Source organism: Aminobacterium colombiense DSM 12261 (genome assembly GCF_000025885.1).
Taxonomy (GTDB): Bacteria; Synergistota; Synergistia; order Synergistales; family Aminobacteriaceae; genus Aminobacterium; species Aminobacterium colombiense.
Genome location: NC_014011.1, coordinates 1,786,720 through 1,843,700, shown reverse-complemented (window position 1 = coordinate 1,843,700; position 56,981 = coordinate 1,786,720). Strand labels below are relative to the sequence as shown.

At 46.4% G+C, this 56,981-nt stretch carries 58 protein-coding genes (1 of these 58 running past the window's edge); 45 read left to right on the top strand and 13 right to left on the bottom strand.

Translation table 11 applies throughout. The annotated features are described in order from the left end of the window. Nucleotides 1–871, top strand: partial view of an alanine racemase gene (locus AMICO_RS09130; protein ID WP_013049169.1) — the 3' portion only. The gene continues 263 nt to the left of window position 1, outside the view; the window shows 871 of its 1,134 coding nt (coding positions 264–1,134); its start codon lies off the left edge, out of view; it ends in the stop codon at nt 869–871. A 99-nt stretch (nt 872–970) separates the two neighbouring features. Here AMICO_RS09130 and larC read toward each other — a convergent pair whose 3' ends face one another. After that, nucleotides 971–2,224 carry a nickel pincer cofactor biosynthesis protein LarC gene (larC, locus tag AMICO_RS09125; RefSeq protein ID WP_013049168.1) on the bottom strand — a complete coding sequence of 418 codons (1,254 nt, stop codon included), beginning with the start codon at nt 2,222–2,224 and terminating at the stop codon, nt 971–973. Next, entirely contained in the window at nt 2,221–3,096 is an 876-nt protein-coding gene (gene larE, locus AMICO_RS09120) for an ATP-dependent sacrificial sulfur transferase LarE (RefSeq protein WP_052292819.1), read from the bottom strand. Before larE ends, larC begins: the two co-directional genes overlap by 4 nt. 92 nt (nt 3,097–3,188) lie before the next feature. On the opposite strand from larE, the gene AMICO_RS09115 reads away from it, so the two are divergent. Further along, nucleotides 3,189–4,700 (top strand): AMP-binding protein, encoded by a 1,512-nt coding sequence (locus AMICO_RS09115; protein ID WP_013049166.1) that lies wholly within the window; start codon nt 3,189–3,191, stop codon nt 4,698–4,700. A 77-nt stretch (nt 4,701–4,777) separates the two neighbouring features. On the opposite strand, the gene AMICO_RS09110 is transcribed toward AMICO_RS09115, so the two are convergent. Next, entirely contained in the window at nt 4,778–5,962 is a 1,185-nt protein-coding gene (locus AMICO_RS09110) for an NAD(P)-dependent malic enzyme (protein WP_013049165.1), read from the bottom strand. Nucleotides 5,963–6,129: 167 nt separating this feature from the next. Here AMICO_RS09110 and AMICO_RS09105 point away from each other — a divergent pair, with 167 nt between their 5' ends. The 5 genes from AMICO_RS09105 to AMICO_RS09085 all read left to right on the top strand — a co-directional run bounded on the left by AMICO_RS09105 (nt 6,130) and on the right by AMICO_RS09085 (nt 10,671). Continuing rightward, nucleotides 6,130–6,720, top strand: coding sequence for a hypothetical protein (locus AMICO_RS09105; RefSeq protein WP_013049164.1), 591 nt, complete (start codon nt 6,130–6,132; stop codon nt 6,718–6,720). 149 nt (nt 6,721–6,869) lie between these two features. After that, nucleotides 6,870–7,154, top strand: coding sequence for a hypothetical protein (locus tag AMICO_RS09100; protein ID WP_013049163.1), 285 nt, complete (start codon nt 6,870–6,872; stop codon nt 7,152–7,154). Between the two features lie 25 nt (nt 7,155–7,179). Beyond that, nucleotides 7,180–8,148, top strand: coding sequence for an L-threonine 3-dehydrogenase (locus AMICO_RS09095; RefSeq protein WP_041459391.1), 969 nt, complete (start codon nt 7,180–7,182; stop codon nt 8,146–8,148). A gap of 31 nt (nt 8,149–8,179) precedes the next feature. After that, nucleotides 8,180–9,373 (top strand): glycine C-acetyltransferase, encoded by a 1,194-nt coding sequence (locus AMICO_RS09090; protein WP_013049161.1) that lies wholly within the window; start codon nt 8,180–8,182, stop codon nt 9,371–9,373. 41 nt (nt 9,374–9,414) lie between these two features. Then, entirely contained in the window at nt 9,415–10,671 is a 1,257-nt protein-coding gene (locus AMICO_RS09085; RefSeq protein WP_013049160.1) for a serine hydroxymethyltransferase, read from the top strand. On the opposite strand, the gene AMICO_RS09080 is transcribed toward AMICO_RS09085, so the two are convergent. After that, complete coding sequence (locus tag AMICO_RS09080; protein WP_041459390.1) at nt 10,656–10,931, bottom strand: hypothetical protein; 276 nt, start codon at nt 10,929–10,931, stop codon at nt 10,656–10,658. The genes AMICO_RS09085 and AMICO_RS09080 overlap by 16 nt on opposite strands. A 101-nt stretch (nt 10,932–11,032) precedes the next feature. On the opposite strand from AMICO_RS09080, the gene rfbD reads away from it, so the two are divergent. The 3 genes from rfbD to AMICO_RS09065 are packed head-to-tail and all read left to right on the top strand — an operon-like array spanning nt 11,033 to nt 13,753. After that, complete coding sequence (gene rfbD / locus AMICO_RS09075; protein WP_013049159.1) at nt 11,033–11,908, top strand: dTDP-4-dehydrorhamnose reductase; 876 nt, start codon at nt 11,033–11,035, stop codon at nt 11,906–11,908. Next, a complete protein-coding gene (locus tag AMICO_RS09070) occupies nt 11,886–12,497 on the top strand; it encodes a ribonuclease HI family protein (RefSeq protein WP_211204278.1) in 612 nt (203 codons plus the stop codon). Before rfbD ends, AMICO_RS09070 begins: the two co-directional genes overlap by 23 nt. A gap of 32 nt (nt 12,498–12,529) precedes the next feature. After that, nucleotides 12,530–13,753 carry an MFS transporter gene (locus tag AMICO_RS09065; RefSeq protein ID WP_013049157.1) on the top strand — a complete coding sequence of 408 codons (1,224 nt, stop codon included), beginning with the start codon at nt 12,530–12,532 and terminating at the stop codon, nt 13,751–13,753. Here the strand turns inward: AMICO_RS09065 and AMICO_RS09060 are convergent. The 5 genes from AMICO_RS09060 to AMICO_RS09040 are packed head-to-tail and all read right to left on the bottom strand — an operon-like array spanning nt 13,698 to nt 19,123. Then, the gene (locus tag AMICO_RS09060; RefSeq protein ID WP_013049156.1) at nt 13,698–14,525 is read right to left on the bottom strand and encodes an ABC transporter ATP-binding protein; all 828 of its coding nucleotides are present in this window, start codon (nt 14,523–14,525) and stop codon (nt 13,698–13,700) included. The genes AMICO_RS09065 and AMICO_RS09060 overlap by 56 nt on opposite strands. Beyond that, a complete protein-coding gene (locus tag AMICO_RS09055) occupies nt 14,522–15,304 on the bottom strand; it encodes an ABC transporter ATP-binding protein (protein WP_013049155.1) in 783 nt (260 codons plus the stop codon). Before AMICO_RS09055 ends, AMICO_RS09060 begins: the two co-directional genes overlap by 4 nt. Beyond that, the gene (locus AMICO_RS09050) at nt 15,301–16,485 is read right to left on the bottom strand and encodes an ABC transporter permease (protein ID WP_013049154.1); all 1,185 of its coding nucleotides are present in this window, start codon (nt 16,483–16,485) and stop codon (nt 15,301–15,303) included. The genes AMICO_RS09055 and AMICO_RS09050 overlap by 4 nt, the downstream gene beginning before the upstream one ends. Next, nucleotides 16,485–17,459 (bottom strand): ABC transporter permease, encoded by a 975-nt coding sequence (locus AMICO_RS09045; RefSeq protein WP_013049153.1) that lies wholly within the window; start codon nt 17,457–17,459, stop codon nt 16,485–16,487. Before AMICO_RS09045 ends, AMICO_RS09050 begins: the two co-directional genes overlap by 1 nt. A 5-nt stretch (nt 17,460–17,464) precedes the next feature. Further along, on the bottom strand, nt 17,465–19,123 hold the full coding sequence (locus AMICO_RS09040) for an ABC transporter substrate-binding protein (RefSeq protein ID WP_013049152.1): 1,659 nt from the start codon (nt 19,121–19,123) through the stop codon (nt 17,465–17,467). A 381-nt stretch (nt 19,124–19,504) separates the two neighbouring features. Between AMICO_RS09040 and mscL the strand changes: the two genes are divergently transcribed. Beyond that, a complete protein-coding gene (gene mscL / locus AMICO_RS09035; RefSeq protein ID WP_013049151.1) occupies nt 19,505–19,963 on the top strand; it encodes a large-conductance mechanosensitive channel protein MscL in 459 nt (152 codons plus the stop codon). Between the two features lie 247 nt (nt 19,964–20,210). Here mscL and AMICO_RS09030 read toward each other — a convergent pair whose 3' ends face one another. After that, nucleotides 20,211–21,065 (bottom strand): transposase, encoded by an 855-nt coding sequence (locus tag AMICO_RS09030; protein WP_013049150.1) that lies wholly within the window; start codon nt 21,063–21,065, stop codon nt 20,211–20,213. A 288-nt stretch (nt 21,066–21,353) separates the two neighbouring features. Between AMICO_RS09030 and AMICO_RS09025 the strand changes: the two genes are divergently transcribed. Continuing rightward, nucleotides 21,354–21,554, top strand: a complete 201-nt coding sequence (locus tag AMICO_RS09025; protein WP_013049149.1) for a cold-shock protein — start codon at nt 21,354–21,356, stop codon at nt 21,552–21,554. Nucleotides 21,555–21,669: 115 nt separating this feature from the next. Here AMICO_RS09025 and AMICO_RS09020 read toward each other — a convergent pair whose 3' ends face one another. Continuing rightward, entirely contained in the window at nt 21,670–22,473 is an 804-nt protein-coding gene (locus AMICO_RS09020) for an arsenite methyltransferase (RefSeq protein ID WP_013049148.1), read from the bottom strand. Between the two features lie 214 nt (nt 22,474–22,687). Here AMICO_RS09020 and AMICO_RS09015 point away from each other — a divergent pair, with 214 nt between their 5' ends. The 8 genes from AMICO_RS09015 to AMICO_RS08980 all read left to right on the top strand — a co-directional run bounded on the left by AMICO_RS09015 (nt 22,688) and on the right by AMICO_RS08980 (nt 31,777). Further along, the gene (locus AMICO_RS09015) at nt 22,688–23,428 is read left to right on the top strand and encodes an FCD domain-containing protein (protein WP_013049147.1); all 741 of its coding nucleotides are present in this window, start codon (nt 22,688–22,690) and stop codon (nt 23,426–23,428) included. 56 nt (nt 23,429–23,484) lie between these two features. After that, nucleotides 23,485–24,480, top strand: a complete 996-nt coding sequence (locus AMICO_RS09010; protein ID WP_013049146.1) for a TAXI family TRAP transporter solute-binding subunit — start codon at nt 23,485–23,487, stop codon at nt 24,478–24,480. A gap of 78 nt (nt 24,481–24,558) precedes the next feature. After that, the gene (locus tag AMICO_RS09005) at nt 24,559–26,508 is read left to right on the top strand and encodes a TRAP transporter permease (RefSeq protein WP_013049145.1); all 1,950 of its coding nucleotides are present in this window, start codon (nt 24,559–24,561) and stop codon (nt 26,506–26,508) included. A 45-nt stretch (nt 26,509–26,553) separates the two neighbouring features. Next, the gene (locus AMICO_RS09000) at nt 26,554–27,021 is read left to right on the top strand and encodes a RidA family protein (protein WP_013049144.1); all 468 of its coding nucleotides are present in this window, start codon (nt 26,554–26,556) and stop codon (nt 27,019–27,021) included. A gap of 56 nt (nt 27,022–27,077) precedes the next feature. Then, nucleotides 27,078–27,995, top strand: a complete 918-nt coding sequence (locus tag AMICO_RS08995) for a dihydrodipicolinate synthase family protein (protein ID WP_013049143.1) — start codon at nt 27,078–27,080, stop codon at nt 27,993–27,995. A gap of 45 nt (nt 27,996–28,040) precedes the next feature. Further along, nucleotides 28,041–29,411, top strand: a complete 1,371-nt coding sequence (locus tag AMICO_RS08990; RefSeq protein ID WP_013049142.1) for an FAD-dependent oxidoreductase — start codon at nt 28,041–28,043, stop codon at nt 29,409–29,411. Nucleotides 29,412–29,468: 57 nt separating this feature from the next. Beyond that, a complete protein-coding gene (locus tag AMICO_RS08985; protein WP_013049141.1) occupies nt 29,469–30,530 on the top strand; it encodes a 1-aminocyclopropane-1-carboxylate deaminase/D-cysteine desulfhydrase in 1,062 nt (353 codons plus the stop codon). Between the two features lie 32 nt (nt 30,531–30,562). Further along, nucleotides 30,563–31,777, top strand: coding sequence for an aminotransferase class V-fold PLP-dependent enzyme (locus tag AMICO_RS08980; protein ID WP_013049140.1), 1,215 nt, complete (start codon nt 30,563–30,565; stop codon nt 31,775–31,777). Between the two features lie 166 nt (nt 31,778–31,943). Here AMICO_RS08980 and AMICO_RS08975 read toward each other — a convergent pair whose 3' ends face one another. Beyond that, a complete protein-coding gene (locus tag AMICO_RS08975; RefSeq protein WP_013049139.1) occupies nt 31,944–33,011 on the bottom strand; it encodes an AI-2E family transporter in 1,068 nt (355 codons plus the stop codon). 209 nt (nt 33,012–33,220) lie between these two features. Continuing rightward, nucleotides 33,221–33,883 carry a GntR family transcriptional regulator gene (locus tag AMICO_RS08970; protein WP_013049138.1) on the bottom strand — a complete coding sequence of 221 codons (663 nt, stop codon included), beginning with the start codon at nt 33,881–33,883 and terminating at the stop codon, nt 33,221–33,223. A 701-nt stretch (nt 33,884–34,584) separates the two neighbouring features. On the opposite strand from AMICO_RS08970, the gene ppnP reads away from it, so the two are divergent. From ppnP to AMICO_RS08845, 25 genes are all read left to right on the top strand, one after another. Beyond that, on the top strand, nt 34,585–34,902 hold the full coding sequence (gene ppnP / locus AMICO_RS08965; protein ID WP_013049137.1) for a pyrimidine/purine nucleoside phosphorylase: 318 nt from the start codon (nt 34,585–34,587) through the stop codon (nt 34,900–34,902). 15 nt (nt 34,903–34,917) lie between these two features. Next, on the top strand, nt 34,918–35,994 hold the full coding sequence (locus tag AMICO_RS08960; RefSeq protein WP_013049136.1) for a TRAP transporter substrate-binding protein: 1,077 nt from the start codon (nt 34,918–34,920) through the stop codon (nt 35,992–35,994). A 45-nt stretch (nt 35,995–36,039) separates the two neighbouring features. Beyond that, nucleotides 36,040–36,561, top strand: a complete 522-nt coding sequence (locus AMICO_RS08955) for a TRAP transporter small permease subunit (RefSeq protein WP_083775814.1) — start codon at nt 36,040–36,042, stop codon at nt 36,559–36,561. A gap of 15 nt (nt 36,562–36,576) precedes the next feature. Next, nucleotides 36,577–37,887, top strand: a complete 1,311-nt coding sequence (locus AMICO_RS08950) for a TRAP transporter large permease (protein ID WP_013049134.1) — start codon at nt 36,577–36,579, stop codon at nt 37,885–37,887. A gap of 42 nt (nt 37,888–37,929) precedes the next feature. Continuing rightward, entirely contained in the window at nt 37,930–39,540 is a 1,611-nt protein-coding gene (locus AMICO_RS08945) for an amidohydrolase (protein ID WP_013049133.1), read from the top strand. Between the two features lie 111 nt (nt 39,541–39,651). Further along, entirely contained in the window at nt 39,652–41,043 is a 1,392-nt protein-coding gene (gene gcvPA, locus AMICO_RS08940) for an aminomethyl-transferring glycine dehydrogenase subunit GcvPA (protein ID WP_013049132.1), read from the top strand. A 25-nt stretch (nt 41,044–41,068) separates the two neighbouring features. Further along, complete coding sequence (gene gcvPB / locus AMICO_RS08935; RefSeq protein ID WP_013049131.1) at nt 41,069–42,652, top strand: aminomethyl-transferring glycine dehydrogenase subunit GcvPB; 1,584 nt, start codon at nt 41,069–41,071, stop codon at nt 42,650–42,652. 6 nt (nt 42,653–42,658) lie between these two features. Next, entirely contained in the window at nt 42,659–43,807 is a 1,149-nt protein-coding gene (locus AMICO_RS08930) for an ATP-NAD kinase family protein (RefSeq protein ID WP_013049130.1), read from the top strand. Nucleotides 43,808–44,054: 247 nt separating this feature from the next. Beyond that, on the top strand, nt 44,055–45,689 hold the full coding sequence (locus AMICO_RS08925) for an amidohydrolase (protein ID WP_013049129.1): 1,635 nt from the start codon (nt 44,055–44,057) through the stop codon (nt 45,687–45,689). Between the two features lie 17 nt (nt 45,690–45,706). Beyond that, nucleotides 45,707–46,669 (top strand): C-terminal binding protein, encoded by a 963-nt coding sequence (locus AMICO_RS08920; protein ID WP_013049128.1) that lies wholly within the window; start codon nt 45,707–45,709, stop codon nt 46,667–46,669. A gap of 16 nt (nt 46,670–46,685) precedes the next feature. Next, nucleotides 46,686–47,861 (top strand): pyridoxal phosphate-dependent aminotransferase, encoded by a 1,176-nt coding sequence (locus tag AMICO_RS08915; RefSeq protein ID WP_013049127.1) that lies wholly within the window; start codon nt 46,686–46,688, stop codon nt 47,859–47,861. 43 nt (nt 47,862–47,904) lie between these two features. Beyond that, nucleotides 47,905–48,900 (top strand): TRAP transporter substrate-binding protein, encoded by a 996-nt coding sequence (locus AMICO_RS08910; RefSeq protein WP_013049126.1) that lies wholly within the window; start codon nt 47,905–47,907, stop codon nt 48,898–48,900. Nucleotides 48,901–48,923: 23 nt separating this feature from the next. After that, a complete protein-coding gene (locus tag AMICO_RS08905) occupies nt 48,924–49,403 on the top strand; it encodes a TRAP transporter small permease (protein WP_013049125.1) in 480 nt (159 codons plus the stop codon). A gap of 15 nt (nt 49,404–49,418) precedes the next feature. Next, entirely contained in the window at nt 49,419–50,702 is a 1,284-nt protein-coding gene (locus tag AMICO_RS08900; RefSeq protein ID WP_013049124.1) for a TRAP transporter large permease, read from the top strand. Nucleotides 50,703–50,898: 196 nt separating this feature from the next. After that, the gene (locus tag AMICO_RS08895; RefSeq protein ID WP_013049123.1) at nt 50,899–51,243 is read left to right on the top strand and encodes a helix-turn-helix domain-containing protein; all 345 of its coding nucleotides are present in this window, start codon (nt 50,899–50,901) and stop codon (nt 51,241–51,243) included. Next, nucleotides 51,240–51,992: an ImmA/IrrE family metallo-endopeptidase gene (locus tag AMICO_RS08890; RefSeq protein WP_013049122.1), complete on the top strand. Its 753-nt coding sequence runs from the start codon at nt 51,240–51,242 to the stop codon at nt 51,990–51,992. Before AMICO_RS08895 ends, AMICO_RS08890 begins: the two co-directional genes overlap by 4 nt. After that, nucleotides 51,985–52,185 (top strand): hypothetical protein, encoded by a 201-nt coding sequence (locus AMICO_RS10210; RefSeq protein ID WP_041459387.1) that lies wholly within the window; start codon nt 51,985–51,987, stop codon nt 52,183–52,185. Before AMICO_RS08890 ends, AMICO_RS10210 begins: the two co-directional genes overlap by 8 nt. Before the next feature lie 321 nt (nt 52,186–52,506). Next, nucleotides 52,507–53,817: an amidohydrolase gene (locus AMICO_RS08880; protein WP_013049121.1), complete on the top strand. Its 1,311-nt coding sequence runs from the start codon at nt 52,507–52,509 to the stop codon at nt 53,815–53,817. Nucleotides 53,818–53,832: 15 nt separating this feature from the next. After that, nucleotides 53,833–54,648 (top strand): DUF3100 domain-containing protein, encoded by an 816-nt coding sequence (locus tag AMICO_RS08875; protein ID WP_013049120.1) that lies wholly within the window; start codon nt 53,833–53,835, stop codon nt 54,646–54,648. Nucleotides 54,649–54,651: 3 nt separating this feature from the next. Next, nucleotides 54,652–55,098 (top strand): hypothetical protein, encoded by a 447-nt coding sequence (locus tag AMICO_RS08870; RefSeq protein ID WP_013049119.1) that lies wholly within the window; start codon nt 54,652–54,654, stop codon nt 55,096–55,098. Between the two features lie 187 nt (nt 55,099–55,285). After that, nucleotides 55,286–55,501, top strand: a complete 216-nt coding sequence (locus AMICO_RS08865; RefSeq protein ID WP_013049118.1) for a DUF1659 domain-containing protein — start codon at nt 55,286–55,288, stop codon at nt 55,499–55,501. 86 nt (nt 55,502–55,587) lie between these two features. Continuing rightward, nucleotides 55,588–55,794, top strand: a complete 207-nt coding sequence (locus tag AMICO_RS08860) for a DUF2922 domain-containing protein (RefSeq protein ID WP_013049117.1) — start codon at nt 55,588–55,590, stop codon at nt 55,792–55,794. Between the two features lie 71 nt (nt 55,795–55,865). Continuing rightward, nucleotides 55,866–56,063 carry a YvrJ family protein gene (locus tag AMICO_RS08855; RefSeq protein ID WP_013049116.1) on the top strand — a complete coding sequence of 66 codons (198 nt, stop codon included), beginning with the start codon at nt 55,866–55,868 and terminating at the stop codon, nt 56,061–56,063. Next, nucleotides 56,020–56,388 carry a YcbK family protein gene (locus AMICO_RS08850; protein ID WP_013049115.1) on the top strand — a complete coding sequence of 123 codons (369 nt, stop codon included), beginning with the start codon at nt 56,020–56,022 and terminating at the stop codon, nt 56,386–56,388. The genes AMICO_RS08855 and AMICO_RS08850 overlap by 44 nt, the downstream gene beginning before the upstream one ends. Continuing rightward, nucleotides 56,385–56,894: a sigma-70 family RNA polymerase sigma factor gene (locus AMICO_RS08845; protein WP_013049114.1), complete on the top strand. Its 510-nt coding sequence runs from the start codon at nt 56,385–56,387 to the stop codon at nt 56,892–56,894. Before AMICO_RS08850 ends, AMICO_RS08845 begins: the two co-directional genes overlap by 4 nt. The last annotated feature ends 87 nt before the right edge of the window (nt 56,895–56,981 follow it).

The window sequence follows — 56,981 nt, the reverse complement described above, 5'->3', positions numbered from 1 at the left end:
CGATATTTTTATAGCCAATGAGCTTGCGGGCGATATAAAAATGGATCGTCTTCTTGCCCTCGCTCGAAAAACAACCCTCGCTGTAGGTGTTGATCATCCTGATCATGTCAAAATGCTGGCGGAAACCTTCGATGGGGAGTCTCGTCCCATGGAAATAATGATTGATGTGGACACCGGTTATCATCGTACAGGGGTGGGCTCAAAAGAAGAGATTCTTGAGTTGGCGAAACTTATTCGATACCGTGACTCTCTTAAATTGAGAGGTATCTTTACCCACGATGGGAACTGCTATAATGCGACAACCATATCAGAAGTCCGGTCAATTTCCCAAAGCAGCCAAAATATGATGCTTGAGATGGCTGAATTTCTTCGAAAAGAAGGCATAGGGGTTGAGGAGATCAGTATTGGCTCTACGCCATCTCTTCTTGTTTCGGAAATTATGCAGGGAATTACAGAGATCAGACCGGGAACCTACGTGTTTCTGGACGCCGACCAGGCAGGGGTTATAGGAACCTACGAACATTGTGCCCTCTCAGTGCTGGCTACGGTAATCAGCTGCCCGGCTCCTGACCGTATAGTTCTGGACGCTGGAACGAAGGCGCTGACCTTTTATTTTCACCGTGGGAACATAACATCGAGCCCCGGTTTCGGACTGCTGAAAAAGAGACCCACCGTCTATTTGAAAAGCCTCTCAGAGGAGCACGGCATGTTTACCCCTCCCGAGGACATGGCATTCCGCATCGGTGACAAGGTAGAGATCATACCCAACCACGCGTGTCCCACATGTAATCTGTATCCTGTACTTTACGGCGTGAGGAATGGACAGGTTCAGGAGGAGTATAAGATTCTAGCCAGGGGAATGTCGAAATAGGATTATATACTATATTTTGATCGATACAAGAAACGCCCCATCTTTTCTCCCTGAGAAGAAATGGGGCGTTTTTACATACATTTCTTTGCTGGTCGAGCGCTATGGATGACCCATTTCTTCAATTTGACGCAGCACTTCTTCCCGCAGGCTGTTTAGAGGAATGCCAGTTTCTTTCGAAATTCGTTTGAGGTCTTCATACTCTGGATTGGCGCGAAGCCTTTCGTTCCCCCACCAGGCTTCTTTGATCCGCACCAGGCCAAAAGTAGTTTCCATTGGCGTAATGTGGTGGCGAAGCTTTATCCGGTCTACTTCAGAACGCCGCAGCCCCAGCGTTGTAGTTCCCTTTAAGATAATTTCCGCGGCTTGTTCTTCCTGGGAAAGAGATACAAGGCAGCAAAGGCGAATGGCAGGCCGTCCCTTTTTCATGATAATGGTTTCAAGCCAGACATCCATGGCGCCAATAGAGAAAAGACGTTCCATTACAGGCTCATAGTATTGAGGGTTCATATCGTCAATGTTCGTTTCAAGAAGGATTCCTACATCGCGAATAAAGGGCTCTTCTTTTGATGCTGAAGGGGCATTGTCCTTCTCTTTTGTTTCCTCAAGAAGGGTAACTCGTAAAAAGTTTGGAATATCGCTTTCACGAGACCCTAACCCCCGTCCGCTTCCCATCACCTTGCCTGCCGGCATGGTTCCAAAGTGGGATGCAAGCATCTTCACCAGCAGGGCTCCTGTGGGGGTAACCCGCTCTATGGGAGAGCCTGCTGAATATACGGGCATGCCAATGAGGAGATTTTCAGTGGCGGGAGCTGGAACAGGAAGAACGCCATGAGCGCATCTGATCGTTCCGCTTCCCACATTAAGAGGCGAGCAGATAACAGAGTCAGGTTCGAGCATTTCCATGAGAACAAAGGCACCCACAATATCAACAATGGAATCAACAGCTCCCACCTCATGAAAATGGACCTTCTCCGGAGGAAGGCCATGTACTTTTCCTTCAGCTTCGGCAAGGAGCTTAAAAGCGTCTTTGCTCTTTTGTTTTACGTTATGGGAAAGGCCGCTTTTGTCAATAACATCCCACACGTCCATAAGTCCGCGGTGAGGGTGATCCTCCGTACTTGTAACGGTCAGATCGATGCCGGAAAACCCGTTCCGCACGGTGTCCTTGATATGGATCTCATATCCCGCGCCGCTATCATGGTGTACCTCACCATGATGATGGTGCCCCGATGGAATTCGCAAGGTTTCCATCTTTTCAAGAAATTCTTTTCTATCGAGCCCAAGATCTAGAAGGGCCGCGAGGAACATGTTTCCTGAAATACCAGAAAAACAATCCAGGTAAAGAGTTTTCATATGTGCTCCGTCCTTCCTGAAAGATCTTTTTCTTCTATCCACTTTCTTCCCCATTCATATCCCTGCAAATCGAGCATGAGATGGTGAAAGCCTTCTTTCATCCCTATTTCGAGAATTTCCTCTCTTCGCGTTAAAGCCTGTTCCATGAGAGTCTGAGGAACTTGCAGACAGGCTATGGCTCCCAAAACCTTTATCCTCACCTGTGAAAACCCTGCTTTTCTTAAGGCCCATTCAGCTCTGGCGACACGTGAACATTCTGCTGCCGCGAGAGGATGTCCCTCAGGAAAACGGGTGGCAAGACACGCTGTTGCCTGTTCGTCCCACCATGAAATATCCAGTTCTTTGGCAAGAGTTCGCACCTTGTCTTTCGAAAGACCACCCTCCGCAAGGGGGGAATAGATTTGGGGCATTTCTTTCAGTACTTTTGTGCCAAGACGTGTAGCATCTTTGAGGTCATCCGCGTTAGAGCCTTCCAGAACAAGATCGGCCTCTATGCCTTTGGCAAATTCAAGGAGCTCCCGTCCCCGTGCTTTCTTGCAAAATCTACAGCGTTCACTGCTGTTGTTCATAACTTCGTCTACATCCAGCTCGGGGCCAGGGAGAGGGTGAAGGGTAACTCCCAGGCTGTGGCAAAATAGGCCCCCCCGTTCCATCTCCTCTGGGAAATGCAAAAAGGAACGAAACATGGCAGCATGTACATCCTCCGGAGCCATGAGAGACGCCATGATAGCCACCACTACGGCGCTGTCAATTCCTCCAGAGAAAGAAACGACACATCGTCGAGATTGCTTCAGTTTTTTAATAACAGCATCAGGTAAATATTTTTTTAAGATAGTATAGCTCAACTCTCCCACCAACTCTCTTTTAAACATCAATGATTGTATCATTTTCTCTTACTGTGGTTCACCACTTTTCCTATCCGTGGTATTCTAACACCATATAAAAAAGAAAGAAGGGGCCGCCTATGAGAAAACGCCTGGAAGAAATCGCTTTCTCCCGTCTTAAAAACGATAAAGATAATGCTATTCTCTGGTGGGAAGGAAAGTGGTTATCAGGAAGCCATGTGCTGGATGTCGTTGATCAGTGCCGTAAAAACCTGGAGGAAAAAGGTTTTGGCGCTGGGGACCGTCTGGTTCTTTTTCTTCCCAACTCTCCTCTGGTACTCTATCTTTCCCTTGCCGTGTGGCAGCTTGGGGGAACCGTCGTTCCGCTGAACAGTCGTTCGGGAAAAGAAGCCACTATTGCCATGCTCCATCATATTTGTCCATGGGGCGTTATTACTTCTGATGAAAAAGGGGTTGTGGCTGAAGCCCTGTCCCTCTCTTCCTTTCCCTGGACCGTTGCTCCTCTTGAAGGACCTCTCCCGCCCTTTCAAGGCCGTCATGTGGAGAAGGGGGATCCTGAAGTTGCCGTTATTTTTGCTACTTCTGGAACCACGGGGGATCCCAAGGCAGTGCCTCTTACCCATTCAAACCTTTACGATAACACTCTGAAGGTACAGCAGACCATAGAGGGTTTTGAGGAACATCAGACATTGCTGAACGTGCTGCCCAATTTTCACTCTCTGGGATATACGATTTGCGGATTATTGCCCATGCTCTGGGGTCTTCGCGAAGTGATAGTCCCTTCCTTTATGCCCACAAAGAACTTCTTCAGGGCCCTTCGTGATTCAGAAACAAATATCCTTATCGCAGTTCCCACGATGCTGCCCTTCCTCCTCGGGGCTGTGAGTAAGGGAGAGGCTTTGCCTTCCTCTCTCCAGTATATTCTTACCGGGGGGGGAGCCCTGGAACCAGAGCTGGAACAGCGGGTTCGAGATACTTTTAGCGTTATTATCTATCAAGGATACGGCCTTACCGAATGTTCCCCTGTGGTTTCATGTAACCCTAACGACACGATGCGAAAAGAGGGCACGGTGGGACCAGCCCTTCCAGGCTACTCTCTGGATGTTCGGGACGAAGAGGGAAACTCCCTGAAAAAAGGAAAGGAAGGCGTTCTCTGGGTTAAGGGGCCTTCTGTTGCTTCAGGCTACTTAAAAGCCCCTGAATTGACAGCCGAACGATTTTCTGAAGGGTGGTTCAATACTGGAGATATGGTTCGGATCGACGAAGATGGCTTTATTACAATTCTTGACAGGGTCAGCGATATGCTTATTGTTGGCGGGTACAATGTCTTCCCTCAAGAAATAGAGCGAATCCTGAAACGCCACCCCGACGTTATCGAAGCGGCTGTCATTGGCGGCAAACATCCTGTAAGCGGAGAAATTCCGGTGGCATTTGTGGTAAGGGAAGAAGGAAGCGGACTCACGTCTTCTGAACTGGCGAATTTCTGTAAAGATCAGCTTGCCTATTATAAAATTCCCAGAAAGATATGTTTTGTGCGAGAGCTTCCTCTTTCAGGAGTGGGGAAAGTTTTAAGAAGAAAGCTGAGAGAGCAGCAGCTCAGAGAGTTAGAGCAGAATAACCGAGTAATATAAGTTTACTCCATAAACCAAAGAGAGGCGATATTTCCACCGCCTCTCTTTGGCTATGTAAAGATTACGTTTTCGTACTTTTAGATTCTTGCCACGCCTGTCCTTCTAGCTGCTTCGGCCACTGCTTTAGCAACGGAGGGAACAACCCGCGAATCAAGGGGCTCGGGGATGATCCGCTCAGCCGTCAGCTCTTCATCTGATATGAGCGACGCTATTGCTTCACTGGCAGCAAGCTTCATTTCTTCATTTATTGTGCTGGCCCGTACATCGAGTGTTCCTCTGAAAATGCCTGGGAAGCCAAGACAATTGTTTATCTGGTTTGGAAAATCACTTCGTCCTGTAGCGACAACAGCGGCTCCGCCAGCCTGGGCCTCATCAGGGTAAATTTCAGGGGTTGGGTTGGCCATGGCAAAAAGAATAGGGTCCTTGGCCATGGTCTTCACCATTTCTGTGGTCACCACTCCGGGAGCCGAAATGCCAAGGAAGACATCGGCCCCCTTCAGGACCTCGGCAAGGTTTCCCATCTCTTTATTGGGATTTGTCTCTTTTGCAATCTCATCTTTGGCCCAGTTCATATGCTCAGGCCGGCCATTGTAAATAGCGCCGCTCCGGTCGCAGAGTATAACATTCTTTGCTCCGGCAGAGAGCAAAAAGCGGCATATGGCAATGCCAGCGGCACCAGCGCCGCTCATGACGATCTTCACATCTTCGATGTTTTTCTTAACCAGCTTGAAAGAGTTTATGAGGCCTGCAAGAACTATAACCGCCGTTCCATGCTGATCATCATGGAATACGGGAATATCACATACCTCCTTAAGCCGGCGTTCAATTTCGAAGCATCGGGGAGCTGAAATGTCCTCAAGATTTATGCCGCCAAAAGCTGGGGTAATAAGGGCAGTGGTCCGCACGATTTCTTCAGGATCCTGGGATCTGATACAGATTGGAAAAGCGTCTACATTTGCAAAGCGCTTAAAGAGAACGGCTTTGCCTTCCATGACAGGCAGGGCTGCGTCAGGGCCAATATCTCCCAGACCAAGCACGGCAGATCCGTCGGTAACGACAGCCACCATGTTTCCCTTAGAGGTGACATCATAGACAGCGTCAGGGTTTTTCTCTATTTCTCTGCACGGTTCAGCGACGCCTGGAGTATAGGCGATGGCAAGGTCTTCCATACTTTCAACAGGAAGTTTGCTTGTAATGGCAACTTTCCCTTTTGACTGCTGATGGGCTAATAGGGCCTTGGCGAAGATTGCTTCTTTCCGCATGGGAATCCTCCTTTTATTTCGTGGGCTGCTAGGCGAGATAGCGAATTCCCCCGATAGTTTATAATTACCAGCTTATTATTCTACACATCAAATCGCCTTTTCGTCTTCTTTTTCTTTGACGACTTATAAAAAATTATGAGAGAATAAACAAAAGAGAGGTGAGTGGTATGGCAAACAGGTTTTTTCGTTGGGTGGGTATTGTCTGTCTTATCTTTTTATTTGCAACAGCTGCTCTCGCCCAAAGTTCTGTTCAACCCGATGAAATAGAACTCCCAGAATCCCTGAAAAATTCCGGGAAGGAGGTTTCCGCTCCAATCTCAGAGGATGGAGCCTCCCAATCCTTGCCAGAAGGGCTTCGACAAGAAATAACTTATTCAGATCAGGGGACTCCAAGAGAGGTGAGACATAGCTTTCTTCATGTAGAAGGAAACCCTGTGCCGGATACTTTTTCCTATCTGGAATATAAAGATTCTGCCTGGGTCTTTAAGAGCCGAACCGTCCCCTGGGGAGATGATGGATATTGGACTGTCAAAAAGAGAAACACCACAGAGGGGCAAAAAATAATCACAGACGGCATAAAACAGCGGGGCTGGTATAGAGGAAAAGTGCGTTTAAGGGGCACTCCTGAAAATTGGGTCTACGTGGAATGGAAAGATGGGCGGGGCTTTGTGGCTCCTCACCGAATGGAGGCCTTTGCCGGAGAACTTGACCTTCCCTTCCTTCCCAGAAGAAAACAGGCGGAGTGCCGTACCACCTGATAAAAGAAACAGGCCCCGGTTCGGGGCCATGGTAAAATAAAAAAAGAGTGAGTGTTTTAGCTTGTTTCTTCTAAAGACTGTGCGTATACTAGGCAGGTTGAGTTAAAATACTAAGATAAAGCTGTCAAGTAAAGAAGTGGGAGGACGTAATGCGGGCTTTAACATCGAACTTTGCCAAAGGGCTTATCACCCCCTGTCTTAAAATAAAAACAGTTTCTTTCGTGGAAGAAATGAGCTCACAGCGCCAAGCCTTGAGAGCAGGTTCTCCTATGGCAGGTCACAAAAATAAAACAGTAACTGCAACTACAATGACTACCACGTCGACTACTACGTCGACTACTACTACATCAACTGCTATGACATCAGGAGTTTGTACGGAACAATACCATAAAGGGCCTCTTCGGGGGTCCTTTATTTTATTTAATAATTCATAAAAAGGTGATGAAGGAGGAGTGGGTGGTGAAAAATTTTTTGGTCACAGGGTGTCTAGGGCAGATTGGAACGGAACTTGTAAAGAAGCTTCGTTGCCAGTACGGCTCCGACCATGTTGTGGGGTCTGATATTAAAACGACAGGCATAGAAAAGCTTGGTGACGGACCTTTTGAAATTCTTGATGTCCGTGAAAGTGACACCCTTGTACGTATTGTGGAGAAATATAATATTGATACGATTCTTCATCTGGCGGGTCTTCTTTCGGCTGTTGGCGAAGCAAAGCCTCAGCTTGCCTGGCAAATTAATGCTGGCGGGCTTTTTAATACATTAGAAGTAGCGCGAGAAAAACAGTGTGCGGTTTTTTTCCCCAGTTCCATAGCGGCCTTTGGGCCTAATACACCTTTGGACCATACGCCTCAGGATACCATTCAAAGGCCCGCCACCATGTATGGCATTACGAAGGTAACAGGAGAGCTTCTTTGCGATTACTACCATAAAAAATATGGCCTGGATACACGAGGTGTCCGTTTTCCAGGCCTGATATCCTACGAGACAGAACCAGGTGGAGGAACGACTGACTATGCCGTAGAAATTTACTATAAGGCTATTGCCGATGGTCATTATGATTCATTCATTGCCGCGGGCACCTATATGGATATGATGTATATGCCCGATGCTATAGATGCTGTTATCCAGCTTATGGAGGCAGATTCTTCAAAACTGAAACATCGCAACGCCTTCAATATTTCTGCCATGAGCTTTGATCCCGAGGAGTTGGCGGCTTCAATCAGAAAGTACATACCCCATTTCACGTTGGGATATAAAGTGGATCCTGTTCGACAGTCTATTGCCGAGTCCTGGCCAAACTCTCTGGATGTAAGCGCTGCCAGGGAAGAGTGGGGATTTGACCCCAAATATGATCTCGATAAAATGACCGAGGATATGTTGGCCCATCTCAAAGAGACCCTAAAAGTGAAAAAATGTAACAAAAAGTAAAAGAAAAATTATCTAAGAGGGGGAAGAAAAGATGACCATAAAGAAAACCTTTATTACAGAAGAGCTGGACCGGTTGAAAAGGGAAGGCTTGTATACGAATATACCTGTCATAGCAGGCCCTCAGGGAGCATGGGTAGAGATAGAGGGGAAAAAATATCTTTCGTGCTGCTCTAATAACTATCTGGGTTTCTGTAACGACCCCGCTCTTATTGAAGCGGTCAAGAAGTATGTTGATAAATGGGGAGTTGGGCCCGGAGCGGTCCGTACCATTGCGGGAACCCTTGACCTTCACCTGGAACTAGAGAAAAAACTCGCAGAATTTAAGGGTACAGAGGCGGCTATGGTGGTCCAGTCCGGTTTTTGCGCAAACCTGGCAGCCATTCCTCCTCTGGTAAGCAAAGGAGATCTTATCTTTAGTGACGAATTAAACCATGCGTCAATTATCGACGGGTGCCGTTTAAGCCGAGCTGAAATAGTCCGCTTTAAACACGCGGATCCAGAGAATCTTGATGCTCAGCTGGCAAAATATGACAATGTAAACTGTCACAAACTTGTTATCAGCGATGGGGTCTTTTCCATGGACGGCGATATAGCTCCGCTGCCAGCGCTTGTTGAAGTGGCAGAAAAGCATGGAGCTATGATCATGGTGGATGACGCCCATGGAGAAGGTGTCCTTGGCCGAGGCGGCAGAGGTATTGTGGACCACTTCAATCTTCATGGCCGGGTCGATGTAGAAGTTGGCACCCTTTCCAAGGCTTTTGGCGTAGTTGGCGGTTTTGTAGCCGGAGATGCCGAATTGGTAGATTATATTAGGCAAAAAGCTCGTCCCAACCTTTTCAGCAGCGCTATGACCGTTCCTGATATTGGTGCGAACCTGGCTGCCCTTGAAGAGCTTTCAAGAAGTGAAGATCGGGTTAAACGCCTCTGGGAAAACGGACGATACCTCAAAAAGGGACTTAAAGACATGGGCTTCAACATTGGGCATAGCGAAACGCCCATCACACCTGTCATTATTGGGGAAGCTACAGAGGCCAAGAAATTCAGCGCCCGCCTCTTTGAAGAGGGAGTCTTTGCCGGCGCTATTACATTCCCCACAGTGCCTATGGGGACAGCTCGCATTCGAGTGATGGTCTCAGCTGCTCACACAAAGGAAGACCTTAATTTTGCCCTTCAGAAATTCCAGCTTGTTGGAGAGGAAATGAAAATTATCTCATCATCGAGATAGATATAAACGAGGATACACATAGAGTGGAAGGAGAAATGTATATGTTTGAGAAAGCATGGGAAGAATTAGAGAAGACGGATCGGGCCATAGCTGACGTTATAACCCGTGAACGGGAGCGTCAGGAACATGGCATCGAGCTTATAGCCTCAGAGAACTTTGTATCCCCCGCCGTCATGTGCGCCATGGGATCAGTGCTGACCAATAAATACGCGGAAGGCTACCCTGCCCACCGCTACTACGGAGGCTGCCACGTAGTTGATGAAGCCGAGAACCTTGCCCGTGACAGAGCGAAACAGCTTTTTGGCTGCGACCACGTGAACGTCCAGCCTCACTCCGGCTCCCAGGCCAACATGGCAGTCTACTTTACATGCCTTGAGCCCGGCGACACCATTCTGGCCATGAACTTGTCCCACGGCGGCCACCTGACCCATGGCTCCCCGGTGAACTTTTCCGGACAGCTGTACAACATCATTCCTTACGGAGTGAGCAAAGATACAGAGACCATCGACTTTGCCGAAGTTGAACGCCTTGCCCTAGCCCACAGGCCTAAGCTCATCGTCTGCGGCGGCAGCGCCTATCCCCGTGAGATTGATGCGGAGAAATTCCGCGAGATAGCAGACAAGGCAGGCTCTCTGCTGATGTTCGACATTGCGCACATAGCGGGTCTTGTGGCGGCGAAGCTTCACAAAGACCCCATTCCATTCTGCGATTTTGTCACCACCACCACCCATAAGACCCTTCGCGGCCCCCGCGGCGGCATGATCATGTGCCGAGAGGCCTTTGCCAAGGGAGTTGACAAGAGCATCTTCCCCGGTATGCAGGGCGGTCCTCTTATGCACATTATCGCGTCCAAGGCAGTGGCTTTTGAGGAAGCCCTTCAGCCGTCCTTCAAGGAGTACCAGGGCAGAATAGTTAAGAACGCGGCCTCCCTCGCGGAAGCCCTTCTGAAACATGATTTTCATCTTGTTTCCGGTGGAACGGACAACCACCTTATCCTGATCAACCTCACGAGCCGTGGCGTAACGGGTAAGGCCCTTGAGACAGCCCTTGACAAGGCAGGCATCACGGTGAACAAGAACACAGTGCCTTTCGACACCCAGAGCCCCTTTATCACCAGCGGAGTGAGAATCGGCACGCCGGCGGTGACCACCCGCGGCTTTGGTTCCAGCGAGATGAAGCAGATAGCGTCCTGGATGGACGAAGTGGCGAAGAACGTAGAGAACGATAAGGTACTTTCCCGCATCCGCGCCGAGGTCCTTGATCTCTGTGGCAAATATCCCCTCTACGCGGGAATGTAAGCGTCTTGCCGTTGTAAGTTACTTGCTTTTAAAAGGCCATAAGTATGGAGGGTCGGATGATTTCCCGACCCTCTTTTTAACGAACCTTCCACTGACCGCCGTTCTTTCCGGCAGCTTATGCCGTCCGCGTTCCTGACAAGAAGCAGCTGCAGTTTCTTTTTAGCTTCACTATCCTTATTCCCATCGCCACCCCTCAAGTTAGGTATGATCCAGGTCTTTGTGGCAGCTGCTCTCGCCCTTTTTGCCGCCATGGCGATCATGTTCTACGAGCGTTTTCTTGTTTTGAAAGGTCAATAACACTCCAGAAAAATGCTTCCATTATGATAGAATGTTGAACACTACATCTAGGGAGGAGAGAGGCATGAAGTTTTTTATAACAGGAGGGGGCGGCCAGTTAGCCCTTGCCTTCCAGCGGCTTTTAAAAGAGGAAAATCTGCCTTTCGCTGTATATTCCCGCCAGGAGCTTGATATAACAGACATCACAAGAGTGCGAAAACGAATGCAGGAGGAAAAGCCTGATGTCGTTATAAATTGCGCGGCGTGGAATGATGTGGACAGCGCCGAGCAGAACTGGCGGGGCGCCTATATGGTCAATGCCATTGGCCCAAGGAACCTGGCCATCGCAGCAGAAGAACTGGGGATTCCCCTTGTAACCTTCAGTTCTGATTATGTTTTTAACGGAAAAAGCGTCCGGTCATGGACCATCGCAGATAAACCGGATCCTATTAATGTATATGGACAGACAAAACTTCTGGGAGAAGAATTTGTAAAAGATCACATCCGCCGTTTTCTCATCGTACGGGTGAGCTGGGTCTTCGGGCCAGAAGGAAGGGAAGAATCGAACTTTCTCAAAAAGGTTCTGCGGTGGAGCCGAGAGAAGGATGAGCTAAAAATTGTCTCAGATCAGATCTCAAGCCCTACATACGCACCTGATCTTGCGGAGCGTGTAATGGAACTTCTAACCCTTCGCGCGTGGGGAACCTATCATCTGTCGTGCAGCGGACGGTGCAGCCGTTATGAGTGGGCTTCTTTTGCCCTTAAAGAAATAGGATGGAAAAAGAACATTGTTCAGGCACAGAGCAATGAATTCAGAACCCTTGCCCAGCGTCCAGCCATGAGCTCTCTTGACTCCTTCCCCTTAGAAGAATTCGGCATTTTTATGCCGCGGTGGGAAGATTCAACCCTGCGTTTCCTTAAAGCCATAGGGCAGAAAAATGGCGGTAACAACAATGTATAGCGGTCATTTTGACGGAGCGTCGAGGGGAAACCCCGGTGAAGCCGGGGCTGGAGCTGTTCTGTACAACGAAGAAGGACACATGGTATGGCAAAAGTTTGCCTACCTCGGCTCACAAACAAATAACGAAGCTGAGTACGGAGGTCTGCTCCTCCTCCTTCGAGAAATACAGCTTAGAGGAATTAAAAAAATTGTGATTCGAGGAGATAGCCGTCTCGTTATTTGTCAGATGAAAAAAGAGTGGAAGGTCAACAGCCCTCACTTGAAGGAACTCTGGGAGGAAGCCCAGAGTCTGCTCAAAGGATGCCAGGCAACCTTCGAGTGGGTTCCAAGAAAGGAAAACAGCAATGCGGACCTGCTGTCGAATAAGGCTATTGATGAGCATTCAGGAAAAGCAGTTCTCAAGGCAGATTTGAATGCTGTCCGTTTAGAGCGAATCACACCCACCATTTTCATTGCCCACGGTTCTGAAGATTATGCTGTGGATATCCTTCACCGGGCATGTACCTGCCCGGCATTTGTCAATCGCAAGCAGTGCAAGCACCTTGAAGCGGCATTGCGAAAGCTAGAGCAGAAACCGTCTTTCGATTAAATCAGCAGAGTAATTTAAGGGAGGCCCATGGCATGACATCGGAGTATGATCGTCGGACCTTTTTTCTGTGCTGGCTCGTTACCTATCTTGGGCAAGCCTATCTATCTATGTTCTTTTTGTATCCTGTAGCCTTGCAGCGGCAGGGGATCCCCTTGGCTCTCTCTGGCTGGCTCATGAGTATCTTCAGTGTGGGTTCCATGCTTATGCGTCCGGCAGGCAGCATATTAAACGAAAGGCTCGGGGTGAGAAAAAGCCTTCTCTACGCATCGGTTTTTCTTTTTTGCTGCTCTATGCCTCTTCTCTTTTTCCGATCCTTTAATGCCCTCCTTGTTGCTCGAGGACTCATGGGTCTTTTTTATGGCGTTGTCATGCTTGCTGTGACCACGTATCAGGCCCTGAGCATCCCGGAAGAGCGAAGGGGAAGCCTCTATGCGTGGATAGCCGTGGCCTATGTGCTGCCGCAACTTTCCATAGTGCCTCTAAGTGAGTTTCTTATTTCCTCCATAAGTGTCCAAGCTTTTCTGGCCCTGGCACCGGCCGTCGCTGCTGCAACGTTCCTGATCTCAAAAAACCTCCCGAAACTCAAAAATTTCTCAAAAGAAAGCAAAGTCAATTCTGAATCAGATTCTCAGGAAAACAGCCTTTCGCCAGACCAAGATTCAAAGGTGGTATTTCCGGCTTCTTCACAGCAATGGGGCAGCTGGGGTGAAATGGTTCGTGTGAAAGGGTTCTGGCCTCTTGTTTTAACACTTTTAACCTGGTCTTTTGTCAATACCTCCACATTACAGTATATGCCGGCCTTTATACGCTCCCGAGGTTTGATTGCCAGCTCCTTTGTGGCCGCAAATGCCGGGGTTTCTCTTTCCTTGCGGCTTTTTGCCACGAGATTTATGGACCTCATCGACAGAAGAACAGGAGCTGCCCTTGCCATCACCTTAATGGGAGCTGTTGTGGTTGGAACGCGCTTTGCCTTTTCAAACCATTCATTTTTCCTTTTGGGACTCATCTATGGATTGGGAATGGGTTTAGGTTTTCCTATGATACTGGCCCTTATGCCAGATGTTTTTCCCGAGCGGCTGAGGCCCAAAGGCATTGCCATCGGCACCCTGCTCATGGAATCGGGTTTTATTTTTACCCCTTTTATCATCAGCTACGGAGGGGGCTTCTTTGGCTTGGGAAATGTCATGACCTTCATCGGGGTTACTGCCCTTGCCGGAGGGTTTTTCCTGAGTCTCCACGTATGGCGGAAAGCGTAGGAATAGCTGCTACAAGCGCCCTCGTATAGGCATGTTTCGGTGCGGAGAGCAGGGCTTCTGTAGAGTTCTCTTCGCAACATTCTCCCTCGAGGAGGACAATGCCTCGTTTTGCCGCCCCACGGGCCAGATAGAGATCATGGGTGACAAAGACCATGGCCATCCCCTCTTTCACCCTTTCATTGAGCACATGGATAATTTCACTTCTGGTAGAAGCGTCCTGCATGCTTGTGGGCTCGTCGCACAGCAGCAGGGCAGGCTCCAGAATCAGAGATCGCGCAATAGAAACTCGCTGACGCTGCCCCCCTGATAATCCGGAGCGGACCCTTGATAGAAGAATGCGCTCCTCTTCTATGCCGAGGGTTTTTAAAAGGCGGCGGGCCTTGCTATAGGCCTCAAGACGAGATTTTCGCCCATTCACGATAATCCAGGGTTCTGCCACAGCATCGAGGACGGTAAGGGTGGGCGGCAGGCTTCCGTAAGGATCCTGGGGCACATAGCCGCATCTTCTCCTCAGCTCTATAAGCTGGGAGTGGGAACATTTGTCGATGTTCTCACCAAAGAGTTCCACATTTCCTTCAGTTGGACTTATCAGACCAAGCAGAACCCTGAGAAGTGAAGTTTTTCCGCTTCCTGATTCTCCTATCAAAGCCAGACTTTCCCCCTGCTGAAGAGAGAGGGAAATGTTGCGAAGGGCCCATTGTCCCGAATTTTTACCATCCCTTGAGGGGTAGAAGACGCTAACCTTATCTGTCTTTGCTATAGGGTTTGTCATACGTATTCACCTTCCAGTTCCAGCAATGCTTTCACGAGTTGTGTCGTATGTCTGTGGCGAGGTTTTGTGACAATATCAGCGGGGGCCCCCTCTTCCACGATCTCTCCCTCATGCATCACGGCGATGGCGTCGCAGATCTGGACGGCCAGTGGCAGGTCGTGGGTTACGAGGAGAAGGCCCATGTTTCTGCCTCGGGCCAATCGTTCCAAAGTAAGGATAATTTCCTTTTGTGTAATGACGTCTAGTGCGGTAGTCGGTTCATCAGCGAGAAGAAAGTCTGGGTCGCAGGCCAGGGCTGTGGCGATGGCGGCACGCTGCTTCTGTCCCCCAGAGAGTTCATGAGGGTACCGATTGGCCAGGGACCACTCAAGATCAGCTTCCTCAAGAAGGGAGCGGCAGCGATGTCTGCGCGCTTCTCCCGAAAGTCCAAGATGGATTGCGAGAACTTCTTCTATATGCTTCCCAATGGTCAGCACAGGAGTAAAGGAATTCATGGCCCCCTGGGGGATGAGGGCGATATCCTTCCAGCGGATGGCGTTGAGCATTTCCGGCCGGAGAGAGATAAGATTGAGATTGTCGAAAATAACGGCTCCAGACACCTCTGTGTTTGAAGGGAGGAGTCCTGGAATGGCCATAAGCAGCGAACTTTTTCCGCTCCCTGATTCTCCCACAAGGCCAGTGATCCTCCCACGGGGTATGGAGAGGAAGGCATTCTTTACAGCTGACACGTCGTGGCTTTCGGTTTTATAGGTAATGGAAAGATCAACGATTTCAATCATAGCCGACGAGCCTCCTTCAGTTGAGGATCCACCTGTTCCTCCAGAAACTTGCCGAGGTCAAGGAAAATCAGACACAGCAGAGTAATGCCCAATCCCGGAGGGATCAGCATCCACCACGCCCCCTGGGTGAAAGCCCCGAAGGAATGGGCTTCATGAAGCATTCGCCCCCAAGAGATGATGCGGGGGTCGGAGAGGCCGAGAAAAGAGATACCTGCCTCTGCCAGAATGGCTCCGGGAACGCCCAGAGCTATATTGGCCAGAAGAAGGGGAAGGGTCTCGGGCAGCAGATGGCGCCACAGAATATAAAAGGTGGGTGCGCCAAGGCCGCGCAGCCCTTCAATATAATAGCTGTCCCGCAGCGATAACGTCATGGCTCTAACTGTTCTGGCGGTTCCCATCCACGAAAAGAGTGAAAGTATGAGCACTAGCTGCCACAATCCCTTGCCCCAGAAAGCGGCAAGCACCATAAGGATGGGAAGAATGGGAATGGAGAGAAGAATATCCACGGCGCGCATAATGGCCCCATCCACCCAACCTCCTTTATATCCGCTTGCCAGGCCGAAGAAGAGCCCCAGCAAAGAAGCGAGAAGGGTAGCAGAAATGCCGACGATAAGAGAAACCCGGATTCCGGCGATAAAGAGGGCAAAAATATCCCGCCCCCGCTGGTCAGTTCCCAGAAATCCCCATCGGCCTCCTTTCAGGTGGAGGATGATGGTTCCATCTATGGCCTGAGCAGGTTCCAGCTTCAGGGAGTATTTCCCCTTCTCTGAAAAAAGCGCTCCGGCTACCTGGGTGAAGGGGCTGAGCCCCAGCATCTGTTTAAAGGAGAGGTCTCGGCTGTCAATGTCAAAGAAGCTGGCTCCTCCAGGGAGCTTCTGAAGAATCATTCTTTTTGACGGGGTTTCCCAGATAAGGGCTGCTGGAGCGGCGAGGGTCACCTTCCCAGAAAGATGAACCTGGGATGGGGCTTCATACTCCCAATCCACATGGGCCTCCACCGACGTATCTGAAAGGGTTATGGCCATGGTGGGAGGAAGGTTCCTGTTAAGCCATAAGGGCGTTGAAAAGGGCGGCGCCACCTCTAAGTTGGGAGAAATGGTAAAAAAGTGAGACCCAAGAAAACCGACGGACAGAAGGAGCAAGAGAGTGATAAAACTCCATCGAGTGAAAAGGCCTCTCATCAGCGCCCCCTCCTTTCAAAGCGGACACGGGGATCGACCAGGCCGTAGAGCAGGTCTGCGACGAGGTTGCAGAACACCGTCATGATGGCTAAAAGGTAAAAGGAAGCTCCGGCAGCAGGGTAGTCCTGACCAGTCACCGCTTCGAGCAGAAAACGTCCCACTCCGTGGAGGGAAAAAACAGTTTCCGTTATGACCGCTCCTGAAATAACTCCGGGCAAAGAGAGAAGGAGGATTGTCAAAAGGGGAGGCAGGAGGGTGCGGAAAGCGTGATTCCAGACAATGCGCTTCTGTGGAAGTCCTCGGGCACGGCCCATGAGAATAAAATCCTCACCCATAACCCTCACCATAAGATTTCGTACGTAAAGGGCCCATCCGCCAAAACTGAGAAGAACCAGAGAGCTTACAGGAAGGGCGAGATGCCACATATAGTCAGAAACCCTGGCCCAGAAGGCCGTGGGCGGAGGAACAGAAATGCTCCCGCGCAAGGGGAAAACCGGAATAGCGTAGGCAAAGGTCATGAGGAGCACCAGCTGCACGAAAAAAGAAGGGAAAGAAAAAGAAACGGCACCGCTCCATAGCACCATCTTCTCGAGCCAGCGGCCCCGTTCCAGCGCAGCCTGGATCCCGAGCCAGGTTCCAAGAAGAGCGGAAAGGAAAAGGGCGCTCCCCAGAAGGGCCACGGTATTGGGAAGGCGCGAGGCCAGCTCATCCCATACAGGGCGACCTGTTAAAAAGGAATAGCCAAACTCGAAAGTAACCATCTGTTTCATATAGAGCAAAAACTGAAAGCTTAAAGGCTTGTCGAGGCCGTAAAGCCGCTGTAACTCAGCTTTTGCTTCAGGAGAAAAGCGTGGATCGAGAATAGAGGCCACAGGATCTCCCGGCATAAGGCGAAAAAGCAAGAAATTTAAAATGAGCACTACGAGCAGCACCAGAAAAGAGCCTGCAACCCTTCGCAACCAGTAATTTTTCATCTCTTTCACCTGCTGTTCAGAAGCCAGAAGGCGGGATTACGGGTAAGATGCACATATTCGCCGGGACGGTATTCTCTGAAAATAAAAGGCCCCGACCCCATGAGCTGGGTGAGTTTTTTATCTTTGTCAAGCCAGGTTTCAGCCGGTTTCCAGCTTCGCCAGTCCTTTACCTGCTCAAGAACATGGCGGGGGAAGATGGGCAGACCGCCAATGTTGTGGAGGTGCCAGTAACTGGTGGAATTCATAGTAACCACAAGGGTCAGGTCGTCAGGTGTCTCTACAGAGGCCACATCCCGAACAGAATCGTAATAGCGGGGCGGCTGGTGCTCTCGCAGATACTGAATGGTGTAGGCGCTATCTCCAGCAGTAATGGGACGGCCATCCTGCCAGATGAGCCCTTCCTTCAGATGGAAGGTCAGCCTTGTTCCCCCATCGGCAGTGTCAATAGTCCATGACTCTGCAATCCACGGCAAATCCAGAAGAGTTTCCGGATCCACGGTAATGAGGGCATCATAGATAAATCCCAGCACACTCCAGTCATAGGCCGAACCTGCAGCAAGGGGGTTGAGTGAACGGGGCTCATCTGAAAGGGCCCAGCGGAGCGGCTTCATAGCACCGGAGGCTGGTTCCAGCTGAAAAAGACTCCACGTATTATCCGCTGTAGCGTAGGGAGTGGTCACGTAGCCCTTCCACGAAGAAGATGCTGCCGTAATAAAGTAGCGGCTATAAATTGGGATCACGGGAACAAGCTCCGCAAGAAGCTTCTGGCTTTCTGAAGCAGCCTGCCGCGCAGATGCTTCGTCAGGAGCCCACCGAAGCTCAGCAAGAACCTTATCGAGGCGAGGTTCAGCAATGCCGGGAATATTGTAGCCGCCCTTTACATCCATGGAAGAATGGTAAAAGGCGAAAAGGGAGTCAGGGTCACGGGTCATCTGCCAGGCCATGACGTAAGAATCGAAGTTCCTCTCGTCGAGGCGGGCGATCATGGCAGAAAAATCCATAGGTTCCACTTCTATGGGAACGCCAATGCCCCGAAGAGACGCGGCAATCCGCTCGGCAATCTCCGCGGTTGTTGGAGCCACCTGAGCAGTGGGAGAAAGAAGCTTCATGGGCGAAAGAGTAATCTTCTCTGTTGAGCCTTCCCCTGCTGGGGCCATAAGAATCCCCTTATTGTTCCAGCTCCAGCCGGCGTTGCCCAGACGTTCCTTAGCCTTTTCAAAACTATGGGAATACTTCACCACGTCATCCTCAAAATAAGGAGACGCAGGAGGCAAAAAAGTTGAAAGGGGTTCGGCGTACCCCGCAAAAAGATCGCGGACAAGCTTCTCCCTGGGGATGGCTTCCCAGGCGGCCTGTCTCAGTTCAAGGCGGTTCCAAGGGAAAGTACGAAGATTCAAACCGAAGAAAAAGCCGTGAAACCCCTTGGCCAGGGACATAAGCACAGAAGAATTTTGTGATAGCCTTTCTATATCAGCCGGCCGGGCAATGTCAGAAAGAATATGAATCTCATCTTTCTCGAGGGCCAGCAGCTGGGCGTCAGGATCCCGCACAATAACTAAATAAAGGTCTTCTACCTTCGGCCCCTTAAAAGTGGTGGCATCAAAAGCAAAGGCAGCAGTGCTCAAACAAAGAATAACCCCAATCAAAATAGAAAATCGTCTCATTCTCCCACCCCCACGGTGCCAGGTCTTGAATTTTTGCATACCCATAGCGGTATCATGCCTGTTTTATATTGGCGCTCTATTTGATAATGGCGTTTAGAAGCCATCTAGCTGTGTATAATATTTATGAACTTATAGTGTCATGGTATCAGATTCTGCATAGTAGCCGCAGGTGTTTTTTAAGCAGACGGATCTTAAGATGCCTTGAAACGTATTGTGTAGATTGCCTACTTTGGTTCCGACAAGTGTATCAAAAAGGCCTTCGCGAAACAGACTTTGTTTTGCAATTTTGTTGAAAAAGTGTCTGTTGTTACATTTTAGCTTTCTGTTTATAATCAACATAATTATAATGTAATACCTTTTTAATGACAGGGGGGAAGGAAAATGTCAATAATAAAAGAGTTTAAAGAGTTTGCTGTGAAGGGGAATGCCCTGGACATGGCTGTGGGTATCATTATAGGCGGCGCATTTGGGGGAGTCGTTTCGTCTCTTGTAAAGGATGTTATTATGCCGCCTATTGGCTTAGCCCTGGGAAACGTGGATTTTAAAGATCTCTATCTGGTGCTTAAGGAAGGTGCCACTCCCAAACCTTATGTTTCTTTAACCCAGGCCCAGGAAGCGGGTGCGGTCACACTGAATTTGGGGGTGTTTTTAAATACGGTGATCAGCTTTCTCATTGTAGCTTTTGCTGTTTTTATTCTTGTTAAAAATATAAACCGGCTGCGCAAGCCACCAGAACCTGCTCCCAAAGCTCCCGTTAAGATTTGCCCATATTGCTTAACGGAGATTCCAGAAAAAGCCGTCAGATGTCCAGCCTGCACATCTACCCTCGAAGCCAGCTAAATGGTGCCAGGTCTTGAAAATGTGCATTAGTGATTCAGGGCACCAAGTAGAGCGATAAGTAAGGAATATAGAGACTGTGAGAGGAATATAGATAGAGGAAAGTTTTATTCATTTTGGATTTTGTCATTTGTTCAAAGGAAAACTAGGGAGAGGAGAGCCTGTAATAGGACCTTTCCCTTTTTTTATGTCACTTTGTACATCATCTATAAAACTGCCCATTTCCAAAGTTTGGCACCGTTCTTCACCATTATTCTTTTCGAAATTTTTTGACAACGCGGCTTACGGTGCTGTAGTGAACCTGATAAAAACGTGCAATTTCGGATATGGTAAAGTCGCCTGATTCGTAAGCTCTTGCCATTCCTTCCCTTTGGTCTGTGTAGGCTTTTTCGTAATAAGAAAGACTTTTATGTGGTTTGCTCTCTGGATGTTGCTCGCGAGGAATCTCGGAGGATAAAGTTTTCTGATCTCGAATGGCCTTTTCTATGTTTCCCACAAAGCTGTCATTTCCTAAGTAGAGGTTCTTTTTTACGAGATCATATATAGAATCACAATGAGGTATTCCCTCAGATATGAAACTAGAATACTCCATTTTTGCCTGAGAAGCAGAACCGTTAAAATGCTGTAACACCTCCTGACTATGAAGCCAAACAGGCGAATTCGCTATCCCGACAGTGCTGCGGTAGCTACTCCAGTTCCATTTTTCAGGGCTGGCTACGATTTCCGCCCGAACGGGGTTTAGCTCTACATAGCGAACGGCTTCAAGTAAATACTCATCGCGATCGACTAAAAAAGCTTTATAGCGTCCCTGAAATAAATGGCCGACCCGTTCGTGACGCGTGTTAAAGAAGCGGGTATAATTCCCGTTCAAATCCCGCATGCCAGCGGACAAATTAGGCAGGGGTGTTTCAATGACAAAATGATAATGGTTTGACATAAGACAATAGGCGTAACATCTCCACCCAAGCCGACTGTAGTTCCGGGCGTAAATTTTTAGGAACTGGCGACGATCCAGATCGTCTTTAAATATATTCTGCCGGGCGTTTCCTCGGGAAGTGACATGGTAAAGAGCTCCTGGGAACTCAATTCGGAGTGGTCTTGCCATGCCTTATAACATAGCATACATAAAGGAAAAAGTGAAATTATGCATGTAGGTACAGATTCAAGAGAGATAAAGAACTTTTTGTAAAGTTGTTAAGACATCATTTTTATAAAGCGAAGATTTCTCGTTGTTTTATGTGAATCCGTGCACTTTTGCACAATTTCAAGACCTGGCACCATTTAATGTTTTTTGTATAAAAGAAAGGCGCCTACTAGACCGTTGTATGTAAATGTGATAATTTTACTATCGCTGGTTACTTGCCGGCTACTCGTTTAATTAGGAGGCAACAACTTGAGTCAGGGAACAGTCAAATGGTTTAATGCGACAAAGGGCTATGGATTTATCACCAGCGACGAAGGTAAAGACGTGTTCGTTCACTTCAGCTCTATTCAGGGTGATGGCTTTAAAACTCTTGATGAGGGTCAGAGAGTTACATTTGAAGTGACAGCTGGCGCTAAAGGTGACCAGGCAGCAAACGTAGTCAAGCTTTAAGACTCAGCTGAGTATAAAAACGGCCTCTTTCGAGGCCGTTTTTTTGTGTGCGCCCAGCATGGGCGCAATCTATACGGTGAGAGTCTGGAATGCACAATTTCAAGACCTGGCACTGCTACTTTTTAGCTTCGACATATGCGGATCGCACAAAATTTTCAACGCCACTCCCAGGAAACCAGTCTTTTATATATTCACGGCTTTCTTCTTTTACTGTAATTATAATATCTTTGAAACCAGCATTTTTTAACATTTCTTCTACTTCTTTAACAAGGGCCGCTCCTGCAACACACCCGCTATAAGCGTTCTGATTTGTTCGAATTTCGTCCGGAAGATTCTGTAAAGCTACTATATCAGCAATAGCGACTCGCCCTTCCTTGCGAAGCACCCTGTATATTTCCAAAAAAACCTGCTGCTTATGAAAAGAAAGATTGATAACGCAATTTGATATAACAATATCCACAGAGGCATCTGCTACAGGAAGATGTTCTATTTCCCCGAGTCTGAACTCCACATTGGAATAGTTTTCTTTTTCCGCTATGGAGCGTGCTTTGTCAATCATGTTGGGAGTCATGTCGACTCCTATAACAAAACCATCCTTTCCAACAGCCTGTGCTGCAAGAAAACAGTCAAAACCTCCTCCGCTTCCCAGGTCTAAAACGATGTCTCCAGGCTTAAGGCTTGCAATTCCTAGAGGATTCCCGCAACCAAGCCCCATATTTGCCCCCTTTGCTGTGGAGGAAAGTTCTGCATCAGAATATCCCAATACTTGTGAAATGTCAGGTTGGGAGGAGGGTGAACAGCATGAAGCACCCTGGCCGCAACACGATGTCTCGGATTGCGCAATAGCTCCATATCGCTCCCGTATTTTACTTCGAATTTCATCAGCGCTTTTTGCTTTATGTTTTTTCTTATCAGTCATATTTCTCCCCCCCCCCAACATTTTAAATATATAAGACCACACTGGGTCATGTAAATGGGCAAAAGCGAGCAAAAGCTCACAGTTTGTGAAAAAATTCATTCATGCACATTTTCAAGACCTGGCACCAGCTTCTCCAGCTTCTTGACATTGTGCAAAAAATGACTATAATAATAACAAGCTACTCATCAGTGATGAGCAGCGAGGAGGGGTACAGATGAGCAATAAAAAAATTGAATGTCTAGTTCTTTCTTTTTTTTCCATGAACGACAGTCCCCAGGGTGCGGGGGCAATACGTGTTTTTCTGGATAAGAAGGGCTTTCAACTTGGAGAGGCCACTGTTGGACGGATTCTAAGAAAGTTAGACGATGGTGGACTTCTCAACAAGATTGGTTTTCAGGGAAGGATACTCTCCGATAAAGGGAAAGAATACCTTAAGTATCTTCTTTCTTTGCAAGAGAAAAAAGAATCTTTAAGGGATTTTAGTCAATTTTTATTCACAGAAGAAGGCACGTATGTGCGAGATATTTTGGTTGCGAGACGTGCTTTAGAGTCTGAAGCTGCCGCCCTTGCGGCTGAAAACGCAACTTTGGAAGACTTGCAGGAAATCGAAAAAATCTTATGCGAAATGGAAAAGTTACTTGCTTCTAATAAGAGTATGGCAGTTACTGACGTTAAGTTTCACGACGCCATTGCCAGGGCCTCCAAGAATCGAATTATTGAAACCGCCTTGCGTGTCATTCGGCACGGCGGCCAAGACTCTTCAATTGTTGAGAGGTTGAGAAATCAGGCCGGAAGCACTATTGGGTCAGACCATAAAGCCATATACAGGGCAATAAAAAACAAAGAGAAAGAAGAAGCGCGCCAACTTATGACTGAACATTTGAATAACATCTTAAAAGATTTGTCTTTTGTGGAGAAAACCACACAGGAGTCTAACGAAAGTGTCTGCATTTAAAGGTGTGCTTATGTTTGAACACTCTATTTTAAACAAGATTAAAAGGAGGTAAGGTCATGAGCAAAATCAACACAAAGCTAGTAAGGATCTTGTCAGTGTTATTATGCATCTTTCTTTTCTCTGGAATTGGTTTGGCCAGTGGGGGTACGAAATACCTCAAAATAGCGACAGGCACTGTGGGCGGCACGTGGTTTTCCGGCGGGTCAGTTTTGGCAAGCATTATTACAGAAAAGGTAGAAGGCGCAAACGCTTCCCCTACGATTGGCGGCGGAGTAAGTAACTGCAGGGACGTAGATGCCAATAGAGCACAGATTGGATATTCCTATAGTGGAACGGCTCTTGATGCATGGGAAGGTAGAGTTCCCTTTGAAAAGCCATTAAAAAATTTGAGATACATCGGAAACCAATATATTGAACCATTTCACATCCTGTTTCTAAAAGAACAAGGTTTCAAATCTTTAGATGATTTAAAAGGTAAATCCTTTAGCCCTGGTAAGGAAGGTTTTACGGGAAAAATCGTTTTTGACCGTTTGCTAGAAGAAGCCAATATCTCTTATGACATGCTTGGAAAAGCAACGTATGTAGGTTTCCCAGACGGAGCTCTTCTGATGAAAGATAAACACCTTGATTTTTATGCAATTTTGACAATGCCTCCTAATTCCGCGTTTATGGATGTAGACACATTTTCCGCTGTCGATATCCTGCAGCTTCCTGAAGATTTGCTAAATAGAATGGCTGAAAAATATGGTATGGAAAAATGGATTATCCCCGCTGGTGCATATTCTGGTGTGAAAAATGATATCACCACAGTTGGTTATGGCGGTGGATTCTATTGCAACAAAGATTTGCCTGAAGACCTGGTTTATGAAATAACCAAAGCTCTTTGGGAAAATTATGAGAGATTCGTTGACGCTGCGCCAGCTTCATTTAAGAGCCAGATTAAGCTTGAGAACGCTCTTCGTGGAACAGTGCTTCCTCTTCACGAAGGAGCCTATAAATTTTACAAAGAAAAGGGTATGGAAATTCCTGAGGCGGGTATGCCCCTTAAATAGTTTGATGTCAATTTAGAAAAAGCGTTTCAAAAGAGTGTGTCTACCGGTGCGTAGAGTATTAAACAGGAGGGTTGGCCTATGCTTGCTAACATAAAAAAACATATATTAGGTATCCCCGACGAAGAAACCATCTGGTCGGAACTAAGAAAAAATGGCATTCTTTCTACTTTCATTGGTCTTGTTACTGTATCGCTTGCTTTATTTCACATAATTACGTCCTATGTAGGTCAACTTGAAGCTTTCCAGCACCGGGCGACACACCTTTTGGTTATTCTGGTATTAGTTTTTTTGAGCTCTATAGAAAAAAGGATTAAAGACGTCCATAAGTCAAGTGGCCAAAAGTGGTTGATATCGCTAGATATCCTATTCGCGTTATTGGCAGCTGTGAGTTTGTACTATACCTTTACAAACAGCACTGTTCTTCCTTTACGTGCGGGGAATCCAAATACTTACGACATCATCATTGGCGGTATCATCCTTTTTTTAACCATAGAGGCCGCGCGAAGGCACGTTGGTCTAGGTATCGTGATAGTAAGTGTGTTCTTCCTCTTTTACGTTTACGCCGGGCCGTGGTTCCCCGGATTTTTAAGTCACGCACCCTTTACTATTGGTGAAATTATTAATATCCAATACCTGGATCTTGAGGGTATTTGGGGCTCTCCGTTAGGTGCTTCTGCCAGCTTTGTCATTGTTTTTCTTATATTTGCCGGCTTGCTTATAGAAACGGGTATCCTGGATGTTTTTATGGATTTTTCTATGAAGCTTGTTGGTAAATCTGTTGGTGGCCCTGCTAAAGTGGCAATAGTCTCTAGTACGCTAGTAGGAATGGTTAATGGAACAGCCGTAGGAAATGCCCTCCTCACTGGTCAGGTTTCCATTCCAATTATGAAGAAAATGGGATATAAACCGCCCTTTGCAGCGGCTGTAGAAGCTGCGGCTTCCACTGGCGGACAAGTTATGCCTCCCATCATGGGATCGGCGGCTTTTATCATAGCGATGTTCCTTGGCATTTCTTACAACGAAGTATGCAAAGCTGCTTTGGTGCCGGCTCTCTTATGGTTCTTTTCCCTCTATGTGATAGTCCATTTGGAGGCGCGGAAATGGAACCTCAAACAGCTTACCGATGAAGATCACGCCAATTTGCCTTCTTGGGGGTATTTGTTCCAGAGAAGCTATTTGGCAGTGCCCATGATCGTGCTGATTTTAATAATGGTTATGGGTTTTAGCGAGGTCAGAGCGGGGTTTTGGGGAATAATTTCTCTTCTTGCGGTGAGCCTTATAAGAAAAGAAACCCGATTCACCCTTAAAAGTTTATGCGCAGGTTTAAAATCAGGTGTCCAGATGGCTTTTTCCGTTACAACAGCTTGTGCGTGCGCAGGCATTATTGTAGGGTGTGTTATGCAGTCAGGCCTTGGATATACATTAAGCACCTCCCTGGTGGAAATTGCAAAAGGAAATGCCCTTATACTCTTGCCTCTTGTCATGATAACTGCTCTTGTACTGGGCACAGGAATGATGACCGTTGGGGTGTACATAATCGTCTCTGTTCTATTAATTCCCGCAATGACATCTATGGGGCTGCATACCTTAGGAAGCCATTTATTTGCTTTCTACTTTGGAATTCTTTGTAATATAACTCCTCCTGTAGCTACAGCGGCTTACGGTGCTGCCGGAATTGCGGAAACAAGCCCATGGTCTACCGGGGTAGCTGCCTTTAAACTTGCGATTCCAATATTTTGTGTTCCCTATGTTTTTATTTTTCAGCCCGCTCTCCTTTTGGACGGAACCCTTTCTCAAATATTGTTTACTGTCATCACAACCTTTGCCGGGGTCTTTTGTTTTGACGTCGCTATAACTGGATATTTGTTTAGAAGGTGCAAAGTCGTTGAGAGAGCTATTTTTGTTATAGCAGGCATAGCGCTAATTTTCCCTAGTTTTAAGGTTTCTCTATTAGGAATAGTTCTTTTTGCCATTGCCTTTGCCATACAGAAGTTTTTGAAACTTGAAAATGCCGTAAGCTACAGCTAACAGGCGCCTTTTTGTTCAAAAGATATTTTACGGGAGGATGTTTATATGAATGTTGAAAAAAAGCTTGCTGAATTAGGTCTTGTTTTGCCTGATGTCCCAACTCCTGGTGGTTCTTATGTTCCGGTTCAAATCTCTGGGAATATGGCCTTTACTTCTGGACAGACGGCGTTGATCAACGGGGAAAGAAGGTACCTGGGTAAAGTTGGAAAAGAAGTGTCTTTAGAAGAAGGAGTACTCTCTGCTAGGGATGCATGTCTCAACTGCCTGGCTTCTTTGAAAAAAGAGCTTGGGACCCTCGATGCAGTTACGAAAATAATCAAATTAGTGGGCTATGTTAATAGCGCACCAGGGTTTTATCAGCAGCCGCAGGTGATTAATGGCGCATCAGACCTGCTAGTAGAACTTTGGGGAGAAGTTGGCCGACATGCCAGATCCGCAATTGGCACAGCAGAGCTTCCTGTTAATACGTCTGTGGAATTAGATTTGATTGTTGAAATAAAAAAAGAAGATTAGCGGTACTTTTTAAATAGATTACGACTAAAACTTAAATACAAATGGAGGCACTTCTTATGTTTAAACCTACTGGTTCATGGGTGGCAATGCCCACTCCTTTCAAGTCTGACGACACTATCGACTATAACGGGTTTGAAATTCTTATTGAAAGACAAATCAAGTATGGAACATCCCAATTGTTTGTTTTGGGATCATGTGGCGAAACAAGCCTGCTTACTATTGAAGAAAAGAAAGCGATCGTCAAAGAAGTAATAAAAATGACAAAGGGAAGAATCCCAGTTTTTTTCAATGCTTCGTCAAATACTACGGAGTCAAGTGTTGAATTTGCGAAGTATATTGAAGGCGAGGGTGGAGACGGCGTTATTTTTACGGTACCGCCATATGTGCTGATTCCTCAAGGCGCAGCCTATGACCATCTTGATACATGCATGGGCTCCATTAATATTCCCTGTGGTATCTATAACAACCCATCAAGAATAGGAGTTCTTGTAGAGGCAAGTACCATTGCCAGGCTTTCTGAAAAACACCCAAACTTTGTTGTGGATAAAGAAGCCATGCCTCATGTAAAACAACTGGTGCAGGTAAAACGTCTGTGTGGCGATAAAATTAATATTCTTTGTTGCGATTATCCAAACTATTCAATTGTCATTCCCACCCTTGCTATTGGCGGAAACGGAACAGCTAATATCGGAGGGAACATCATTCCTGAGGAAGTCGCGTTGTTTTCCCGTCCGTGGGATAGCGTAAAAACAATGGAAACATGCAGAGAAACCTACTTTAAATACTTTCCGCTTCTTGAAAGTCTTTACCAGTTGTCTAACCCAATCGTCATTAAGGCTGCTTTGAAGATCCTGGGCTTGCCGGGTGGTCACTTGAGAAAACCCTATTCTGATTTTGTAGGGCCCAAATTTGATGAGCTCAAAAAGTTAATGGGTGAACTTGGCGTATTAGAAAAGTATGGCAACGGCAAATAATTATAAAGAGTCACGTAAGGTTTTAGAAGGGAAGTGTGAACCAAGGTGGGGAAGCATCTGGTAGTTATTGGTGGAACAGCCGCTGGATTGAGTGCTGCTTCGAAGGCAAAAAGAATGGATCCTGACATAAAAGTCTCTGTGTACGAAAGAACAGGGTTCATAGCATATGGTGCTTGCGGATTGCCATATTACATAGGGGATCTTGTTAAAACGGAAGGCAAGTTGGCGGATTTTACCCCAGATGAATTAAAAGAAAAAAGGGATATTTCCACATACATCCATCACGAGGTAACTAAAATTGATGCAGACAGTAAAACCCTAGATGTTTATGACTTAAGAAAAAATGAGTTTTTCAAGGTTCCCTATGATTATCTTGTCATTGCGACGGGAGCGTCACCAATAATACCGGATATTCCCCACGTTCATGCCAATGGCGTGTTCTTCCTTAGAACCGTCGAGGATGGAATGGCTATTAAAAACGCGATTAAAGAAAGAAATGTGAAAAAAGCTCTTATCGTGGGTGGAGGGTTCATTGGCCTTGAAATGGCGGAGCAGCTATCCTTTTTAGGCATAGAGGTCACAATTGTTGAAGCTTTGCCACGGCTTCTGCCTCTTCTTGACGAAGAATATTCCAACGCGGTGAAGAAAAACTTAGAAGAGAACAACGTGTACTTGCATACCGGAACAACAGTAAGCGAGATTATAAGTGAAAATGGCAATGTTGTAGGGGTCAAAACAAATAACGGTGAAATATTTGACACAGACATGGCCATTGTCTCCATAGGTGTGAGGCCAAATTCCAGTATGGCTCAAAACGCTGGACTAAAAACAGGAATTAAAAACGCTATTGTTGTAGATGAGTACATGAAAACCTCTGATGAGTCGATTTGGGCATGTGGAGACTGTGTGCAAACCTTTAATTTTATAACAAAAAGAGAAACTTATGTCCCTCTCGGAACAACTGCCAATAAGCAGGGCAGAATTGCCGGAGGAAATATTGCGGGTGATAAAAGTACGTTTAAAGGAGTGCTGGCATCCCAGATCACAAAAGTCTTCGATCTGTATATAGCATCAACGGGATTGACAGTGGATCAGGCGAGAGAAGCCGGATTTCTGCCAGAAGAGGCGAAAATAGTGAAAAAGGATAAAGCGTCATATTATCCTGGGGGAAAAGACAACAACATAAAGCTTATATTCGATAAAAATACGGGAAGACTTCTTGGAGCCCAGGCAATAGGCAGTGAATCTATCGCAGGAAGAATAAATTTGCTTGCAACGGCAATAACAGCAGGTATGACAGTCGCCGAACTATCAGAGGTCGATTTGGTATATGCTCCCTCTGTAGCCCCTGTTTACGATCCTATCTTGATTGCGGCCAGCCAGGCAGTGAAAAAAGTAGTTTTAAAAAGGGATTAGACCTAACAACCAGGGCAGACTGCAAAAACATCTCTTGATAAGAGGGGAGATCAAATAATGAAAGACATTCAAGAAATAGAAAGAACGCTAAATCAACTAAAGGAAGCTTTGCCGCGGGTCAATCTGGCTTTCCTTCCAACCCCTCTGCATAAGCTCCCAAGACTTTCTCGCCAGTATGACATAGAACTATTCATTAAACGGGACGACTTGACGGGGATCGAATTAGGGGGGAATAAAACTCGCAAACTCGAATTCGTTCTTCCTGACGCCTTAGCGGCGAAAGCCGATTATATTATCACTGGCGCTTCAATCCAATCAAATTGGTGCAGACAGATGGTATCAGCATGCGTACAATGCGGACTCAAAACGATTCTCTATCTCTTTGGGCCCAACATCCCTACTGAATGCCAAGGCAACTTGTTATTAGATAAAACGCTAGGAGCCGAAGTTCACCTTATCAAATTAAATGAGGGAGAGAACCTTTATGACGGGCTCAACAGAACTGAGGAAATGCGCAAAAAACGCATACAAGAGCTCGAAGACGCAGGTCATAATTGTTTCTACCTCAAGGTGGGAGCGCCTTTCCCAAAAGGCCATGCGGCCTATGTATGGGCCATGGCTGAACTTGTTCATCAATTACAGAATTTGGGAATGACCCTGGATGATCTTGATTACATCGTAACCCCCCTTGGTGCCGGGGGAACCTATGCCGGACTGTTCGTGGCAAAAAAACTATTTGAATCAAAAGTGAAGATATATGGATATTGCACCTCGGGCATGCATCCTACTATGGAAGACGACATCTTGAATGCATGTAGGGATACAGCGCATTTCCTAGGGGTAGATTTATCTTTCGGCAAAAGCGACATCCATGTCAGCTTTGACTATGGCGGAGAATATGATGTGCCTACCCCGAAAAGCACGGAAGCAATTAAACATGTAGCACGCAGCGAAGGGGTGCTGTTAGATCCAGTATACACAGCAAAAGCCATGTCCGGACTTCTTGATTATTTAGAAAAAGGATTGATACCCTCTGGAAGCCGCGTTCTATTTTGGCATACGGGCGGTCTTCCTGCCCTATTTTCAGGCCGGGAAACTGCCGGAACGATTTATGAGTAACCAATCATAAATTTAGTAATGGAGGAGTAGCCATGACAATTTACGAGAAATTTGGAATAGAACCGATTATCAATGTGGATGGGCCCCTCACAAGATACGGCGGCGCCATTATGGAGAAAGAAACTTTGGATGCCATGGATGAGGCAGCAAAGTATTCTGTTCCACTAGATCAGCTTCAGGCAGCCGCATCTAAGATCATCGCAGAAAAAACTCATGCTGAAGCGGGGCTTGTAACAGGTGGAGCCTGTGCAGCTCTTACTTTGGCTACAGCAGCATGTATTTGTGGCTACGATGTGGCTCGTATGGATCGGCTGCCCGATACAACCGACATGCCGAACGAAGTCATAATGCCTTGCCACCAGATTAGCGGATATACCCATGCTATACGGGCAGCTGGCGCCAAACTTATCGGCGTAGGAATCCCCCACGCGCCAGTTGCTCCCTTTTCTGTATATATCACCAATAAATGGCACATTGAATCTATGATCACAGAAAAAACAGCTGCCATTGCCTATGTTGTAAGAACAGGAAGCCATCCGTCCCTCGAAGAGGTTATCGAAGTTGGCAAAAAGTATAATATCCCTGTAATTGTAGATGCTGCTCCAGAAATTCCTCCAATAGAAAACCTTCATAAGTTTATAGACATGGGGGCCGATCTGGTATGCATCAGCGGCGGCAAGGGAATCCGCGGACCTCAGAACAGCGGCATCCTCTGCGGTCGCAAAGATCTCATAGCTTCTGCTGCTATCCAAATGTTGGAAGCCCCATCAGAAGCCTATGACGAATGGAACCCGCCAAGCTCTTTCATACCAAAAGATAAATTCCGGGGAACTCCAAGCCATGGAATAGGGCGCGCCATGAAAGTGAGCAAAGAAAATATTGTAGGTCTGTTGACAGCGTTGCAGAATCTAAACGTAGAAGCTTTTGTGGCTAAAGAGGCATCACTTATAGAGTTGTTGCAAGGAATAAAAGGAGAAATAGAGAAAATTCCTGGCATTAGCGCGACTTTTGTTGAATCCGAATACTGTCTATGCTCTTACCCCACCCTTGAAATTAATGTGGATGAAAAAATCACCGGCATAAGTGCGTATGAGATATGCGCAAAGATGCGTTTAAAGAATATCTATTTACGTGATCGCTACGTCAACCAGGGAATAGTCAGGATCTACTCTATAAATATGAACAAAGAAATAGCGGAGAAGATAGAAAAGGCCTTAATCGAAACAATAAATGGTGCCAGGTCTTGAAAATGTGCATAAGCGCATGTTTTCACAATTAATACCCCTAAAAAGAAAAGCTTCCTTCTCTGTATAGCGCAAAGAGCAGCAACTCCTCTCCGAAAGTGGGGCGGCTTAAAGCCGCCCCCTTTGTATTCTCTTGGTACAATTGCACATTTTCAAGACCTGGCACCGATTACTTTGACGACATGAAAATCGCAACGGGGTGGAGAGAAGGGATATTCTCGCATACGATTTTTATTACCACTGCAATGGGAACGGCCAAAACAGCACCACCGCCTCCCCACAGCCATCCCCAAAAGAGCAACGAAACAAGCACCACAATGGGGTTAATATCAAGGGTGTCTCCCATAACCTTTGGAGCCAGTAAATTGCCAATACCCACCTGAATAGACAATAATGCAAAAGCCGTTATGATGGCAGGTGTAAAATCAGGATAAAACTTTACTAATGCCACAAGAATGGGCGGAATGGATGCCAAAATCGATCCAATATAGGGAATAAAGTTAAGCAGAAAGGCTAAAACCCCCCAGTTTACAGAGAAATCCACGCCTATGAGCTTCAGTGCCATCCATACGGCTATCCCCGTCATTGCGCTGATTACGACTGCAGTGGTCAAATATCTCCCGATTTGTTTTGATATGGAGTCGATAATTTGCTGCACACGCACAGAGGTCTTAGGTGAAAAGGCCCTATTTAATTTGTCCGATGAGGTGGGGGACCCTAATAAGATAAAAACAAGAAAAACGATCATGAGAAACAGGTTGCTAACGAGCGATATGGCTGTTCCAGGCAAAGTAATCAGCCAAGCGGTAAGCCGTTTCCCCCAATCAAACTCAAGTAAAAGCTCGGTAGGAATGTCATTTGTTTTTCCGAATTCTTGCACGAGCAGCAATAGCTTATCGTAATACGAAGGGAAAGCGTTTGCAAAAGGAACTAAGCGCCTGTACAGAAAGCTCAATGCCAATAGGCAAAGCCCAAGAAAAACCGCTATAAGAGCGGTGATAGAAAGAACAGGCGGAATTTTTTTGCGCTCAAGGGTGCGGATCATTGGCTTGAAAATGTAAGAAATAAGCCAGGCTACTACAAGCGGCATCACGACTCCTCTGGCAAAATGCAATACCATCCCCGCAGCAACAATGCTCAGGAAGCCCAAAAAGAAAACTTGGCTTCGCAATCCATATCGACCGACGACTTGTACTTTTTCTTTGGAGTCGTATTTATTATCAGTGGAAAAGGTCATTTTGTGCCCCCCTGAACAGTATTTCAACTTATTAAGTCTACCTATTTTACCCTATGGTGCCAGGTCTTGAAAATGTGCATTGGTGCATGATTTCACTATCTAGGCACAAAGCAACAAATCAAAACGGGGCCGCTCAATTCAATCGAGCAGCCCCTGTCTTATCTCTCATCATTCCCGTTACTGCATACTTCTGACACAATTGCACATTTTCAAGACCTGGCACCACTTCCGTCGCGGATCCCCTCGGCAGAAGTGAGAACGTGTGCCCGCATCAATTCAACAGCTCTTTCTTCATCACGGTTTCTCAATGCCTTAACGATTTCCCTGTGTTCATCGAGGCTTGGATTTCCTCCAAAATCAAAAAACGACTCAAAAAGAACCAGATATACAAAAGAGCGAGAGAGCACGCTTACTATAAATTCGTATAAAACCACGTTTCCGCTGGCCTCTGCGATGATTTTGTGAAAAGCATTATTGATTTCCAGATACTTATCGAGGTCTTTTGCGGCAAAGATGCTTTCTTCTTTCTGAATTTCTTCTTCTAACATGCAGAGCTGAAGTGGAGTAATTCGGTGCACAGCTTTTTTAATGGCAAGGCACTCCAGATAGGCCCTCATTTCGAAGGTGTTCTCTATTTCTTCTTTCGAAGGGTTTACCAGGCTTGCTCCCTCGTTAGGGAAAATGTTAATTAGCCCCTCATTCGCCAATTGCCTAAAGGCTTCCCGCACAGGGGTCCGGCTTACATTTAACTGCTCAGCAATAGCGATTTCCGGAAGGCGCTGTCCAGGTTTAAATTCTTTATTCATAATCTTATGGCGCAGTTCCTTATACGCATAATCTACAGATGATTGAACTTGCGAACGGTGTCTCAACAAGAACTCCCCCCAACATGGGTTTTTATTAATACAGGCGGCCCATTGAGAGCCCCTATACAATCAGCTTTTCGAACAAAACAAAAACCATCTTTGTTTTTTATAATATTGTACCAATTCTTTTCAAAAAAAGTATAGTTTGGCAATTATGTTGAGCGTTGTGTTTCTTTACAAGCCTCAATTTTTAGTTTTACTCAAGTTGCTGTATCCATTGAATACTAAAAGATGCCAGCAGCCTTGTCAAGAATTATTCATTTTAAAAACGTTAGTAAAGCAAAAAGTAAAACTATCTTTTAAAGTTAGATAAGTGAATTGTCAAAGAATATCTTCACATCACCAGATGTATTTGTTTAAACAGTTTTAAGATACATCTCATTTAAATTGCCACACTTGCCAATTTCAAAACTTGACAAAAGGTAAAAATACGCTATAAATAACTTATGAATACCTTGTATCCCAAGAATACAAAATGATTCTAACACGTATATTTCAAATGATCTCCCGCTTCTTTGCATCTGTACAAGACATGCTTCTTTTGACAGAATAGCGTTTATCTCCAAAAGGTGCTTAATTTGAATCAATTAATATTTTAATTGGAGTTTTAGAAACCCTGCGTGGAAAACGCGGAAACCATGAAGTATATCAAAACTTCGGCATTAATTGACTCTTGCTTTCAGCATAAATTTAGGGGGGCTATGTGTATGAACGTGATTAAAAACGTGGATATAGCTGTCAACGCAAATGTCTATAACGATGGAAAAGTTACGAGCAGAACTTTCTGGACAAAAGAAGGAATGAAAAAGACGATAGGAATTCTGTTGCCAGGTCGTTATTCTTTTTCTACAGATGGGGAAGAAAAAGTAGAGATAACCTCGGGCTTCATTGAGGTTAAGATCCATCCTTCCTGCAGCTGGGTACGGTATGGAGAAGGGGAATTTTACGTGCTCCCTGCATCAACCTCATTTGAGCTGCAATGCAAAGAAATTGTAGAGTATGTTTGCAGTTATTCCAACAATTAATAGGGAGGGGAAAAAATGAAAGTTTCGTCGAAGATAGGAATTTTTGCTTTATGTGTCGCGTTGTTCTTGGCATGTGGTTTTATGAACCCAGAAACATCTGAAGCAGCTGACACTGTTTACAAGTGGAGAGCGGTAACCCATTCTCTCTCGGGAACGGAAGACTACAAGATCATTCAAGAATTTTGTGAAATGGTTAATAAGGCTTCAAACGGCAGACTTGTAATAGAACCTTTTGGTGCTGGTGTTTTGTTTCCAGTTTTCGATTCTTTTGATGCTATTAAAAACGGCATTGTAGAACTCTCTATGTGTTCAACAGGCTACTGGACTGGTAAAGATCCTATGTTTGCAGCCTTTGCCACCCGTCCGGGATGTCCTATTCGCAGCTACCATGAAGTTATGTATCTTGATAGGGCTGCTTATCCAGTTATGAAAGAACTTTATGCAAAACACGGCCTTACGCTCCTCGGAACTTTTGACGCCTGCACACCAGAACCCTTAATGCTCGCTAAGAAACCCATTCAGTCCATTCAGGATTTTAAGGGAATGAATATCCGTACAAGCGGAATGGGCACACAGTTTTACCAGGCTTTAGGAGCCTCTGCCGTATCATTGTCTGGTCCTGAAATCTATACTGCACTTCAGCTTGGCACCATCGATGCAGCGGAGTGGACAAACTGGCAGGAAAATATGGAAATGGGATTCCATGAAGTAGTAAAGTATGCTCTTGATCCGGCAGTTCATATTGGAGCAACTTCAAGCAAATTCCTCACAGTGAATCCTAAGAAATGGGAAGCTCTTCCAGAAGATCTAAAGACCATAGTGCTTCTAGCAATGGATCATGCCAGATATCAGTCTGCCCTGAAAATGCATTCTAGTGATGAGTTTTACAAGAGAAAGTGGATAGAAAGCGGTGTGGAAGTCGTAAGTCTCCCTGCAGAAGATTTTAAGGAAATGCAGAAAGTCGGAATGAAAGTTTATAAAGAATATGTTGAAAAGGCTCCCAATGGTCAGGCGTATTTAGAGATATATGCCCGTGTACTCCATGAGCTTGGTTACGAGGAAGAAGCAAGATTTTATGGATATGGGCAGTAGCAATTAGTAATCTTTGTTCTTGACAGAGTGAAGGTGGGGTTCTTAATGATCAACCTTCACTCTGCCTTTCAATGCAATTGCTCGAAAGGAGAATCTCCGTTGATGGAAAAGATCAATAAATTATTAGCCTACCTGACACTTCCTTTGGCCGTAGTTATAGTTTACAGCGCTTTCATGAGATATGTCTTTCACAACATGCCTGACTGGAGTTTCGAAATATCTCTTTTTATGTTTGGTATTCAGGCCATAATGGGAGGAGCGTATTGCCACGCAAGAAAAAAGCACGTAAGTGTAGATATTTTAGAAAAATATCTTTCTCCTAAAGGTAAAATTCGTCTTGAGATTGTTTCAGAGTGTGTCATCCTATTCGTTTGTATTATTCTCATTTACATCAGCGTTCCATGGGCATGGCAATCCTTTATGATAGGTGAAAAATCCATGCATCAAACAGCATTCAATCCTTCAATCTGGTGGTTTAAAACAGTTGTTCCTGTAGGAACGCTACTGCTTATGGTGCAATCTTTTCGCAATCTCAGCATAAAAATCCGGGAGTGCCGGGGAAAGTAAAAAGAAGGAGAAAACATGACCATTTCATATGTACCTCTTGCGATGTTTGGTGTTCTTTTTGCGGTTTTAGCCTTAGGGATTCCCATTGCTTTTTCTCTCTGTTTTATCAGTATTATTTTTGCGTGGAGTCTCTGGGGCTTTGGCGGCGTATCTCTTCTAACAACGGCTGTATGGGGGACAATGAACAACTTCGCTCTTATAGCTGTTGTTCTATTTGTTTACATGGCCCTTATTTTGCAAAAAACGCGAGTTGTTGAAGATATCTATGATGCCTGTTATAAGTGGTTTGGAGGCGTTCGAGGTGGATTGGCTGTTACGACTATAGTGGTAGGAGCCATCTTGGGGGCAGTTTCCGGTGTTGTTGCCGCAGGTGTAATCGGACTGGGACTCATCGGTTTGCCTCAAATGTTGAAATATGGCTACAATAAAAAAGTCAGTTTGGGGTCGGTTCTTGCGGGAGGAACCCTTGGACAGCTTATTCCGCCAAGCACTACTATGGTGGTTTATGGGGCTATAACGGGAGTATCAGTCGGTGGTCTTTTTGCTGGAGGAATAACATGCGGTCTCTTTCTTGCTTTTCTTTACTGTGTCTATATCCTTACCAGATCATTTCTTGACAAGGGCTTTTGTCCAGCTCTTCCAGAAGAAGATCGCGCAACTTTTATAGAAAAAATAAAAAGTTCTAAAGGAATTATCCTTCCTACTATTTTAATTTTCCTTGTCTTGGGTTCCATCCTTTCAGGAGCGGCGACTCCTACAGAAGCTGCGGGAGTTGGCGTAGCAGGGGCATTGATGCTTGGTGTGATGAGCCGCCGTCTTACATGGAAGATGGTAGCGGAGTCAGCATGGGAAACTCTTGAAATAACCGCTATGGTGGGATGGATTGTTGCTGGAGCTCTTGCCTTTGGTTCTGTCTTTTCCGGAACAGGTGGAAACCAGCTTGTCATGACTATTGCGACCTCCCTTCCTGGTGGGCGATGGGGAGTTTTCATTGCTGCGAATATTTTTGTATTCTTTCTTGGAATGTTCTTGGAACCCACAGCCATGATTATGCTTGCAGCTCCAATCCTTTCTCCATTGATGACAAAAATGGGCTTCGATCCTCTATGGTGGGGACTCGTATTTATGATGTTGCTTCAAATGGCTTATATCTCACCTCCCTTTGGCTTCAGCCTATTTTATCTTAAGGGAGCTACTCCTAAGGATATTGATATTTCAGATATTTATGCAGCTAGCGTGCCGTTCATGGGCCTACAAATTCTGGCCGTCATTTTATTGGCCTTTTTCCCGGAAATAGCTGTGGGTTTATCGAAGTTGCTCATTTAATTTGACAAGAAAATCAATATGTAAATAAGGGGTGCTTAAACCATGGAATATTTGTTAATAGAGGGCGGCAAAGTTTGGACTGGCGCAGGTACTGTAGAAGAAGCGCTTCTTCTTGGGGGAGACAAGGTAATTGCTGTGGGCAGCAAAAGCAGCGTGCAATCTCATCCGAAAGCGGCAAAGGCTAAAAAAATTGCACTCAAGGGAGAAACAGTCATTCCAGGCATGACAGACAGCCATCTCCACTTGACGGCTGTTGCCAAATATAAAGTAGCTATAGATTTGAGCGATGTTAAAAGTAAAGAAGAATTCTTGCAGAGAATAAAAAAAGGCGCTGAGAATTCTACTTCGGACAGTTGGGTGTATGCGTCCAGATTAAATGAGGCACATTGGGATAGACCTGCTCTTCCCACCCGGGAAGATCTTGATTCCCTGAACTTGCCTAATCCTATCGTGGTAACCCGTATCTGTTCCCATACCAATGTGGTTAATACGAATGCGCTGGAGAAATGCGGCATTCCCTTAGATGCAGACATAGAGGGAGCCGTAAAAGGACTTGACGGCAAACTCAACGGCATACTTCATGAGCAAGCGGGATTTAATGTAGTGGAAAAAATGAAGAAAAGTCTCTACACTCAAGAGCGAGTTACCGAGCTTGTTGCAGAAAAGTGCCATGAAATTGCTGCCTATGGCTTAACAGCGATCCATCCTTGCGGCGCTTTTTCCTATGGTCTTGAAGAGAGTCTCGAGGTATACCAGTCTCTCAGAGCTGCCAATCGTCTTTCACTAAGAGTATTTGCCTATTTCGATTTTATGCCCAATCTGCCAATTTCAAGTGGTTTAGGTGATGACTGGGTTAAATATCAGGGATGGAAAACATTTCTGGATGGATCACTCGGAGCCGCTACCGCAGCCTTCACAGAACCATACTCTGACAATCCGGAAAGTTGCGGTCTTTTAAACCATTCCCTTGACGAAGTTAAGGCCTGGCTTGAAGAATGTCAGTCCAGAGGTATTCAGGCGCAGATTCATGTTATAGGAGACAGGGCTCTGGATCAGGCACTTGACGCTATAGAATACGTTGTGTCAAAACGGGGAACAACCTCCCATTCTTTGCCGGTTCGTTTGGCTCATACACAGCTGTGCAGGCCGGATCAAATTAAACGAATGGCATCTCTCAGAGTTGTCTGTGATATTCAACCCATGTTTTTACCTAGTGATATGCATATGGCCCCTTCTCGACTGGGAGAAAAACGTCTTGAAATGGCTTATCCATGGCGTTCTCTTTATGACGGCGGTTTGCTTTTGACAGGTTCGAGCGATACTCCGGCAGAATCCATCAACCCGTGGACAGGTGTGTGGGCTGCTGTAAATCGCACTGGCGCCGACGGTAAGCCTGAAGAAGGATGGACGCCTAAAGAAAAACTTACATTGGAACAAGCCCTAAAAATTTACACTGTCAATCCTTACAAAGCTATGGGGTATGAAAACATTGGAACTTTGGAAGTTGGCAAGAAAGCAGACGTTGTCGTTCTAAACAATGACATTTGGGGGATGCCCACCCAGAAATTAAAAGATGTTACCCCTCAATATGTATTTGTTGATGGGCTTCAAAGTGTTGGCGATTTGACAGACTGGCCTACTATCAGCAAGTAAAATACGCAGAGCAATCTCAAATTCGTTTCTTATCAGTATTTTGTACTATTAGTTTATCGTCAAAATATGTATTCTTTGAACACCATGAATTCAAGAAAGAGGAGGAAGCTCATGGCCAAGAATAAGGTTGTATATCCTTATATTCCTAACTCTGTTCCTCATATTCAAGAAGAAATGTTAAAAGAAATAGGAGCAGAAAGCATTGATGAATTTTTTGAATGTATTCCTGAAGAGCTTAAACTTAAAGGTCCTCTTGACCTTCCTGCCCCTCTTCTCTCCGAGGCAGGGCTGAAGCGTCATATCGAACGGATTCTTTCTAAAAACGCAACAATATCTGAAAATATCAGTTTTCTTGGCGGAGGTTGCTGGAACCACTACGTTCCAGCCGTGTGTGACGAAGTTAACCAACGTTCTGAGTTTCTCACCGCCTACGCCGGGGAGCCCTACGAAGATCATGGTAGATTTCAGGCACTTTTCGAATATGAAAGTATGATGGCCGAGCTTATAGACATGGATGTAGTAAACGTCCCCACATATGACGGGGCTCAGGCATCCGCTACATCTATTCGAATGGCCGCTCGTATTACAGGCCGACAGGAGGTTCTTGTGGCAGAAAATATTCATCCTGAAACCATGTCGGTCATAAAAAACTACTGCAACCCTGATCTCACTATTGCCTATGTTCCATGCGACCCCAAAACAGGCTGCCTTGATCTTCAGAAACTCCAGAGTCTTGTTTCGTCAAAAACAGCAGTTCTTTACTTCGAAAACCCATCTTTTATCGGCACCATAGATCCCAACGGCGAAAAAATGGCAGAAATTCTTCATAACGCCGGTGCCCTCATGGTCACAGGGGTTGATTCTTCCTCCATGGGATTGCTCACCCCACCTTCCCGTTACGGCGCTGATATCGTGTGCGGCGACATACAGCCTCTCGGCATGCACACCTATTACGGTGGGGCCAGAGGCGGTTTCATGGGGGTTCGAGATGATGAAACCTTTATCAAAGAATATCCATCCCGGCTTTTTGGCATTGCCCCCACCTCTCATGGAGAATGGGGGTTTGGAGACGTTGCCTGGGAACGTACCTCCTTTGCCGAACGGGAGAACGCAAAGGAATTTGTAGGAACCGCCGCTGCCCTTTGGGGCATCACCGCAGGAGTCTACCTAGCCCTTATGGGCCCTAAAGGCATGAAAGAGCTTGGGGAGAGCATTTATGTGCGCTGCCAATACCTCATGAAGAGGATGGAAGAGCTTCCGGGCGTCAAAATTCCTCTTGCATCAACAGCTCATTTCAAAGAGTTCCTTGTGAATTTTGACGGTACTGGAAAAACGGTGCAAAAAATCAACAAAGCTCTTCTGGACAAGAATATTTTTGGCGGCCTTGACGTTTCAAAAATATTCCCCGGCTACGGTGAGTGTGCCCTCTACTGCGTAACAGAGACTGTGACCCAGGAAGACATGGATACGCTCATCACAGCTCTGGCCGAAATTCTTGCATAAAAGAAAGGAAGGAACACTCATGGGAATGAATATGCAAACCAAACTGAGAGACTTCCATCAGGCTCGATGGGATGAGCCTATTATCTATGAACTCTCTACGCCAGGTGAGCGAGGAGTGCTTTTGCCTGAAATAGAGGAAGGCATTCAGAACAGCACAAAAGATGCTATGGCAAAACTTCCCTCCCACATGGTTCGTTCAGACTATGCAAATCTTCCTGAAATGGGGCAGATGAGAGTGTTGAAGCACTATCTGCGCCTATCCCAGGAAAACCTTGGCGCTGATCTTAATATCGACATTGGGCAAGGAACCTGCACCATGAAATATAATCCTAAAATAAATGAAGAATTGGCACGCAATCCCAAAATAAGCAAACTTCATCCCTATCAGGATGAATCTACAGTTCAGGGAGCTCTCGAAATTATCTATAACATGGATCATGCCTTGAGAGCCATTTCCGGCATGGATGCCTTCTCCCTGCAAACAGGCGGCGGCTCTCAGGCCCTTTATTCGATAATTTCTATTATCAGGGCCTGGGTTGAACATACCAAACAGACGGAAACCAAAGATGAAATCATCACAACCATCTATTCCCACCCGTCAAATGCAGCTGTGGCGAAACTCAAAGGCTTCAAGGTAATCACCATTTACCCCGGTGCAGATGGGCGGCCGGATTACGAAGCCCTTAAAAATGCCGTGTCGGAACGTACCGCGGCTCTCATGATTACAAACCCTGAAGACATTGGCATTTACAACTCTCGCATTAAGGAGTTCACAGACCTGGTGCACAGCGTTGGCGGACTCTGCAGTTACGACCAGGCCAACCTCAACGGCATTATGGGCATTACCAGGGCCCGGGAAGCCGGTTTTGACATTTGCTTCTTCAACCTTCACAAAACTTTCTCCGCTCCTCATGGATGCGGCGGTCCGGGAAGCGGAGCCGTTGGCGTTACCGATATGTTGAAGCCCTTCCTTCCTGTTCCCGTGGTAGAAAAGAATCTGGAGACAGGGGCTTTCTTCTTGAATAACGACCTTGCCCATACCATTGGAAAAAACAAAAACTTCTACGGAACCATCTCGGCCATTCTTAAGGCTTACGCATGGGTTAGAGCCTTGGGGGCCGATGGAATTAAAGAGGCTGCCAGAGTAGCGGTTTTAAACAACAACTATATGTTTAGAAAGATTCTGGCCATTCGGGGAGCGTCAGCACCCTATGCAGAAGGGGAGCATCGTATTGAACAGGTTCGTTACAGCTGGCAGAAACTAAAAGAAGAAACAGGCATCACTACAAACGACGTTCAGAACAGGATGTTCGATTTTGGCGTTCATTACTGGACCAGCCATGAGCCATGGATTGTACCGGAACCATTCACTATCGAACCTACGGAATCTTATTCCAAGCAAGAACTCGACGAGTTCCTTGCCATTACAGAACAGATTGTGAAGGAAGCTTACGAAAACCCGGAGATTGTGAAGACAGCACCTCACAACAGCACGATCCACCATGTACATCATGAGTATTTTGACGATCCGGAAAAATGGGCCATCACATGGCGGGTCTACAATAAAAAATATCAGGGATACTTTGAGAAAAAAGAAACAGAGGAATAAATCAAAATGAAGAAGCTGGGGCTGATCATAAATCCAATAGCGGGCATGGGTGGCAAGGTTGGGCTCAAGGGAACCGATGGCCTCAGCATATTATCGCGCGCTCTGGAAATGGGAGCCGCCCCCCATTCTCCAGGTCGTGCCGCTGCGGCTTTAAAACAGCTTCTAAGTATAAAAGAGCAGATACAAATTATAACCTTTCCCGGCGATATGGGTGAAACCGTGGCAAAGCAATGGGGTTTTTCAACCCAGACCCTCCTGAAAGGGATAGTTTCTGAAAAAAACACCACACGAGATGATACCCTCAGGGCCGCAAAAGAACTGCTCGATCAAAAGGTAGATCTTCTGCTTTTTGCAGGAGGGGACGGCACAGCCCGTGACATCTACGAAAGTGTAAAAACAAATCTCACAGTATTAGGAATCCCCTCGGGAGTAAAAATACACTCTGCCGTTTTTGGCTGCTCCCCCCAACAGGCGGGAGAGCTGGCACTCTTGTACTTAAATGGTAGCGAAACACGGGAAAAAAGTGCGGAGGTCATGGATATTGATGAAGACCTTTTCAGAAAGGGCATTGTTACGGCCAAACTCTATGGATACCTCAAAATTCCCTTTGAAAAGAGGAGGGTACAGCGCCTTAAAGCCGGGAGCTCGATATCAGAAGAGGCGCTTCACCAGGCTATAGCGGCCCATGTTGTTACCAACGAAATGAATTCCGACACGCTTTATGTCATAGGGCCCGGAACAACAACACGATCTGTAATGACCGTCCTTCAACTTGACTACTCCCTTTTGGGCGTCGATTGTATTGTTAACAAACGGCTTGTTGAGAAAGACCTTTCGGAAGAGGCGCTCTTAAAACTCTGTGCTCAATACGAAAAGCGAAAGCTCATAATTACTCCTATCGGGGGACAAGGTTTTCTTCTAGGGCGAGGAAATCAGCAGATAAGTTCAAAAGTTCTTCGTTTTTTCTCCCGTAACGATATTCTTGTTCTCTGCACGCCGGCAAAGCTTCATGCTTTAGAAGGTTCTCCGCTGCTCATAGATACCGGCGACAGTTCTATTGACCAAAAGTTTTCTGGTTACATGCGCCTCATTACGGGGTACAACGAATACGTAATGTATAACGTAGTGGTGCCAGGTCTTGAAAATGTGCATTAGCGTATAGTTTCACGAGTAAGACACAGGTAATAGCAGGGGCTGCTCAGTTGATCTGAGCGGCCCCTGTCTTTTATCTCAACATTCCCATTACAGCATGCTTCTGACACAATTGCACATTTTCAAGACCTGGCACCATTCCCTTCTCTTTGGTATTATTATCCATTGTATGTTTAAAAAATTCACGCTACAAATACTTATCATATAGAGTTTTGGTAAGATGCTCACGATGGTGATAGGAGGAAAAATAATGGAACAACTTCTTGTCTATGGAGGAAAAGTTTGGACAGGCGATTCGGATAAGCCCTTTGCAGAGGCGTTACTTGTGGAGGGAAACCGTTTTATCGCTGTCGGTACCCTAGAGGAAGTTAGAAACGCCGCAAAAAAGGCAGAAAATAAAAAAACCACTGAGTTACATCTCAACGGCAATCTTGTTATGCCAGGTATATCAGATGCTCACTTTCATTTCACAGCTTTCGCCAAACAGAATCTATATCTTGATCTTCAGGATATCCGCTCCCTCGACGAGCTTTTAGAAACTATTAAAAACTATGCCCGCCAGGTTCCTGCAGGTTCATGGATACGGGGCGTTCGATACAACGAAATGAACTGGGAAAAACCCGAAAAACTCTCCCGTTCCGTGCTTGATTCTTTAAATCTGCCTCATCCCGTTATTCTAAGCCGATATTGCGGCCACGCCCACGTAGCCAATACTTGGGCCCTTGAAAAGGGAGGGCTTCTGCAATCTCCCAACCTTTCCTCTGATGAAGTGGAGCGGGATAGTTCTGGCCAACTCACAGGCAATATTTTTGAACGGGCGGCAATGCCCCTTCTAAGACGTGTAGAAGAAGAGTATGAGACTCCCGAAAAGATGCAAAAAGGCGTTGCCGAGGCCGGATTCATCGTGGCAAAAACAGGAACCACATCTGTTCATGCCAGCGATGCCCGGTCATACGGCTTGGGAGAAGATATTTTTGCCTTTCAGGGTCTCGCAGAGGAAGGCGCATTGCCAATTCGGGTGAACACATACCATGACGCCCTTCCAAACTTTACATTCCGCACTGGATTTGGCGATACCTGGGTTCGCTACGGCGGGTTAAAGGTTTTTCTCGATGGATCCTTAGGCGGGCACACTGCAGCCCTTCTTTCTCCCTATTCAGACAAAGCAGATGAAAAAGGAATCCTCCTTTACTCTGATGACGAACTTTACAACCTTCTGTATGACGCCGCCAGCCGTTCAATCCAGGTTCAGATCCACATGATCGGCGATGCTGCCATAGAGCAGGGCATCCGGGTTGTAAAACGGCTTCTTTCGAACATAGAAAAACCGGCCCTGCCCTTCAGGTTCAACCATCTTATAGTCTGCCATCCTGAACAAATAGAAGAGCTCAAAACCCTTCCCATTGTGGCAGACATTCAGCCAACCCAGTCTTACACAGACAGGGTGATGGCCCCGTCACGCCTTGGTTCTGACCGGTTGCCTTATTTGTATAATTTTAGAACCCTCTACGAAACAGGCCTGTTGCTCACTGGGTCAAGTGATTGCCCCATGGAGCTTCCAAACTCATGGTTAGGCATATGGGCGGCCGTAGCACGCAGCGAAATGGACGGCACTCCTTTGAGCTACCTCAATCCAGATGAAACGCTCACTCTCGAACAGGCCCTTCGCATCTACACCGTCAATCCCCCAGAAGCGGCGGGGATGGGCCATATCCTGGGAAAAATCAAAGAGGGCTATCTTGCCGATTTCACTATCATAGACGGGGATCCCTTTACCATGCCCGTACAGCAATTAAAAGACACAGAATCTCTTTACACCTTCGTTGACGGCAAGCTCAGCTACGGGAATATAGAGAACTGGCCTCACATAAAAGATATCCGCTAAGGCAGGAGGCATTGTGAATGTGGAAATACAAAGTTGGCATATTTAGCGTCGTCAACAAGAATGGAGTAGAAATAGAACAGGAAATACTCAAAGAAATCGATGCCCAGGTGATGAACATCCAAACAGAAGAAGATTTCGAAAGAATGCTGCCTGAAATTGACGGGCTCATTATCGCAGATGCTGCAATAACAGAAGAAGTCCTCGATAAGTTGGAAAAATGCAAGGTTGTTGTACGCCAAGGAATGGGAACCGACAATATTGACATCCCAGCTGCCACGGCCCGGGGCATCCAGGTCTGCAATACTCCAGGTTTCAATATTAGGGAAGTTGCGGACCATGCGCTGGCTTCCGCTTTGTGCCTTGCCAGATACATCCCGTTCTTCAACCATGTCATTAAGAACGAAAAAAAGTGGTCTCACCTCTCATTCCCGGCCCCAAAAAGGGTTGGCGCCATGGAGTTCGGCATAATCGGCTTCGGTAAAATAGGTCAGCTTTTGGCGTCAAAGGCCAAGGGTATCTTTGGAAATATCACGACTTTTGACCCTTACCTCAACAGAGACGCTGCTGCGGAGCTTGGCGTAGAAGGAAAAAATACCCTTGAAGAGCTGTTTCAGACTGCCGATATCATCAGCTTGCACGTGCCCCTTACACCAGAAACCCACCATCTTCTCAATAAAAACACCTTCGCTCATATGAAGCCGGGTATGTTTGTCATCAATACCTCCCGAGGTTCTCTCATCGATGAAGAAGCGTTGCTTTGGGCCATAAGGGAAAAAATAGTCGCAGGCGCATTCCTTGACGTTATTGAGAACGAGTGGGAACCTGATCTTGAGGCTCCGCTCTTTAAGGAGCCCAGAATCATTTTTACACCACATACGGCGTGGTATAGCCAGGATTCTTTACATCTGCTTCGAACAGTGCCGGCCCAGGAGGTCAGAGATGCACTTCTTGGAAAACGACCTGTGGGCAGGGTTAACTAAGAGAGGACGGATCTGAATGAAGTTATATGAGAAAAGCGCTCGCATGCAGCAATGTTCCTTTGAAGGGGGCATTCGAGACATCTTTGAAGCGGCTTTAAAACTGGAAAGCAAGGGGCAGAAAATTTATCACTTGGAAATAGGCCGTCCCGACTTCGATTCCCCAGAGTGCGCAAAAAAAGCAGCCATACAGGCTCTTGAGGAAGGGTTTGTTCACTACACATCCATGAACGGAATCCCAAGCTTGCGGGAAGCAATTGCAGAGCATGAGAGAAAGAAGGGCTGCCTCTTTGGGCCTCAAAACGTCATTGTCACCAGCGGCGCTTCGGAAGCCCTCCTGACATCCATGATGGGCCTTTTGAATCCGGGGGACGAGATTATTCTGCCGACCCCCTGTTTTGTTTCATATAGAGAACAGGCTCTTTTGGCTGGTGCGGTGCCAGTCATGATTCCGTCATTTTTAGAAAATCGGTACCAGCTCGATATGGAATCCATAAAAAAGGCTCTTACTCCGAGAACCAAAATGATCATCATAAACTCGCCCAATAACCCTACCGGCGCTCTTATGCATCGTGGCGATGTGGAAGAGCTCATAGCGCTCGTTCAGGGTAAGGATATCTGGGTTGTCACTGACGAATGCTACTCTGATTTCATCTACGACAACGAACATGTGAGCATTGCCAGCTATCCTGAAATGAAAAAGCAGGTTATCCTCGTCAGCTCTACGTCAAAAACATTTTCTATGACAGGGTGGCGCATTGGATACCTTATGGCGCCGGAACCGGTTCTTCCCTTTTTAAGCAAAGCTCACCTTATGACCATCTCTTGCGCTAATTCCTTTGCTCAGGTGGGAGCCGCCGAAGCCTACAAGAGCGGAGCGGCCCATACGCAAGAAATGGTGGCGGCCTTCAAAGAGCGGCGGAACATTGTGGTATCGGCGCTGAATCGATGCCCGGGCATTAAGTTCCCCGACCCCCAGGGAGCCTTCTACGTTCTTCCATCAATAGAAAAGCTCAACATGAAGCCCCTGGATTTTGCCAAAGAACTCATGGAACGCTATGGAGTTGCCATTACTCCCGGAAACGCCTTCGGAATAGACAATCACGTTCGAATAGCTTATGCTATTCCGGCTGAAGATCTGCGCCAGGCCATGGAGGGCTTTGTGGCCCTTTATAACGAAAAAATAAGAGGTTGAGCATTCATAAACGTCAACTATTAAATAGGAAGGGGAATAAACGATGAAGAGATTTCTTATTTCTGTAGTAGCACTCGCATTACTTGTCATGTCGGCACACTCAGCGTTGGCTGCCTCTGAGTTTCGAATGAAAGTACACTCTGTAGGGAGTGACGCCCACCCCTCAACAACCATGCTTCATGAATTTAAAAAGTATGTAGAAGAGAACTCTGGCGGAAGAATAAGCGTTTCCATCCATAACAACGCCCAGCTTGGCGGAGACAGACAGGCCACAGAAGCCATGCAGCTTGGAACCATAGAGTGTGGAGTGTTGCCAACTACGACCATCGCTTCCTTTGACCCAAGATTTAACATCTTTGAGCTTCCATTTATCTTCAAAAGTCACGAAGAAGCCTACAAACACCTTGACGGCGCTCTTGGCGAAAAATTGAAAGAGGCCCTCCTGAGCCAGGGCATGCGTATTATCGGCTATGGAGTTAATGGATTCAGGCACATTTCAAACAACCGCGGTCCCATAACAAAACCGGAAGATCTCAAGGGACTAAAGATCAGAACCCAGGAGAACCCCATCCATATCGCAGCCTTTAAACTCCTTGGTTCAAGCCCCACCCCCATGAGCTTTTCAGAGCTTTACACCGCTTTGGCCCAGAAGACCGTGGACGCTCAGGAAAACCCCATAACCCTCACTTACTCTTCAAAGTTCTACGAAGTGCAGGAGTACTATTCTCTCACGGGGCACGTGTATGCTGTGGCTCCCCTCGTGGTAAGCACCATATTCTTTGACCGCCTGCCAGAAGACCTTCAGAAAGTTGTTCTCGACGCTGGCAAACTCTATGCGGACGGAGAACGGAAATCAACTGTGGAACTTGAGGGACAGATGCTCCAGGAGCTGAAAAATCATGGCATGAAGGTCAATGAGCTGACGCCAGAAGAACTTGAGGTTTTCAAAAAAACCACATTGCCAGTATATAAAGAGTTTGAGTCTAAGATAGGAACAGATCTTCTGAACATGATCCTGAAAGGTGAGGAGGCATCTTAAGAACCACAGGGGGTTCGTATTGAATGAAGCGTTTAAAGACCTTTTTGGACGACCTTGAGGAAAATCTGCTTTGCGGTATTTTAGCCCTCATGGTTATCATCATCTTTTTACAAGTTATTATGCGATATGTCTTTGCCAATTCTCTTACGTGGAGCGAAGAGCTGGCAAGGTATCTTTTTATATGGCTCACCTGGCTCGGCACGGGCTATGCCTTTAAGAGCAACCGCCACCTGCGGATAGAATTTCTTGTGGATAAGCTCTCCGTACGGGTGCGGTACTACCTGGAGTTTCTAATTCTCGTTCTCTGGCTAGGCTTTAGCGTATTCCTCGTCTATCAAGGGTGGATTGTTACAAATCTGAACTGGACGCGGGGTCAATTGTCCGCAGCCATGCAAATTCCTATGGCCCTGGCCTATGCTGCCGTGCCGGTGGGATGTCTGTTTATGGCGCTGCGGCTGGCTTTTAGGCTCTTTAGCGGCTTTTTAGAGAAAAGATATGAGTAGGAGGAGGGGCGTACGATGGATATAGCTGTACTTTTCGGGTTTGTCGCCCTCTTTCTCGCGCTAAGCCTTCCCATCGGCATTGCTCTGGGATTGGCCACCGCGCTTACCATGTTCTTAACGAGCCCTATTCCCTTGACCATGATAGCACAGACGGCCTTTACGGGGCTTGACTCTTTTCCCCTCCTTGCCATTCCATTCTTTATGCTGGCGGGATCGCTCATGGGTTATGGCGGAATTTCAAAGAGGCTCGTTAACCTTGCGGAAAGCCTTGTGGGCTTTCTTATCGGCGGTCTTGCCATGGTCACTGTCACAGCCTGCATGTTCTTTGCGTCTATATCCGGGTCTGGCCCTGCAACAGTGTCAGCCATTGGATCTTTTATGATCCCTGAAATGCGGGCCAAAAAATACGAAGGAGCCTTTGCCGCCGCCCTTACCGCTGCCGCTGGCTCTATCGGCGTCATTATCCCTCCCTCAATTCCTTTCGTCATTTTTGGCGTCGTATCGGGAGCTTCAGTGGGAGAGCTTTTTGTTGCGGGAGTCATTCCGGGTATCATCATAGGCATTGCCTTAATGATCGTTTCTTATTTTTCTGCTAAAAAACATGGATACCCTCGCTCTGACAAGACACTGGGACTCAAGTATTTTATGAAAAACTTTGTTGACAGCTTCTGGGCCCTGCTTGTGCCGGTCATCATTATGGGCGGCATCTACGGGGGAATATTTACTCCCACCGAAGCGGCTGTGGTTGTTGTGGTATACGCTCTCTTTATAGGAAAGTTCATCTATAAGGAGCTGGATTACAAAACCACCAAAGCAGCCTTTAGGGATGCGGTGATGGTGAACGGCGCCACGTCATTCATGCTGGGACTTTCCATGTCTTTTGCCACCTATCTCACCATGGAGCAGATCCCCATGCGGGTGGGGGCGTGGATCATCACAGTATCTAGCGAACCGTGGATCATCCTGTTTCTCATCAACCTGATGCTTCTTGTTGTAGGATGCTTTGTGGATAACATATCGTCCATGATCATCTTGACGCCTATTTTTCTCCCTGTCATAAAACAGATAGGCATCGACCCTGTCCATTTTGGAGTGGTCATGACCCTTGCTCTCGCCATCGGTTTTATTACCCCTCCCTATGGGGCCAATCTTTTTGTAGCATCAGCTGTTTCTGGGGAAAAGTTAGACAGCATATCCAAAAAGATCTTCCCCTTTGTGGGAGCCATGGTCGTCTGTCTGGCTCTTTTTACATATTTCCCGGGCATCAGCATGGGATTAGTCAATCTTTTAATGCGATAATCCTTTCAGGGCGGCTCTTAAACCGCCCTTTTTAAATTCCATTTTTCCTTGCCCATATCGTTCTTTCGAGAATGTTTTAATTCTCTAGTAGAAAGTTTTAGAGTTGCTGCTCACCGCTTGTCATATTTTTAAGCAATATATTAGTTGAATTTATGACAGACTCGGAGTATTATATTGGCGGAGGGGTGGTGATGAGATGCTAAATTATGAATTGATAGGACAGCGTTTTAATGAGTTGCGGAGCAAGAGTGGCCTAACACAAGGCCAGATGGCAGCTTATCTAGACGTAGATCAGAGCTATATTTCGAAATGTGAAAAAAATGAACGGCAATTCAGTATTGATATTTTAGAAAAAGCTGCATCACTTTTTGGGTGTCCGGTGGAATATATTGTAGGCTTAACAAGCGAATTTTCACCAATGTCTATTGCTTTTCGAGCAAAAAGCGTTACCAGGGAAGATTTGGAGGCTATAGCAGCGTTGAACAAAATAGCATTAAACCTACGCTTTATGGAAGAGCTGCTTAAGGAGGAATCCATTTGAAAGAGAAGATAGAAATCAACGGGGAAGCAATCTATTTACGCAAGCTATTTGGAGAAGATACGGATTCCCCCATTGATGTTTTCTCCTTGCTCCACAACAACGGCGATTTGACCATTGTGCTTTATCCTATGAGCAATCGGGTTAGCGGAATGTGCATAAGGGATGGGAACAATAAAATCATTTGTATTAATTCGACTTCGACTTACGGCAGACAGCGCTTCACTATTGCTCACGAGCTGTATCATTTATTTTTTCATAAAGATTTTAAAAGTATTGTGTGTTCAAAAGATATTGAGGCTCAAAAGGATCTTCAAGAAAAAGAAGCGGATCTTTTTGCATCCTATTTTTTGGCACCTTACGAGGCATTGACATCTTTTATTAAAAATAAGCTGAAAAAAGAAAAACAGACATTGCACGTTGATGATATCGTAAAGATAGAGCAACACTATGGGTTGAGCAGGCAGGCAACTTTATGGCGATTGGTTAATGATGGGTATATCACCCAAGAAAAAGCTAATACAATGAAAACAGGCATAATATCATCCGCAATAAGGCTGGGGTTTGATGACAAATTATATCGCCCGTTGCCAGAAGATAAACAGCACATTACCTTTGGAAAATATATCAAGCTGGCTGAAGAGTTGAAAGATAAAGAACTGATTTCTACTGGTAAATATGAAGAGATTATGTTGGAAGGATTTAGGGGGGATATTATATACGGGCTCAATCCTCCAGAAAACTATGATTAAAAAACTATTTTTTGATACCGGCTGTATTTCTTCCTTTTTATGGGTGAAAGAAGAAAAAATTTTATTAACCCTTTACCCAGAAAGAATTATTCTGCCAAAGCAAGTTTCCGATGAGCTTTGTAACCCTAGTATCCCCCATATCTTGCCGACTTCAACCTTTACGGAATATAAAACTAAAAAACTAAAAAACTAAAAATAAAAAAATACTCCAACCCATCTGCCCGCAAGCGCCCCTGCCTCCATCCAATGTTAAAAACCCTAAAAATAAACAAAAATGCTATAGAGTAGATAAAATTTAGTCAACAGTGTATTATACAAAGGTGCTGCGCAATCAGGTAGCTTTCAATGTTTGCCTTTCTCAAAATCTCTTCAGTATTCGACGATGCCAACACCAACTCACATCACAGCACAAAATAGCTAATATTCTGTCTATCAAAATTAAATATACGTCTCAATAAAAAAAGAGTTATAATGACAAAACGAGCTAACTCTCCGCTCAGTAGGGGGTGTCACCATGAATGTACAACATCTTAAAGATCAGGTATGTCAGTGTATTGACGAGAAAAAAGAAGACCTTCTCTCTCTCGTTCGCGAGATAGGCAGCCACGCAGAATTAGGATTCAAGGAGTACCGCACCTCTTCTGTCGTTGCAGCTTTTTTAAAAGACCTCGGTCTCCCCGTCCAGACGGGATTGGCGGTAACAGGCGTAAAAGCTCTATTGAAGGGAAGCCGGCCAGGGCCAACAGTGGCTATTTTAGGAGAGCTTGACGGGGTTATCAGCCCAGACCACCCGGAAGTGGTGAAAGGCACAAATGCGGCCCACGCATGCGGCCACAACCTGCAAATAGGCACAATGCTTGGCGCTGCCATGGGCCTTACATGGGCCAGCGCGGCAAAAGAACTTGACGGATCCATCTGCTTTATGGGGGTGCCGGCAGAGGAGTTTATCGAAATTCAAGAGCGAATGGAGCGCCGCCAAAAAGGAGAGATCCATTTCCTGGGAGGCAAACAAGAGCTAGTCTATCAGGGGGCCTTCGACGATATAGACATGGCCATGATGGTTCACGCCGGAACAAACATGCCCCATCCCTCGTTCATGATTGGCGAGACGGGCAATGGCTTCATTGCCAAAACCATTCGCTACATGGGAAAAGCCACCCACGCCGCCGCAGCCCCCCATGAAGGCATCAACGCCCTTAACGCCGCGGTTCTCGGCATCAACGCAGTGCACTCTATGAGAGAAACTTTTCGCGACGACGACCACGTTCGAGTCCACTTCATCATCACTAAAGGAGGCGACTCTGTAAACACCATCCCTGCCGACGTTCGTCTCGAAGCCTATGTGCGGGGCAAAACCATGGATGCCATCAACAGCACCCACGAAAAGTTCGACCGTGCCTTCAGGTCTGGCGGCGATGCAGTAGGGGCCAAAACCGAAATAGTTACAATTCCGGGATACCTTCCCCTCGCCTGCTCAGCCGCCATGAACAGCCTTTTTGAGTCGAATGCCGGGAGCTTCCTCCCCCATCAGAATATCGCCACGGCTCCCCACTTCGATGCCTCTACCGACATGGGGGATATCTGCCACATTATGCCCGCTATCCATCCTTATTTCGGCGGGGTTGCAGGAGCCCTCCATTCCGGTGATTTCAGGGTAGTGGATTACGATGCAGCGGTGATTCTTCCTGCAAAGGTTATGGCAACAACTGTTATAGATCTCTTATGCAACGGGGCAGAGAAGGGGCGTGAACTGCTTAAAGCCCACCGTCCTCTTATGTCACGAGAAGAATATCTTCAGACTCTGGAGCGTTACTTCAACATATGAAAGGAGTGGTAAAAGGTGAAGGATGCAATTCGCAACTGGAAGATTCATGCTTTAGTTGTCATCCTTGTAGTAATAGCAGAGTTGATCGGCATTCACTCTTTTAAGGTTGGCATTGGCACCATCGTTCTTCTTCCAATGCTTTATGCTCTTATTATAGGGGCTCTTCTAGGGCCAAAATTTGTCAAAGTTGTCAATCAAAAAGATATGGTGGACGCAGGCAGCCTCATCGGCGTCACCCTCATGCTTCTTATGGCGAGGTACGGCACTCTTGTGGGGCCCAACCTGCCCATGATTCTCAAAACAAGCCCGGCCCTTATTCTGCAGGAATTAGGCAATCTGGGAACCGTCCTCATAGGTATTCCCATAGCGGTTTTCCTCGGCCTGAAGAGGGAGGCAATCGGTGCTGCCCACTCTGTATCGCGAGAGCCCAACGTAGCTCTCATCGGAGACGTCTATGGCCTCGATACTCCTGAAGGGCAGGGGGTAATGGGAGTCTATATCTGCGGAACAGTCTTCGGAACCATCTTTTATGGCCTTATGGCTACTGTTACCGCAGCGCTTAACATCTTCCATCCATTGGCTCTGGGAATGGCTTCCGGCGTTGGAAGCGCCAGCATGATGACCGCCTCCGTCGGTTCCCTGAGCGCCATGTATCCTGATATCGCCGACAAGATCCAGGCCCTTGGCGCGGCAAGCAACATGCTCTCTGGCCTTGACGGCCTTTACATGTCTCTATGGATGGCCTTGCCTCTCTCAGAATGGCTCTATCGAAGAACTTATAAAATAAAATACGGCGAGTTCCCTGAAAAGCCAGAATACAAGGAGGTGTAAACCATGAAATCTTTTGAAGTCTTTATTGTGCTTCTCATTGTTGCCGTCATGACCCTCATAGGAAACCTGGTGGGGGCAAAAACACCTCTTATGAGCGCCATTCCAGGCATGGCAGCGTTAGTGGCTATCTGCATGGCTGGAGTTTTTTGCGCAAAGGCCATTCCAGTTCGCATTCCCTCTGTTGCCTATATCGTAACCATTGGCTGCATCCTGACCTATCCTGGTTTTCCCGGTTCCGCCATTCTCTCGGCCTGGGTCAAGAACGTTAATTTCCTGGCCCTTACCACACCTATTCTTGCCTATGCGGGCATCTCTCTTGGGAAAGACCTGGGAATGCTGAAAAAAACAGGCTGGAGAATAGTCGTAGTCTCATTCGTCGTTTTTATAGGAACGTACATTGGTTCAGCCGTTATAGCTCAGGCTGTCCTGAAAATGATAGGAGAAATCTAAGCACCACATGTAAAAAAGAAGTAACACTCCAGACGCAAAGGGAGGGGCTAGCCCCTCCCTTCTTTTCCTTCACTAAAACTGCCAGCAACACCACACCGAAACATTAATTATTCCCCAAATCAATTTAACCTTTTGTTTTTTAACCTCCTTCAACCCACTTATATAAGGTGAGGGGGGGTGAAAACATATGGAGGTCTACATTCCAATGGAAAGCCGCCTGCAGATTCGAGTCAACATTGGTTTTGACGATAACGGAGACCCAGTAACCCGTTCTCTCAATTTTGCCGATGTGCAATCTGAAGCAGTGGCTCTCAATGTGGCAGCTGTTTCAGCGGCTCTTGGCGGACTCCTCGACTATCCCATAACAGAAACACGAAAAATAGACACTAATGTCGTGGAGTAGAGAAGATTTTGTCAATAGTGTATAATGTGAGCGCGCTGCGGTATTAGTGACGCTCCCGGGTTGATTGCAGAAAGGAGTGAAACTTGATGAAAACCCTTCGCCTTAAGTTTGGTACTGCCGATGGAAAGAACCGAACCCTCTCCCTTCGCTATGCGCGTCAGGATGCGACGGAAGAAGAGGTTCGCACAGCAATGCAAGCCATCATAGACAACAATATATTTATAAAGGGTTTGGTCTCAATTCTTGGGGCCGAACTCGTAGAGACCTCTGTCACTACTCTCATTGAAGAGTAGAGCATAGGCCTCATGCGGCCGGAATCTTCTTCCGGCCGCTTTTTCGTGTCTTGAAAAAAGGAGGTGACGTTATGGAAGACTTTTTGGCATCCTGTCTTCAAAGTGGTTTTTCTGTAGCCGTAGCAGCCTATTTGCTTGTGCGCATGGAAAAACGGCTGGATGAACTGACAGGAGCCATCCGGCGGCTGGAGAGCGCTATTACCCATATGGAAGGAGGAGAACTCAGTGAAACCAATCATCAACTCGTTGCAGCTCACACCCCACTTTAATCTTCGAGAATTTCAATGTTCCTGTTGCCAACAGGTAAAACTGTGGCCCCCGCTAGTAGAGTGCCTGGAAAAGCTGAGAAGCCTCTGGAAAGAACCCATCGTACTTACCAGCGGATATCGTTGCCCCAACCATAATAAAAGGGTTGGGGGAGTTGCCAATAGCCTTCACGTGGAAGGCCGGGCTGCCGACGTGGTAGTAATGCATAGGTATCAGCCACTTTTTTGTGAACTGGCCGAAAGGGCTGGCTTCACAAGCATCTTGCCCTATGGAAAAAGAAACTTCATTCATCTGGCCATAAAAAATTCAAGGAGGCATAACGAATGATCTGTGTTCCCTGTAGTGACAAAGACCCAGAAGAAAAAATCCTTAGAGACTATTTTGACTACATTAAGAAAATAGCCTGGCGTTACGCAGGCCGCGGCGCAGAGGTTGAAGACCTGGAACAAGAAGCGTCAATGGGCCTCATCACATTAGCAAGAAAATGTCCCCCCAATGAAGAACTCTCCAATTACATTAGAAAACGCCTGCCTGGCCAAGTGCGGGATGCCGCGCACCGCTACCGCTATCCCGATCTTCACTGCGAACTGACAGAAGCCCACAAAGAGGCAATCCCCGCACCAAAAAAACACATACCAATCGATTTTATAGATCTTTTAGAAAGGAACTTCAGCGAATCCGACCTCTTCATCATCTGGGCCCTCTCGTGGGGCTGCACTCAGAAAGAGATTGCTGAAAAACTTAACAAGACGCAGCAATCCATCCACTATCGCCTTACGAAAATAAGAAAACACTTACAAGACCTTCTGAGGCGCTATTGGGATATGGAATAGACTCTATTGTTTGTAATCTGAGAGGGAGCCGTCAGGCTCCCTCTTTTACATCAGAAAGGGTATAATTTCATCTGTTAGCTCTGTAAA

What these genes read in the sequence shown, in the direction of transcription:
- larC (WP_013049168.1), bottom strand. Translation starts at nt 2,224, where the DNA reads ATGAAAACTCTTTACCTGGATTGTTTTTCTGGTATTTCAGGAAACATG.
- larE (WP_052292819.1), bottom strand. Translation starts at nt 3,096, where the DNA reads ATGTTTAAAAGAGAGTTGGTGGGAGAGTTGAGCTATACTATCTTAAAA.
- AMICO_RS09115 (WP_013049166.1), top strand. Translation starts at nt 3,189, where the DNA reads ATGAGAAAACGCCTGGAAGAAATCGCTTTCTCCCGTCTTAAAAACGAT.
- AMICO_RS09110 (WP_013049165.1), bottom strand. Translation starts at nt 5,962, where the DNA reads ATGCGGAAAGAAGCAATCTTCGCCAAGGCCCTATTAGCCCATCAGCAG.
- AMICO_RS09105 (WP_013049164.1), top strand. Translation starts at nt 6,130, where the DNA reads ATGGCAAACAGGTTTTTTCGTTGGGTGGGTATTGTCTGTCTTATCTTT.
- AMICO_RS09100 (WP_013049163.1), top strand. Translation starts at nt 6,870, where the DNA reads ATGCGGGCTTTAACATCGAACTTTGCCAAAGGGCTTATCACCCCCTGT.
- AMICO_RS09090 (WP_013049161.1), top strand. Translation starts at nt 8,180, where the DNA reads ATGACCATAAAGAAAACCTTTATTACAGAAGAGCTGGACCGGTTGAAA.
- AMICO_RS09085 (WP_013049160.1), top strand. Translation starts at nt 9,415, where the DNA reads ATGTTTGAGAAAGCATGGGAAGAATTAGAGAAGACGGATCGGGCCATA.
- AMICO_RS09080 (WP_041459390.1), bottom strand. Translation starts at nt 10,931, where the DNA reads ATGATCGCCATGGCGGCAAAAAGGGCGAGAGCAGCTGCCACAAAGACC.
- rfbD (WP_013049159.1), top strand. Translation starts at nt 11,033, where the DNA reads ATGAAGTTTTTTATAACAGGAGGGGGCGGCCAGTTAGCCCTTGCCTTC.
- AMICO_RS09070 (WP_211204278.1), top strand. Translation starts at nt 11,886, where the DNA reads ATGGCGGTAACAACAATGTATAGCGGTCATTTTGACGGAGCGTCGAGG.
- AMICO_RS09065 (WP_013049157.1), top strand. Translation starts at nt 12,530, where the DNA reads ATGACATCGGAGTATGATCGTCGGACCTTTTTTCTGTGCTGGCTCGTT.
- AMICO_RS09060 (WP_013049156.1), bottom strand. Translation starts at nt 14,525, where the DNA reads ATGACAAACCCTATAGCAAAGACAGATAAGGTTAGCGTCTTCTACCCC.
- AMICO_RS09055 (WP_013049155.1), bottom strand. Translation starts at nt 15,304, where the DNA reads ATGATTGAAATCGTTGATCTTTCCATTACCTATAAAACCGAAAGCCAC.
- AMICO_RS09050 (WP_013049154.1), bottom strand. Translation starts at nt 16,485, where the DNA reads ATGAGAGGCCTTTTCACTCGATGGAGTTTTATCACTCTCTTGCTCCTT.
- AMICO_RS09045 (WP_013049153.1), bottom strand. Translation starts at nt 17,459, where the DNA reads ATGAAAAATTACTGGTTGCGAAGGGTTGCAGGCTCTTTTCTGGTGCTG.
- AMICO_RS09040 (WP_013049152.1), bottom strand. Translation starts at nt 19,123, where the DNA reads ATGAGACGATTTTCTATTTTGATTGGGGTTATTCTTTGTTTGAGCACT.
- mscL (WP_013049151.1), top strand. Translation starts at nt 19,505, where the DNA reads ATGTCAATAATAAAAGAGTTTAAAGAGTTTGCTGTGAAGGGGAATGCC.
- AMICO_RS09030 (WP_013049150.1), bottom strand. Translation starts at nt 21,065, where the DNA reads ATGGCAAGACCACTCCGAATTGAGTTCCCAGGAGCTCTTTACCATGTC.
- AMICO_RS09020 (WP_013049148.1), bottom strand. Translation starts at nt 22,473, where the DNA reads ATGACTGATAAGAAAAAACATAAAGCAAAAAGCGCTGATGAAATTCGA.
- AMICO_RS09015 (WP_013049147.1), top strand. Translation starts at nt 22,688, where the DNA reads ATGAGCAATAAAAAAATTGAATGTCTAGTTCTTTCTTTTTTTTCCATG.
- AMICO_RS09010 (WP_013049146.1), top strand. Translation starts at nt 23,485, where the DNA reads ATGAGCAAAATCAACACAAAGCTAGTAAGGATCTTGTCAGTGTTATTA.
- AMICO_RS09005 (WP_013049145.1), top strand. Translation starts at nt 24,559, where the DNA reads ATGCTTGCTAACATAAAAAAACATATATTAGGTATCCCCGACGAAGAA.
- AMICO_RS09000 (WP_013049144.1), top strand. Translation starts at nt 26,554, where the DNA reads ATGAATGTTGAAAAAAAGCTTGCTGAATTAGGTCTTGTTTTGCCTGAT.
- AMICO_RS08995 (WP_013049143.1), top strand. Translation starts at nt 27,078, where the DNA reads ATGTTTAAACCTACTGGTTCATGGGTGGCAATGCCCACTCCTTTCAAG.
- AMICO_RS08985 (WP_013049141.1), top strand. Translation starts at nt 29,469, where the DNA reads ATGAAAGACATTCAAGAAATAGAAAGAACGCTAAATCAACTAAAGGAA.
- AMICO_RS08980 (WP_013049140.1), top strand. Translation starts at nt 30,563, where the DNA reads ATGACAATTTACGAGAAATTTGGAATAGAACCGATTATCAATGTGGAT.
- AMICO_RS08975 (WP_013049139.1), bottom strand. Translation starts at nt 33,011, where the DNA reads ATGACCTTTTCCACTGATAATAAATACGACTCCAAAGAAAAAGTACAA.
- ppnP (WP_013049137.1), top strand. Translation starts at nt 34,585, where the DNA reads ATGAACGTGATTAAAAACGTGGATATAGCTGTCAACGCAAATGTCTAT.
- AMICO_RS08960 (WP_013049136.1), top strand. Translation starts at nt 34,918, where the DNA reads ATGAAAGTTTCGTCGAAGATAGGAATTTTTGCTTTATGTGTCGCGTTG.
- AMICO_RS08955 (WP_083775814.1), top strand. Translation starts at nt 36,040, where the DNA reads ATGATCAACCTTCACTCTGCCTTTCAATGCAATTGCTCGAAAGGAGAA.
- AMICO_RS08950 (WP_013049134.1), top strand. Translation starts at nt 36,577, where the DNA reads ATGACCATTTCATATGTACCTCTTGCGATGTTTGGTGTTCTTTTTGCG.
- AMICO_RS08945 (WP_013049133.1), top strand. Translation starts at nt 37,930, where the DNA reads ATGGAATATTTGTTAATAGAGGGCGGCAAAGTTTGGACTGGCGCAGGT.
- gcvPA (WP_013049132.1), top strand. Translation starts at nt 39,652, where the DNA reads ATGGCCAAGAATAAGGTTGTATATCCTTATATTCCTAACTCTGTTCCT.
- gcvPB (WP_013049131.1), top strand. Translation starts at nt 41,069, where the DNA reads ATGAATATGCAAACCAAACTGAGAGACTTCCATCAGGCTCGATGGGAT.
- AMICO_RS08930 (WP_013049130.1), top strand. Translation starts at nt 42,659, where the DNA reads ATGAAGAAGCTGGGGCTGATCATAAATCCAATAGCGGGCATGGGTGGC.
- AMICO_RS08925 (WP_013049129.1), top strand. Translation starts at nt 44,055, where the DNA reads ATGGAACAACTTCTTGTCTATGGAGGAAAAGTTTGGACAGGCGATTCG.
- AMICO_RS08920 (WP_013049128.1), top strand. Translation starts at nt 45,707, where the DNA reads ATGTGGAAATACAAAGTTGGCATATTTAGCGTCGTCAACAAGAATGGA.
- AMICO_RS08915 (WP_013049127.1), top strand. Translation starts at nt 46,686, where the DNA reads ATGAAGTTATATGAGAAAAGCGCTCGCATGCAGCAATGTTCCTTTGAA.
- AMICO_RS08910 (WP_013049126.1), top strand. Translation starts at nt 47,905, where the DNA reads ATGAAGAGATTTCTTATTTCTGTAGTAGCACTCGCATTACTTGTCATG.
- AMICO_RS08905 (WP_013049125.1), top strand. Translation starts at nt 48,924, where the DNA reads ATGAAGCGTTTAAAGACCTTTTTGGACGACCTTGAGGAAAATCTGCTT.
- AMICO_RS08900 (WP_013049124.1), top strand. Translation starts at nt 49,419, where the DNA reads ATGGATATAGCTGTACTTTTCGGGTTTGTCGCCCTCTTTCTCGCGCTA.
- AMICO_RS08895 (WP_013049123.1), top strand. Translation starts at nt 50,899, where the DNA reads ATGCTAAATTATGAATTGATAGGACAGCGTTTTAATGAGTTGCGGAGC.
- AMICO_RS10210 (WP_041459387.1), top strand. Translation starts at nt 51,985, where the DNA reads ATGATTAAAAAACTATTTTTTGATACCGGCTGTATTTCTTCCTTTTTA.
- AMICO_RS08880 (WP_013049121.1), top strand. Translation starts at nt 52,507, where the DNA reads ATGAATGTACAACATCTTAAAGATCAGGTATGTCAGTGTATTGACGAG.
- AMICO_RS08870 (WP_013049119.1), top strand. Translation starts at nt 54,652, where the DNA reads ATGAAATCTTTTGAAGTCTTTATTGTGCTTCTCATTGTTGCCGTCATG.
- AMICO_RS08865 (WP_013049118.1), top strand. Translation starts at nt 55,286, where the DNA reads ATGGAGGTCTACATTCCAATGGAAAGCCGCCTGCAGATTCGAGTCAAC.
- AMICO_RS08860 (WP_013049117.1), top strand. Translation starts at nt 55,588, where the DNA reads ATGAAAACCCTTCGCCTTAAGTTTGGTACTGCCGATGGAAAGAACCGA.
- AMICO_RS08855 (WP_013049116.1), top strand. Translation starts at nt 55,866, where the DNA reads ATGGAAGACTTTTTGGCATCCTGTCTTCAAAGTGGTTTTTCTGTAGCC.
- AMICO_RS08845 (WP_013049114.1), top strand. Translation starts at nt 56,385, where the DNA reads ATGATCTGTGTTCCCTGTAGTGACAAAGACCCAGAAGAAAAAATCCTT.